The organism is Bacillus hominis (genome assembly GCF_018332515.1).
In the GTDB taxonomy this organism is placed as follows: Bacteria; Bacillota; Bacilli; order Bacillales; family Bacillaceae_G; genus Bacillus_A; species Bacillus_A hominis.
In genome coordinates this window covers 1-57,671 of record NZ_BOQD01000007.1, presented here as the reverse complement: position 1 = coordinate 57,671, position 57,671 = coordinate 1, and the positions used below count along the sequence as shown (strand labels likewise).

56 protein-coding genes and 1 other annotated feature (1 of these 57 running past the window's edge) are annotated in these 57,671 nt (G+C 37.1%); of the genes, 6 read left to right on the top strand and 50 right to left on the bottom strand.

The genetic code is table 11. The features are described from left to right. The 7 genes from fabG to KI356_RS01415 form a co-directional block, all read right to left on the bottom strand. A protein-coding gene (gene fabG, locus KI356_RS01445; protein ID WP_002121805.1) for a 3-oxoacyl-[acyl-carrier-protein] reductase crosses the window boundary here: on the bottom strand, nucleotides 1-176 show its 5' portion. Its footprint begins 565 nt before the window's first position; only the first 176 of its 741 coding nucleotides appear in the window; its start codon is at nucleotides 174-176; its stop codon lies beyond the left edge, outside the window. After that, complete coding sequence (gene fabD / locus KI356_RS01440; protein ID WP_212934624.1) at nucleotides 176-1,120, bottom strand: ACP S-malonyltransferase; 945 nt, start codon at nucleotides 1,118-1,120, stop codon at nucleotides 176-178. Before fabD ends, fabG begins: the two co-directional genes overlap by 1 nt. Before the next feature lie 14 nt (nucleotides 1,121-1,134). After that, nucleotides 1,135-2,127 carry a phosphate acyltransferase PlsX gene (gene plsX, locus KI356_RS01435; RefSeq protein WP_002121808.1) on the bottom strand — a complete coding sequence of 331 codons (993 nt, stop codon included), beginning with the start codon at nucleotides 2,125-2,127 and terminating at the stop codon, nucleotides 1,135-1,137. Continuing rightward, nucleotides 2,124-2,717, bottom strand: a complete 594-nt coding sequence (gene fapR, locus KI356_RS01430) for a transcription factor FapR (RefSeq protein WP_002121809.1) — start codon at nucleotides 2,715-2,717, stop codon at nucleotides 2,124-2,126. Before fapR ends, plsX begins: the two co-directional genes overlap by 4 nt. Nucleotides 2,718-2,806: 89 nt before the next feature. Next, the gene (gene recG / locus KI356_RS01425; RefSeq protein WP_002121811.1) at nucleotides 2,807-4,855 is read right to left on the bottom strand and encodes an ATP-dependent DNA helicase RecG; all 2,049 of its coding nucleotides are present in this window, start codon (nucleotides 4,853-4,855) and stop codon (nucleotides 2,807-2,809) included. Nucleotides 4,856-5,259: 404 nt separating this feature from the next. Next, nucleotides 5,260-6,936: a DAK2 domain-containing protein gene (locus tag KI356_RS01420; protein ID WP_128281186.1), complete on the bottom strand. Its 1,677-nt coding sequence runs from the start codon at nucleotides 6,934-6,936 to the stop codon at nucleotides 5,260-5,262. Between the two features lie 22 nt (nucleotides 6,937-6,958). Beyond that, entirely contained in the window at nucleotides 6,959-7,321 is a 363-nt protein-coding gene (locus KI356_RS01415; protein WP_000021109.1) for an Asp23/Gls24 family envelope stress response protein, read from the bottom strand. Between the two features lie 378 nt (nucleotides 7,322-7,699). Here KI356_RS01415 and rpmB point away from each other — a divergent pair, with 378 nt between their 5' ends. Further along, entirely contained in the window at nucleotides 7,700-7,888 is a 189-nt protein-coding gene (rpmB, locus tag KI356_RS01410) for a 50S ribosomal protein L28 (RefSeq protein ID WP_000124776.1), read from the top strand. A gap of 73 nt (nucleotides 7,889-7,961) precedes the next feature. On the opposite strand, the gene spoVM is transcribed toward rpmB, so the two are convergent. The 17 genes from spoVM to KI356_RS01325 all read right to left on the bottom strand — a co-directional run bounded on the left by spoVM (nucleotide 7,962) and on the right by KI356_RS01325 (nucleotide 25,981). Continuing rightward, a complete protein-coding gene (spoVM, locus tag KI356_RS01405) occupies nucleotides 7,962-8,042 on the bottom strand; it encodes a stage V sporulation protein SpoVM (protein WP_001213599.1) in 81 nt (26 codons plus the stop codon). A gap of 66 nt (nucleotides 8,043-8,108) precedes the next feature. Beyond that, the gene (locus tag KI356_RS01400) at nucleotides 8,109-8,789 is read right to left on the bottom strand and encodes a thiamine diphosphokinase (protein WP_128281185.1); all 681 of its coding nucleotides are present in this window, start codon (nucleotides 8,787-8,789) and stop codon (nucleotides 8,109-8,111) included. Nucleotides 8,790-8,889: 100 nt separating this feature from the next. After that, nucleotides 8,890-9,534 carry a ribulose-phosphate 3-epimerase gene (gene rpe, locus KI356_RS01395; protein WP_002014505.1) on the bottom strand — a complete coding sequence of 215 codons (645 nt, stop codon included), beginning with the start codon at nucleotides 9,532-9,534 and terminating at the stop codon, nucleotides 8,890-8,892. Nucleotides 9,535-9,536: 2 nt separating this feature from the next. Continuing rightward, nucleotides 9,537-10,418 carry a ribosome small subunit-dependent GTPase A gene (rsgA, locus tag KI356_RS01390; RefSeq protein ID WP_002121819.1) on the bottom strand — a complete coding sequence of 294 codons (882 nt, stop codon included), beginning with the start codon at nucleotides 10,416-10,418 and terminating at the stop codon, nucleotides 9,537-9,539. 270 nt (nucleotides 10,419-10,688) lie between these two features. Continuing rightward, complete coding sequence (gene pknB / locus KI356_RS01385; RefSeq protein WP_128281184.1) at nucleotides 10,689-12,662, bottom strand: Stk1 family PASTA domain-containing Ser/Thr kinase; 1,974 nt, start codon at nucleotides 12,660-12,662, stop codon at nucleotides 10,689-10,691. An 8-nt stretch (nucleotides 12,663-12,670) separates the two neighbouring features. Next, entirely contained in the window at nucleotides 12,671-13,423 is a 753-nt protein-coding gene (locus KI356_RS01380) for a Stp1/IreP family PP2C-type Ser/Thr phosphatase (RefSeq protein WP_002121821.1), read from the bottom strand. A 4-nt stretch (nucleotides 13,424-13,427) separates the two neighbouring features. Beyond that, nucleotides 13,428-14,516, bottom strand: a complete 1,089-nt coding sequence (rlmN, locus tag KI356_RS01375; protein ID WP_212934623.1) for a dual-specificity RNA methyltransferase RlmN — start codon at nucleotides 14,514-14,516, stop codon at nucleotides 13,428-13,430. Between the two features lie 4 nt (nucleotides 14,517-14,520). After that, nucleotides 14,521-15,855: a 16S rRNA (cytosine(967)-C(5))-methyltransferase RsmB gene (gene rsmB, locus KI356_RS01370; protein ID WP_128281183.1), complete on the bottom strand. Its 1,335-nt coding sequence runs from the start codon at nucleotides 15,853-15,855 to the stop codon at nucleotides 14,521-14,523. After that, nucleotides 15,852-16,796: a methionyl-tRNA formyltransferase gene (gene fmt, locus KI356_RS01365; RefSeq protein WP_002121827.1), complete on the bottom strand. Its 945-nt coding sequence runs from the start codon at nucleotides 16,794-16,796 to the stop codon at nucleotides 15,852-15,854. The genes rsmB and fmt overlap by 4 nt, the downstream gene beginning before the upstream one ends. 22 nt (nucleotides 16,797-16,818) lie before the next feature. Further along, nucleotides 16,819-17,289, bottom strand: a complete 471-nt coding sequence (gene def / locus KI356_RS01360) for a peptide deformylase (RefSeq protein WP_002014496.1) — start codon at nucleotides 17,287-17,289, stop codon at nucleotides 16,819-16,821. An 11-nt stretch (nucleotides 17,290-17,300) separates the two neighbouring features. Further along, nucleotides 17,301-19,706 (bottom strand): primosomal protein N', encoded by a 2,406-nt coding sequence (priA, locus tag KI356_RS01355; protein ID WP_212934622.1) that lies wholly within the window; start codon nucleotides 19,704-19,706, stop codon nucleotides 17,301-17,303. Next, the gene (coaBC, locus tag KI356_RS01350; RefSeq protein WP_212934621.1) at nucleotides 19,703-20,908 is read right to left on the bottom strand and encodes a bifunctional phosphopantothenoylcysteine decarboxylase/phosphopantothenate--cysteine ligase CoaBC; all 1,206 of its coding nucleotides are present in this window, start codon (nucleotides 20,906-20,908) and stop codon (nucleotides 19,703-19,705) included. The genes priA and coaBC overlap by 4 nt, the downstream gene beginning before the upstream one ends. A 197-nt stretch (nucleotides 20,909-21,105) precedes the next feature. Then, nucleotides 21,106-21,318 carry a DNA-directed RNA polymerase subunit omega gene (gene rpoZ / locus KI356_RS01345; RefSeq protein WP_002121832.1) on the bottom strand — a complete coding sequence of 71 codons (213 nt, stop codon included), beginning with the start codon at nucleotides 21,316-21,318 and terminating at the stop codon, nucleotides 21,106-21,108. Nucleotides 21,319-21,320: 2 nt separating this feature from the next. Next, nucleotides 21,321-21,938 (bottom strand): guanylate kinase, encoded by a 618-nt coding sequence (gene gmk, locus KI356_RS01340; RefSeq protein WP_002121833.1) that lies wholly within the window; start codon nucleotides 21,936-21,938, stop codon nucleotides 21,321-21,323. 13 nt (nucleotides 21,939-21,951) lie between these two features. Beyond that, nucleotides 21,952-22,215, bottom strand: a complete 264-nt coding sequence (gene remA, locus KI356_RS01335; RefSeq protein WP_001251456.1) for an extracellular matrix/biofilm regulator RemA — start codon at nucleotides 22,213-22,215, stop codon at nucleotides 21,952-21,954. Between the two features lie 67 nt (nucleotides 22,216-22,282). Next, a complete protein-coding gene (locus KI356_RS01330) occupies nucleotides 22,283-23,158 on the bottom strand; it encodes a YicC/YloC family endoribonuclease (protein ID WP_002121834.1) in 876 nt (291 codons plus the stop codon). Nucleotides 23,159-23,257: 99 nt separating this feature from the next. Beyond that, on the bottom strand, nucleotides 23,258-25,981 hold the full coding sequence (locus tag KI356_RS01325) for a calcium-translocating P-type ATPase, SERCA-type (protein ID WP_128281180.1): 2,724 nt from the start codon (nucleotides 25,979-25,981) through the stop codon (nucleotides 23,258-23,260). A gap of 105 nt (nucleotides 25,982-26,086) precedes the next feature. Between KI356_RS01325 and KI356_RS01320 the strand changes: the two genes are divergently transcribed. Then, nucleotides 26,087-27,796, top strand: a complete 1,710-nt coding sequence (locus KI356_RS01320) for an Rqc2 family fibronectin-binding protein (protein WP_212934620.1) — start codon at nucleotides 26,087-26,089, stop codon at nucleotides 27,794-27,796. A gap of 52 nt (nucleotides 27,797-27,848) precedes the next feature. Here KI356_RS01320 and KI356_RS01315 read toward each other — a convergent pair whose 3' ends face one another. Beyond that, nucleotides 27,849-29,033 (bottom strand): lysozyme inhibitor LprI family protein, encoded by a 1,185-nt coding sequence (locus KI356_RS01315; protein ID WP_212934619.1) that lies wholly within the window; start codon nucleotides 29,031-29,033, stop codon nucleotides 27,849-27,851. Nucleotides 29,034-29,493: 460 nt separating this feature from the next. On the opposite strand from KI356_RS01315, the gene KI356_RS01310 reads away from it, so the two are divergent. Together KI356_RS01310 and KI356_RS01305 are read left to right on the top strand one after the other, a co-directional pair. Next, entirely contained in the window at nucleotides 29,494-30,564 is a 1,071-nt protein-coding gene (locus tag KI356_RS01310; RefSeq protein WP_128281177.1) for a M24 family metallopeptidase, read from the top strand. Between the two features lie 83 nt (nucleotides 30,565-30,647). Next, nucleotides 30,648-31,172: a DinB family protein gene (locus tag KI356_RS01305; protein ID WP_128281176.1), complete on the top strand. Its 525-nt coding sequence runs from the start codon at nucleotides 30,648-30,650 to the stop codon at nucleotides 31,170-31,172. A gap of 32 nt (nucleotides 31,173-31,204) precedes the next feature. Here the strand turns inward: KI356_RS01305 and KI356_RS01300 are convergent, their stop codons facing one another. Further along, nucleotides 31,205-31,573 carry a YoqO family protein gene (locus tag KI356_RS01300; RefSeq protein WP_128281175.1) on the bottom strand — a complete coding sequence of 123 codons (369 nt, stop codon included), beginning with the start codon at nucleotides 31,571-31,573 and terminating at the stop codon, nucleotides 31,205-31,207. A gap of 181 nt (nucleotides 31,574-31,754) precedes the next feature. On the opposite strand from KI356_RS01300, the gene KI356_RS01295 reads away from it, so the two are divergent. Then, nucleotides 31,755-33,140, top strand: a complete 1,386-nt coding sequence (locus KI356_RS01295; protein ID WP_212934618.1) for a hypothetical protein — start codon at nucleotides 31,755-31,757, stop codon at nucleotides 33,138-33,140. Nucleotides 33,141-33,306: 166 nt separating this feature from the next. Beyond that, nucleotides 33,307-33,561 carry a YbeF family protein gene (locus KI356_RS01290; RefSeq protein WP_212934617.1) on the top strand — a complete coding sequence of 85 codons (255 nt, stop codon included), beginning with the start codon at nucleotides 33,307-33,309 and terminating at the stop codon, nucleotides 33,559-33,561. Nucleotides 33,562-33,629: 68 nt separating this feature from the next. On the opposite strand, the gene pyrE is transcribed toward KI356_RS01290, so the two are convergent. The 24 genes from pyrE to spoIIGA all read right to left on the bottom strand — a co-directional run bounded on the left by pyrE (nucleotide 33,630) and on the right by spoIIGA (nucleotide 57,483). Next, nucleotides 33,630-34,262 (bottom strand): orotate phosphoribosyltransferase, encoded by a 633-nt coding sequence (pyrE, locus tag KI356_RS01285; RefSeq protein WP_000711455.1) that lies wholly within the window; start codon nucleotides 34,260-34,262, stop codon nucleotides 33,630-33,632. After that, nucleotides 34,259-34,975: an orotidine-5'-phosphate decarboxylase gene (gene pyrF / locus KI356_RS01280; RefSeq protein ID WP_000083510.1), complete on the bottom strand. Its 717-nt coding sequence runs from the start codon at nucleotides 34,973-34,975 to the stop codon at nucleotides 34,259-34,261. Before pyrF ends, pyrE begins: the two co-directional genes overlap by 4 nt. A 2-nt stretch (nucleotides 34,976-34,977) precedes the next feature. Further along, the gene (gene pyrD, locus KI356_RS01275) at nucleotides 34,978-35,889 is read right to left on the bottom strand and encodes a dihydroorotate oxidase B catalytic subunit (protein WP_002121858.1); all 912 of its coding nucleotides are present in this window, start codon (nucleotides 35,887-35,889) and stop codon (nucleotides 34,978-34,980) included. After that, nucleotides 35,886-36,665: a dihydroorotate oxidase B electron transfer subunit gene (gene pyrK / locus KI356_RS01270; RefSeq protein ID WP_000983359.1), complete on the bottom strand. Its 780-nt coding sequence runs from the start codon at nucleotides 36,663-36,665 to the stop codon at nucleotides 35,886-35,888. The genes pyrD and pyrK overlap by 4 nt, the downstream gene beginning before the upstream one ends. Further along, nucleotides 36,662-39,880 (bottom strand): carbamoyl-phosphate synthase large subunit, encoded by a 3,219-nt coding sequence (carB, locus tag KI356_RS01265; protein ID WP_128281172.1) that lies wholly within the window; start codon nucleotides 39,878-39,880, stop codon nucleotides 36,662-36,664. Before carB ends, pyrK begins: the two co-directional genes overlap by 4 nt. Then, entirely contained in the window at nucleotides 39,865-40,962 is a 1,098-nt protein-coding gene (locus KI356_RS01260; protein WP_128281171.1) for a carbamoyl phosphate synthase small subunit, read from the bottom strand. The genes carB and KI356_RS01260 overlap by 16 nt, the downstream gene beginning before the upstream one ends. Further along, entirely contained in the window at nucleotides 40,959-42,245 is a 1,287-nt protein-coding gene (gene pyrC / locus KI356_RS01255) for a dihydroorotase (protein ID WP_128281170.1), read from the bottom strand. The genes KI356_RS01260 and pyrC overlap by 4 nt, the downstream gene beginning before the upstream one ends. Continuing rightward, nucleotides 42,229-43,143 carry an aspartate carbamoyltransferase gene (pyrB, locus tag KI356_RS01250; protein ID WP_002121866.1) on the bottom strand — a complete coding sequence of 305 codons (915 nt, stop codon included), beginning with the start codon at nucleotides 43,141-43,143 and terminating at the stop codon, nucleotides 42,229-42,231. The genes pyrC and pyrB overlap by 17 nt, the downstream gene beginning before the upstream one ends. Before the next feature lie 148 nt (nucleotides 43,144-43,291). After that, on the bottom strand, nucleotides 43,292-44,584 hold the full coding sequence (gene uraA / locus KI356_RS01245) for a uracil permease (RefSeq protein WP_002121868.1): 1,293 nt from the start codon (nucleotides 44,582-44,584) through the stop codon (nucleotides 43,292-43,294). 146 nt (nucleotides 44,585-44,730) lie between these two features. After that, nucleotides 44,731-45,273 (bottom strand): bifunctional pyrimidine operon transcriptional regulator/uracil phosphoribosyltransferase, encoded by a 543-nt coding sequence (gene pyrR, locus KI356_RS01240; RefSeq protein WP_001156489.1) that lies wholly within the window; start codon nucleotides 45,271-45,273, stop codon nucleotides 44,731-44,733. Between the two features lie 203 nt (nucleotides 45,274-45,476). Then, entirely contained in the window at nucleotides 45,477-46,385 is a 909-nt protein-coding gene (locus KI356_RS01235; protein ID WP_212934616.1) for an RluA family pseudouridine synthase, read from the bottom strand. A gap of 4 nt (nucleotides 46,386-46,389) precedes the next feature. Next, entirely contained in the window at nucleotides 46,390-46,848 is a 459-nt protein-coding gene (lspA, locus tag KI356_RS01230) for a lipoprotein signal peptidase LspA (protein ID WP_002111421.1), read from the bottom strand. Between the two features lie 124 nt (nucleotides 46,849-46,972). Continuing rightward, nucleotides 46,973-47,302 (bottom strand): TraR/DksA C4-type zinc finger protein, encoded by a 330-nt coding sequence (locus tag KI356_RS01225; protein ID WP_002014715.1) that lies wholly within the window; start codon nucleotides 47,300-47,302, stop codon nucleotides 46,973-46,975. Between the two features lie 156 nt (nucleotides 47,303-47,458). Further along, nucleotides 47,459-50,224: an isoleucine--tRNA ligase gene (gene ileS2 / locus KI356_RS01220; protein WP_128281168.1), complete on the bottom strand. Its 2,766-nt coding sequence runs from the start codon at nucleotides 50,222-50,224 to the stop codon at nucleotides 47,459-47,461. A 72-nt stretch (nucleotides 50,225-50,296) separates the two neighbouring features. Then, nucleotides 50,297-50,521 (bottom strand) — a binding site (T-box leader). 51 nt (nucleotides 50,522-50,572) lie between these two features. Beyond that, complete coding sequence (gene divIVA / locus KI356_RS01215) at nucleotides 50,573-51,079, bottom strand: septum site-determining protein DivIVA (RefSeq protein WP_001131609.1); 507 nt, start codon at nucleotides 51,077-51,079, stop codon at nucleotides 50,573-50,575. An 89-nt stretch (nucleotides 51,080-51,168) separates the two neighbouring features. Then, nucleotides 51,169-51,936 (bottom strand): YlmH family RNA-binding protein, encoded by a 768-nt coding sequence (locus KI356_RS01210; protein ID WP_128281167.1) that lies wholly within the window; start codon nucleotides 51,934-51,936, stop codon nucleotides 51,169-51,171. A 15-nt stretch (nucleotides 51,937-51,951) separates the two neighbouring features. Next, nucleotides 51,952-52,215, bottom strand: a complete 264-nt coding sequence (locus KI356_RS01205) for a YggT family protein (protein ID WP_002121879.1) — start codon at nucleotides 52,213-52,215, stop codon at nucleotides 51,952-51,954. Between the two features lie 6 nt (nucleotides 52,216-52,221). Next, on the bottom strand, nucleotides 52,222-52,692 hold the full coding sequence (locus tag KI356_RS01200) for a cell division protein SepF (RefSeq protein ID WP_002014721.1): 471 nt from the start codon (nucleotides 52,690-52,692) through the stop codon (nucleotides 52,222-52,224). A 19-nt stretch (nucleotides 52,693-52,711) separates the two neighbouring features. Then, entirely contained in the window at nucleotides 52,712-53,386 is a 675-nt protein-coding gene (locus KI356_RS01195) for a YggS family pyridoxal phosphate-dependent enzyme (protein ID WP_002121881.1), read from the bottom strand. 5 nt (nucleotides 53,387-53,391) lie between these two features. Next, nucleotides 53,392-54,201 (bottom strand): peptidoglycan editing factor PgeF, encoded by an 810-nt coding sequence (gene pgeF, locus KI356_RS01190; RefSeq protein WP_128281166.1) that lies wholly within the window; start codon nucleotides 54,199-54,201, stop codon nucleotides 53,392-53,394. A 116-nt stretch (nucleotides 54,202-54,317) separates the two neighbouring features. Next, nucleotides 54,318-54,596: a YlmC/YmxH family sporulation protein gene (locus KI356_RS01185; protein ID WP_033711972.1), complete on the bottom strand. Its 279-nt coding sequence runs from the start codon at nucleotides 54,594-54,596 to the stop codon at nucleotides 54,318-54,320. 293 nt (nucleotides 54,597-54,889) lie between these two features. Continuing rightward, the gene (sigG, locus tag KI356_RS01180; RefSeq protein WP_000197755.1) at nucleotides 54,890-55,669 is read right to left on the bottom strand and encodes an RNA polymerase sporulation sigma factor SigG; all 780 of its coding nucleotides are present in this window, start codon (nucleotides 55,667-55,669) and stop codon (nucleotides 54,890-54,892) included. A 157-nt stretch (nucleotides 55,670-55,826) separates the two neighbouring features. Then, a complete protein-coding gene (gene sigE / locus KI356_RS01175; protein WP_002121888.1) occupies nucleotides 55,827-56,546 on the bottom strand; it encodes an RNA polymerase sporulation sigma factor SigE in 720 nt (239 codons plus the stop codon). A gap of 19 nt (nucleotides 56,547-56,565) precedes the next feature. Continuing rightward, nucleotides 56,566-57,483: a sigma-E processing peptidase SpoIIGA gene (spoIIGA, locus tag KI356_RS01170; protein ID WP_128281165.1), complete on the bottom strand. Its 918-nt coding sequence runs from the start codon at nucleotides 57,481-57,483 to the stop codon at nucleotides 56,566-56,568. Between the last annotated feature and the right edge of the window lie 188 nt (nucleotides 57,484-57,671).

Below are 57,671 nucleotides of genomic sequence, written 5' to 3'. Positions count from 1 at the left end.
ACCGCAATTGCATCCGAACCTAATTTCTTTATTTCATCAACTACTTCATTCGCTTTTTGCTCATTACCCGCAAAATTCACTACAATATTTGCCCCTTGCTTCGCTAAATCAATTGCAATCGCACGACCAATCCCACGTGAAGCACCGGTTACTAATGCTACTTTCCCTTTTAACATCAGCTTTCTCCTCTCAAATTTGAAATGGTATCTTTTAATGTCTCTTCATCATATATCGCATATGCTTTCACTGAAGAATCAATCGACTTCATAAGACCAGCAAGTACTTTTCCAGGTCCGATTTCAATAAATGTATCTACCCCTTGTTTCACCATATGCTCAATAGATGGGTACCATAATACAGGCGAATAGAGTTGTTCAATTAGCTTTTCTTGAATATCTGTACCACGTGTAATAACGTCTGCCGTAACATTTGCAATAACAGGAATATTCGTGTCTTGAATCGTAATTTCATTTAAAACACTTTGGAATTTCTCAGCAGCTGGTTTCATAAGAGAGGAATGAAATGGTCCACTTACTTTAAGCGGAATTGCTCTTTTAGCACCGTTTTCTTTCGCTCTTTGAGAAGCAAGTTCTACTCCTTGATTTGTTCCAGAAATCACAATTTGCTTCGTACTATTCATATTAGCAATTTGTACCGCATACCCTTCACTTGTTACTTCTTCTGTAACTCGTTTCAGCATATCTGGATCAGCACCTAAAATAGCTGCCATAGCCCCTTCCCCGCCTGGAACGGCTTCTTCCATATATTCCCCGCGTTTCCTTACAGCATATACAGCGTCTTCGAAAGTTAATGCACCCGCCGCTACAAGAGCGCTATATTCACCTAAACTATGTCCTGCTACAAAATCAGGTGTAATATCGTACTCTTTCAAAGCTGTCAAAATTGCATAACTCGTCGTTAATAATGCCGGCTGCGCATTTGTCGTTAATGTAAGCTTTTCCTGCGGCCCTTCAAAAATCACTTCTGAAAGTGAATCGTGTAACACCTCATCCGCTTTCGCAAACACTTTCGCAACCTCTTTATTATTCTCCGCTAACTGTCTACCCATTCCAACTGCCTGTGAACCTTGGCCCGGAAAAAGAAATGCTATTTTTCCCATTTCAAATCCTCCTCTTATTGAAGCGGCTCCTTCTCCATTACACTTGAAATTGTAGGAATTACTTCTTTCGCTACCATTTCTCTCGTTTGACGAATCGCACTAAATATCGATTGGTCATTAGAAGAACCGTGAGCCTTAATGACAGGAGCTTTCAATCCAAACAACGCTGCTCCCCCATACTCCGAATAATCCATTTTATCTTTTAATACCATAAGTTTTGGTTTTAATACCGCTGCCGCTAATTTACTCGTAAACGAACTCATTAGTTGCTCTTTCAACATAGAGAATAACGCAAGTGCTGTTCCTTCTAATGATTTCAGTGCTACGTTCCCTGTAAAACCATCACATACAACAACGTCTGCTACACCTTGCAATAAGTCTCTTGATTCAACGTTTCCAACAAAATTAATTGGCGCATCTTTAAGCATTGCAAAGACCTGTTTTGAAAGCTCGTTTCCTTTACCATCCTCTGTCCCAACGTTTAAAAGTCCAACGCGAGGATTTTTAATTCCCCTTACCTTTTCTGCGTAAACAGAGCCCATTACTGCATATTGGTATAAGTGAATTGGTTTTGCATCAACGTTTGCTCCAACATCTAACATAACAAAACCTTCTCCATCAACAGTTGGCATTGTAGGTGATAATGCTGGTCGTTCAATTCCTTCCATACGACCGACAACAAATAATCCGGCCGCCATTAAAGCTCCTGTACTACCTGCTGATATACAAGCATCTGCTACACCATCTTTTACTTGCTGTGCTGCAAGTACCATTGAAGCCTGTTTTTTTCGACGAACCGCTCTTACTGGCTCATCTGTTGATTCGATTTTTTCGTCTGTATGAAGAATAGTAATCCGCTCTTCACTCGTTAAGTATTGGCGAATGTCCTCTTCTTTCCCTACTAACGTAATATGTAAATCTGAATATTCCTTAATAGCTTTCATTGCACCTAATACGACAGCCTTTGGAGCATGATCGCCACCCATTGCATCTATTGCGATTTTCATAACTTGTTACCTTCCTCACTATAATTACTAGATCGATACATTTCAAAAGTGCCTGTGAAAACAAGTTCTTCTCCAACAAAACTTCGCACTTTGACAACCGTCCGTCCTTTATCATTCTCTACATCTTCAACGCGCGCTTTTGCAACAACACGTTCTCCTAATTTTACAGGACGAATATATCGAATGGTAGACTTTGCAGTTAAAGCTAATTCTTCATCAATAACCGCAACAGCTAGTGAGTTTGCTTGTGCAAACAAATGATGCCCACGGGCAATTTGATTTCTTTTAAATACATGCTCTACCTTTACTTCAAAAATAGAAATCGCATGTCTATCTAATTCTATATCGATAATTTCTCCGACAACCTCTTCTAACGGTAAAGATTTCACATCTTCTTCATGTTGTTTTGTAGCCACATGCTTAATTCGTTCTCTTAATTCAGGAATAGATAATTCCATACGATCAAGACGAACAGTTTGTATGCTCACTTGAAATTTTTCCGCTAAATCTTCATCCGTTATAAAAGGATTCGTTTCTATTGTTTGTTGTAATAATTCTTGTCTTTCTTTTTTACTTCTTCTTTTTTTCATACCGCACCATCCGTTTTTTATGACTAGGTACTAACAGTAGTATATAATCATTAAAAGTAGAATGCAACAAAAATTTTTGTTGACTCCCTTTAATCAAGCTTCTCTCCCTGGAACACACCTGTTCCATCAAGATACGTACGCAAGGCAGCATACTGATCGTTGTGCCAAAACGCTTCTGAATCTACTAGTATCGCCGCATCTTGTCTTGCTGTTTCTAACGCTCGATAATCATGTACCATATCAGCAACCTTAAATTCTGGTAAACCACTTTGCTTACTTCCAAAGAAATCCCCAGGACCTCGTAACTCTAAATCTTTTTCTGACAATACAAATCCATCATTTGTTTCAGTCATAATACGCATTCTTTCTTTTCCCGTTTCTGATTTCGGGTCCGCAATTAATAAACAATATGATTGTTCACTACCACGCCCAACACGCCCCCTCAGCTGATGGAGCTGGGATAAACCGAAACGTTCCGCGTCATAAATAACCATAACAGTCGCATTTGGTACATTCACACCTACCTCAACAACTGTTGTCGACACAAGAATTTGCACTTTATTTTCACTAAACTGTCCCATTATCTCTTCTTTTTCTTGAGATGATAGTCTCCCATGCATTAATCCAACTTGGCATTTCCCTTGATAATGATGAGTCAGCATACTATGTAAGTCGATAGCATTTTGTACATCAAGCTTCTCAGACTCTTCGATAAGAGGGCAAATAACATATGCCTGTCTTCCTTTTTTTATCTCTTTCTCCACAAATCCGAGAACACGATCTAACATATCATGTTTTGCCCAATACGTTTCGATTACCTTTCTACCAGCTGGCATTTCGTCGATAATAGAAACGTCCATCTCTCCAAATGCAGTGATAGCTAACGTACGCGGGATTGGGGTTGCCGTCATAAACAACACATCTGGACTTTCACCTTTCTCACGTAAAACCCGGCGCTGCGCCACACCAAATCGATGCTGTTCATCGGTAATAACTAGACCTAACCTATGAAATATAACTTCATCTTGAATTAAAGCATGCGTCCCAACAAGGATGTCTACTTCTCCTTGTTCTAATCTCGACAAAATTTCTCGACGTCTCGCACCTTTAACAGAACTTGTTAGCAATTCAACCTTCATACCGAAATGTGAAAACGTCTCCGCCAGCGACTGATAATGTTGTTCGGCTAAAATTTCTGTAGGAACCATCAAAGCACCTTGATAATGAGCCAATTTCGCCGCATAAAGTGCAATCGCAGCAACAACCGTTTTCCCAGAACCTACATCTCCTTGCAATAATCGATTCATGCGATAAGGAGACGTCATATCTTTCATTATTTCATCTACAACCCGGCGTTGTGCGCCAGTTAACGGAAACGGAAGTGCATCAGTAAACTCTTGCAATTCTACTAATGAAATTTCTTTTTTCGTCCCTTTTGAGTTTTCCCTCTCCATTTTCCGTAATGTTTGCATTTTCAACTGAAACAAGAAAAACTCCTCATATACAAAACGGCGACGCGCTTGCTTTAAGTCTTCCTGTCCCACTGGAAAATGTAACCCTCTGAGTGCTTCATATCTTGATAATAATTTATATCTACTTAACAAACCATCTGGTAACACTTCGACTATAGAATCTCCATACTCCTTAAATGCTTGTGCAATAAAACGGCGCATCTGTTTTACTGTCAGTTTTCCTTTCACTGAATACACAGGTTCTACTTCTTGTTGTCGTACAACCGGTCCAAAATTCAGTTCTGATACAGCAATTGTTTGGCGATGCTGATCCCATTTACCAGTAATCGTTACCGTTTCATCTAAATTTAACTTTTGTTTATAGTATGGTCTATTAAAACATACAGCTGTAATTAAATAACGACCGACGAGAACACGAACCGTAAGACGTGACTTCTTCTTCCCATAATATTGCAGTAAAGGAGCACTATGAACTTTCCCCTCAACCGTTACACGCTCGTCATGCTTTACTTCAGCAAGATCTTTCATCGCATAGTCTTCATAGCGGTACGGAAAATGTTCTAATAGATGAGAAACTGTATAAATTCCCATCTCGTGTAACAACTCAGATGTTTCTCCTCCGATTCCCTTTACATCCGTAACAGGAACTTGTACAACTTCATTCAAAATTCTCACGCTCCGTCACATTATTTTCTTTGATTCATTCTATTGATTATCCATTAACATCATTGACATCTGTAATCGCTCTCTTTCACCTTATATATTCTATCATAGGCATTCTAAGAGAAACTACTCTAATCCCTCTATATAAAGCGAAACTATAATCAGTGGGGGTTTTGTTCATCATTCACTGATTATTAGCCTTCACCAATCGGGCGTTTACGGGCAGTTAATGCGGGATAAAACAAAGTTGTACAATACGTAGAAAAGAGCCTCACTATTAGCAGCAAGGCTCTTTTCTATCATCAATATGCTAGCCTTTTGAATAAAAACTAGTAATAAACTTCATATCACTACTTCTTATCCATTAGCAAGTAAGTAACCCATTTATTTTCAAACCGAATTTTTTCTTATTCTACAGAGAAAATGAAAGAATATACCGGTTGGTTTCCAGCATGTACTTCTACTTCTGCATCTTCAAAATTCTCTTCTACAAATTCAACTAACTCAGCTACTTCTTCGTCAGTCGCATCTTCACCTTGTAGAATCGTTACGATTTCAGAATCTTCATCAATAAGCGCTTCTAGTAATTGCTTCGCAGCTCCTACTTTTTCAGCATTTGTTGATACGATTTTTCCATCTGCAATACACATGAAATCATCTTTTTGAATTGCTACACCATCAATTTCCGTATCACGTACAGCATACGTAATTTGACCAGTTTTCACATGAGATAAAGCTTCTTTCATGTTTTCTTCATTCTCTTCTAACGTTCCAACTGGATTAAATGCTAACATTGCAGCCATACCTTGAGGAACTGTTTTTGAACGAACTACAATCACTTCTTGTTCTACAACTGACGCTGCTTGTTCTGCTGCCATCACGATATTCCCGTTGTTCGGTAAAATAATGATTTTTTCAGCATTCGCTTCTTCAATCGCCTTTACAATATCCTCCGTACTTGGATTCATTGTTTGGCCACCCTCGATAACTTTCGTCGCGCCAATGCTCTCAAATAAAGTTTTAATACCAGATCCCATAGCTACAGTTACGATACCGTACGGTTGTTTCTCTTTAGACTGACTAGTTGGCTCAGGCATCATAGTAGGCTCATCTAATAAAGCAGTATGCTGTTCACGCATATTCTCTACTTTAATCTTGATTAAACTACCGTAACGCTGTCCATAGTTCATAGGATCTCCAGGATGTTCCGCGTGAATATGAACCTTTACAACCTCATCATCCGATACAACAAGTAGCGAATCTCCGTACACACTAATATCTTCACGGAATTTTTGTTCAGAGAAATTATGTTCCTTCATTTTTTCAGGCTCTAATTTCACCATGAATTCCGTACAATATCCATACTTAATATCTTCTGTACTCAATTGGCTTTGTACACTACGGTGATGTTCTGCGCGTACCATGTCATTCATAGATGGTTGGGCAGGCACATTAGAAGAAATCTTTTCTCCTTTTAAGTCAGCTAAAAATCCTTCATATACAACAACAAGACCTTTACCACCGCTATCTACAACGCCAACTTGTTTTAATACAGGTAATAAATCTGGCGTACGATTTAACGATGCGTTTGCTTCTTTTACAACGTCTTCCATAAACAAAACAAAGTCGCGCTGTTTTTTCGCAACTGTCACTGCATATTTACCCGTTTCTCTTGCAACCGTTAAAATCGTTCCTTCAATTGGTTTCATAACCGCTTTGTAAGCTGCCTCTACTCCAGCTTCTAAAGCTGCCGCAAAATCAACTGTCGTTAATTCTTCTTTTTGTTCAATGGATTTAGAGAAACCACGGAATAACTGAGATAAAATAACCCCAGAGTTACCACGAGCTCCCATTAATAATCCTTTGGCTAAACTTACGCCGACTTTACCAGCATGCTGTGAAGGATTTGCTTTCACTTCACGTGCGCCTGAAGTCATTGATAAGTTCATGTTTGTACCGGTATCGCCATCTGGAACTGGAAATACGTTTAATGCATCAACAAGCTGAACATTATTTGTTAAATTATTGGCTCCTTGCATGATCATTTGTGATAAACGTTTTCCATCAATTTTTTGAATTGACACAGATTTTCCTCCTTAATGCACATTACAAGTTTATTACTTTAACTCCTTGTACGTAGATGTTTACAGAATCTACTGCTAGTCCTACAGTTTGATCTAATGTATATTTCACTTTAGTCTGCACGTTATGTGCTACTTCTGAAATTTTCGTACCATAGCTCACAATAATATACATATCAATATGTACTTCATCTTCATCTTTACGAACAATAACGCCTCTAGTGAAGTTTTCTTTTCGTAAAATGTCTGTTAATCCATCTTTTAACTGATTTTTTGATGCCATACCTACGATACCGTAGCAATCTACTGCGGCACCTCCAGCAATTGTTGCAATTACATCTGTACTAATATCAATTTGACCGTACTTCGTTTTAATTTCAATTGACATCTCGTTTCCCCCTTCATAAATGGTGAAAGTGAGCTAGACTACTTTAGTTACTATCATATAATCTTTTTAAAGAAAATTCCATCGTTCTTTCTTTTTCACTCTCATATTTTATGTTTTTAATTACACTTTTTTATGATGAGCAAAATAGTCCATTGTTATTATACAACATGTACCACTATAGTATGTCAAGCAATTTTTCTTGATTTCACCTTTTCTTCATTGACATATAGTGTCAAGTATTTTTTCTTGATTTCTTTTTCCTACGGTGTTGCATTCTCTTTTTAGTTGTGTTAAATTATAGTAGTGTTTTTAGCATCGCATAAAAGACTAACATTGAAAAATTACGTATGTTACGGTAGTTAAGGGAGGGAAATATAAATGGCTCGTGTTTGTGCTATCACTGGAAGAAAAGCTCGTTCTGGTAACTCTCGTTCTCACGCAATGAACGCTACAAAACGTAAATGGGGCGCTAACCTTCAAAAAGTTCGCGTACGCATCGACGGAAAAGTTCAACGTGTTTACGTTTCTGCTAGAGCATTAAAATCTGGCAAAATCGAACGTGTTTAATAATAAAAAAAAGAGCCGCTAGGCTCTTTTTTTATTATACCAATGGAAAAAGCACCGGTAATAGGTGCTTTTTTTAGTCTTTTTTGAAGGTATTTAACATCGCACGAACAATTCCACCAAGAAATTTAGGTAACTTAATTGTATAAAATCTCATGGTTTCCCTCCTAATCCCCATTACTCCACTTGTTCACTATATGATGCAAGGAGCAAAATTGTTTCTTCAATCAGTGCTTCTTATCATCATTAATATGCCAGAGGTAAATGAAAAAGTACCTTTTTCCTCAATGAGTTCATTACTAATACAAAGTGTCGATCCCCACTCTATTGTTTTATTAGTAAGAGGGTACTTAAAGCCTTGAAGTGTAATGCCTTCTACCCTTTCAGTAACTGGTACAAATGATACATACGGAAAATGTTCATTTCCTTCAATTATATATGCACCTATCTTTTTCACCATTATCTCATTTTTATTATCCACAATACACATTTCTATCTGTGCTTCTAATCCCTTTAAAAGCATCTGTATATTCGCTAAACCGTGATCAAGCCTTCCACCAGTAGCACCAAAAATACGAATTAATTTTGGTTTCTGTTCTAAAGCCCAGCTAATTGCAATTTCTAAATCTGTTTGATCTTTTTCTCGCGGGACAATATGTAATTCATTTGTCTGCTGTCTCATCCATGCTAATTCATCATCAGTAACTGAATCATAATCCCCAAACGCAGCAGCCGGAGTGATTCCTCTTTTTAACAAATGGTACACTCCTCTATCAACTGCCGCCCACACTACTTCTTCATTTTCATATCGAGAAAAATCTGCACAGTATTCTGCAGGGCCTCCCGCTAAAATATGAATAATCATTTTTCCTTCCCCTTCTATTGTAAAAAGGCAATCTGCCATTCGGTAGATTGCCTCTCTCCTTATTTGCCACTCTAACATGTATAAATAGTGAAATCTTAATAAACTAGAGACTTCACTAGGATAAAGGTTCGTTCATTCTTTATCCACGAATTACACGAATTGCTTCACCGCGGTCTTTTTGATTGTATACTGCTGATCCAGCTACAAGAACATTCGCTCCTGCTTCAATACAAAGTCTTGCCGTTTCAGCGTTGACACCACCATCAACTTCAATTTCCACTTCTAGATTTCGCTCTTTAACCATTTCTGCAACTTGTTTGATTTTCGGTAATACAGAATGAATAAACTTCTGTCCACCAAATCCAGGATTTACTGTCATAAGTAATACCATATCTATATCTTCTAATACATGCTCAATCGTTGAAACTGGAGTATGTGGATTTAATACAACTCCCGCTTTAATGTCATGAGATTTAATTAACTGAATTGTACGATGTAAATGTGGACAAGCTTCTACATGGACAGTAATAATATCAGCTCCCGCTTTTGCGAAAGTTGGGATATAGTTATCAGGATTTTCAATCATTAAATGTACATCTAACGGTAATGATGTAATCGGACGGATTGCTTCTACAATTAATGGTCCAATCGTAATATTTGGTACGAAATGTCCATCCATTACATCGACGTGAATGTAGTCAGCTCCGCCTTTTTCTACATCTTTAATCTCTTCCCCTAATCTTGAAAAATCTGCTGATAAAATCGATGGTGCAATTTTAATCATGACTAATACCTCGGCTTTCTCTCTCTAATTTCTTCTACGAATTGTTTGTAATTCTTATAACGATATTCGGTAATCTTCCCTTCTTCAACCGCAGCTTTCACTGCACATTTCGGTTCAACAAGGTGTGTACACCCTCTAAATTTACAGTATTGGCTCGCTTCTTTCAACTCTGGAAAACAATATGTAAGGTCTTCTACCTCTATATCTATGAAATCAAGCGAACTAAAACCAGGTGTATCCGCAACAAGTCCGCTTCCAACTGTAATTAATTCCACGTGTCTTGTCGTATGCTTTCCACGCCCTAAATGTGAAGAAATATCATTAGTTTTCAACTCTAAATCTGGGCGTAATACGTTTAGCATGGAAGATTTCCCAACACCAGATTGGCCTGCAACGACGGAAATACAACCTTCTAAGAATGGTTTCAGAATATCAATACTTTCCGATGTATTTATAGAAGTAAACAACACATCATAACCCATTTCACGATAATCATTTGCATAAGATTCAACAGTTTCTCTCATTTTTTCATCTACTAAATCCATCTTACTAATACAAATAATCGGTTTAATGTTATGATATTCAATCAATACTAAAAATCGATCTAACAGTCCTGGATTAAAATCTGGTTCTACTGCAGAGAAAACAAGAATAGCTTGATCAACATTAGCAATAGGAGGTCTAACAAGTTCATTTTTTCGATCAAATACTTCTAACACATAACCTTCACTCGGATTATCTGCTTGAAAAACAACTTGGTCTCCTACAAGTGGCGTAATTTTATTCTTTCTAAATACACCACGCCCGCGACATTGTGTAATCCCTTCCTCATTCTGTACATAATAAAACCCACTTAGAGCTTTTACAATTTTTCCTTCTGGCATATAATTCTCCTTTATTTTGTATAAAATGAAACTGCAATTAAATATGAATAGACTAGAGTTCTTTAAGCAATTATTTCAAAACCCACCAAATATATACCCAGGTTCATATATTTAATCTACCATCAAATTTGAAATATTATTTACAACAGTATCACTTTTACAGCTTTTTGAATCATATATTTTTGCCTGTTATACAGTCCACGATGTAGACAGCATAACAGGCAAGAGTAATAAAATCCATCTTCTATATAAGGACGATGGATTTTACTATTATTGAGCTGGATATGGTACTTCCTTGTCGATAATCGTTACTCCATCTCGGACAATTTTATAGTGTCCCTTTGCACCTTCTTGAATTACAAATTCTAAAGAAATAATCGCTGACTCAGTAATTGTTCTCGTTTCAACTGGTTTATCCATTTTTTGCTGCATATCTTCTTTATAAATTTCTATTGTTTGGGGCTTTTTCTCACCTGTTGCAGAAGCTTCATATGGGATAGAAATGTTATCCACTTTTACCGTTTTCGTCACTTTAGGCTTCGGACCATCGGAGATAACAACCGATACTTTATCTCCTTCTTTCAAAGGCGTCCCAGGCTTTGGTAACTGTGAAATAACAAGGCCTTTATCAATCGTATCTGAATACTCTCTTTTTATATCAGAAACAAGCTTTCTTTCATTTAAATAACCTTTTACACTATTTTCAGTCCATCCTGAAAAATCACCTGGTCTTATTTGATAAGGTCCTTTACTTACCCAAATTTTCAGTTCTTGTTCCGCCTCTATAACCATTTGATCAGGCGTTGGTATTTGCTCTACAATTTCACCTTTCGGCTTATCATTTTCAATATAATTTATTGTAACTTGTTTATATTTTTCTTCTAACTCAGCTCTTATACTCTCGAAATCTTTTCCTGTCAAATCACGCATCTTACTTTTCTTTTTCCCACCTGATTGATAGATAGTAATTTTAGAGTTTTCTTTCACTACTCTTCCTGCTATAGGATCTGTTTTTATCACTTTTCCGGCTTCAACATCATCTGTATATACAAGATTAGGTTCAGTAACTTCAAACCCTTTTTCAACTAATGTATTTACAGCTGTCGTATATTTCATTCCAGCCACATCAGGAACCTTCACATCTTTCGGAATAAAGAAGCCTGGAATAACAGTAAGTGCTAAGGTTATCCCTATCGCTAAAAGTAAAAATGTTGTAATTAAAACTTTCAGCCATTTATTACTTCGTTTTTTCTTCTTACCTGATTCGGTTTCTTCTTTTCTTACTTGTTCATCTACTTTACTTCCTTTTAATACAATCGTTTCATCACTTACATTTTGAAATAGTTGTTCTTGTTGAATAATTGGAATCGCTTTCGTCGCTTCCATATCTTCTGGTATGTAAAATGGTTGCTCATTTATTCGTTCTGGGTATAGTGCTGTTTCAATATCTCGTTTCATCGCGTTTGCAGATTGATATCGATGAAACGGATCTTTCGCAGTTGCCTTTAATATAATATTTTCAACACTTTGTGGAATATTTTCATTCCATCTTTTTGGAGATGGCATTTCATTTTGTAAATGTTTTAACGCAATTGCAACAGCAGATTCACCAGAGAACGGTTGTCTTCCTGTTAACAATTCAAACATAACAATCCCAAGTGAATAAATATCTGATTGTTTATTCGCTATACCGCCGCGCGCTTGTTCTGGTGATAAATAATGCACCGAACCGAGCACCGAATTTGTATGTGTAATCGTTGCTGCACTTGTAGCTGTCGCAATTCCAAAGTCTGTTACTTTGACTACTCCGTCATCTCGAATCAAAATATTGTGCGGTTTAATATCGCGATGCACAATCTCAAAATGATGGGCGTGTGCCATGGCGGACGTTAACTGCTCCATTATATCAAGAGCTTCTCCTATCGGTAACATCCCTCGATCAATTACGTATTGCTTCAATGTTCGCCCAGGTACATATTCCATTACAAGATAATATATACCATCCTCTTCCCCAACATCATACATATTCACAATATTTGGATGCGACAACGTTGTAACAGATTGCGCTTCTCGATGGAAACGTTTAATAAACTCTTCATTATTTGAATAGTCGAGTCTTAATATTTTTACCGCTACATCTCGACCGAGTATATCATCATGAGCTAAATATACATTGGCCATTCCTCCACCGCCAATCATTTTCAGCAGCTTATAACGGTCATTTAAGCGTTTTCCAATCAGCACGTTGCACTTCACCTACTTTCGTTTGTCGAATCCGCATAATCAATAATAACGAGGGTGATATTATCTTCTCCACCACGATCATTTGCTAATTGAATGAGATGCTCTCCCTTCACCTCGAGCTGTTCATTCAATTGTAAAATTTGTTGCATATCAGCCATAGGGACTTTGTTAGACAATCCATCAGAGCAAAGAAGCAATTGATCGTCTTCTTCGAGCACCAATGTTTTAACATCTAGTCCGACTTTTTCTTCTGTTCCTAACGCTCTTAACAGAACATTCTTTTTCGGGTGATATTCTGCATCTTCTTTTGAAATTTCACCGTGCCTAACAAGTTCATTTACAAGTGAGTGATCTTCCGTTACAAGCGATATTTCTCCCTCTGATACCATATAACAACGACTATCTCCTATATGACCTATTGTTACAAAACTAGGTGTACAAATCGCTACGATAACCGTTGTTCCCATGCCATTACATTCTACATGCTGCTTAGAGTAAGCATATATGCGCTCATTAATAATTCCAACGTTAGTATGTAACCACTTTTCTACCTTTTTAGGCTCATTCATATTATGCGTTTGCTTCCAATAATCATGGAATAATTGAATAGCCATCGAGCTAGCTACATCGCCAGCTCGATGACCTCCCATTCCATCTGCTACTACCGCTAAAATATTTCCATCTAAATTGTGAAAAACTCCTGCACTATCTTCATTATGTTGACGAACTTTCCCTTTATCCGATAGAAACACGGCTTTCATCTCGTCACCTCGTCTCTTCTTTGCGCTCCTTTGCACGCAACTGACCGCAGGCTGCATCAATATCATGACCTTGTTCACGGCGAATTGTTACATTCACTCCACGATCTTTTAGCGTCTTTTCAAATAAGAAAATTTGCTCTCGTGGCGTACGTACATAATCACGTTCTGGCACGTAGTTTACCGGAATTAAGTTCACATGACATTTTACACCTTTTAAGAGCGCAGCAAGTTCTTCAGCGTGCTCAACTTGGTCATTTTCTCCTCCAAATAAGCCATATTCAAATGTAATACGACGCCCTGTTCTATTTACATAGTATTTAACAGCTTCCATTAAATCAGGTAGCTTATAAGCACGGTTAATCGGCATTAATTTTGAACGTAACTCTGTATTTGCAGCATGCAATGAAATCGCAAAATTGATTTGCATATCTTCTTCAGCGAACTTATAAATTTTTGGAACAATTCCGCTTGTTGAAACTGTCATATGTCTCGCACCAATATGAAGTCCTTTTTCATGGTTAGTGATGCGTAAAAATCCCATTAAATTATCGTAGTTATCAAATGGTTCTCCAATTCCCATAACAACAAGAGAACTTACACGTTCGGCTGTTTCATCAAGCGCGCGTTGCACTTCTACTACTTGTGCTACAATTTCTCCAGCCTCTAAGTTTCGTTTTAGCCCACCAAGTGTAGATGCACAGAACGTACAACCAATGCGGCAACCCACCTGTGTTGTTACACAAATAGAATTTCCATATTCATGTCGCATTAACACTGTTTCAATAGAATAACCATCATATAATTGGAATAAGAATTTAATTGTTCCATCAGAAGATGTTTGTTTTACCAATGTATTTAAAGTAGTAATATCAAAGGAATTCGACAATTTATCGCGTAATCCTTTAGAAAGGTTCGACATATCCTCATAATTTTTTACACGTTTTTTATATAGCCAATCAAAAATTTGTCCTGCACGGAATTTAGGTTCTTCTTGTTCCTTTAACCAATCTTGCATTTCATGAAGTTGTAAAGAGTAAATTGATGGTTTCTTTGTCTCTAGGTTTTTCTTTTGTTTTTTTACAGTCGTTTCCATGATGCTACACCTTCTTTCTTAAACAAGCAATATAAAAGCCATCTGTTGCAAAATAATGCGGTAAAATTCGTACTTGACCTTCATCAATATACGGATTTAACTTTTCTGGCATGCGATCTTTTATCGTAGTATCCCATTCAAATTCAGGATGCTCTTGTAAAAATTGCTTTATTACTTGTTCATTTTCTATTTTTTCAATTGTGCACGTACTGTAAACAAGACGACCGCCTCGTTTTAACAATGGTGCTATTTTTTCTAGTATCGCAAGTTGAATCGTTGATAACCTTTCACTATCGCCCTTATCTTTACCTAACTTAATATCAGGTTTACGTCTAATAACACCAAATCCAGAACATGGTGCATCTACTAATATTTTGTCAAAAGATTCATTTGCAAAATGCTCTTGAACTTTTCTAGCATCTAAAGCCATCGTTTCTACATTCTCTAAACCGAGTCTCTTCGCCTGTTGTTCAATTAAACGTACTTTATGTGCGTGTAAATCAAGCGACATTACCTTACCAGTTCCGTCCAAACGCTCTGCAATATGAGTTGTTTTTCCACCAGGAGCAGCACAACTATCTAGAACTGCATCTCCTTTATTCGGTTCTAAAGCACGTGCTACAAGCATTGAGCTTTCATCTTGAATAGAAAGGAAACCGTTTTTGAACGCTTCTGTATGTGCTACATTTCCTCTTTCAATTTGAATTGCATCCTCTGACAATTCGCCACGTTTTGCTTCTATACCCTCATCAGCTAATAACGCAACCGCTTCTTCCACCGTTACTTTATCAACATTTACGCGTGCTGTTGGTACAGGTGGCAACATATTTACTTCACACATTTTCTCTGCTGTCTCTAAACCATATTCAGATGCCCATTCTTGTACAAGCCACATTGGATGACTCGTTGCAATTGCAAGACGTTCTACTGGATCCTTAATTTCATCTAAAGAAGGTATACCTTCTCTCTGAATCGAACGTAATACACCGTTCACCATGCCTGAAATCCCTTTATGCCCGCGACGCTTTGCAATCTCAACCGCTTCATGAATAGCCGCTCTTTCTGGCACTCGGTCTAAATAGATCATTTGATATAAAGATAGGCGAAGCAATACTCTTACCCACGCCTCAACCTTTTTTCTTAAAAAAGGTTGTAAATAATAATCTAATGTGTCACGACGTTGAATCGTTCCATACACAATTTCAGTTAATAAACCTATATCTTTTCTATCGATTGTACTTTTTTCAATCAGGTTATTTAAAAGTAAGTTGCTATATGCACCACTTTTTTCTACTTGAATTAAGCCATCCAGAGCTAACTCACGAACATTTTGTCTCATGCATTTTCTCCTAACTTCGTACCAATTTCAGGTTTTGTTCCACGTAAAAATTGTGAACAACTCATACGCTTTTTACCAGACGGTTGCAATTCAGTGATTTTAACACCTGTCTCATTCCCTGTTGCAACAACAAATCCATCTTCTTCAAGAGCTACTATTGTACCTGGTTCAGCTTTCTCTGTAATAGAGACCTTCTCTCCCCACCATACTTTAATAACTTGTCCTGCCAAAGTCGTATAAGCAACTGGCCATGGATTCAATCCGCGAATGTGATTGTATACTTCTTCACCTGTTTTTGTCCAATCAATTATCTCTTGCTCACGTTTAATATTATATGCAAACGTCACTTCAGCTTCACTTTGTTTAATTGGTTCTAGTTTACCCTGAATTAGTAAAGGAACCGTTTTAGATAAAAGGTGTGCTCCCGCTTCGCTTAACTTATCAAATAATGAACCTGTTGTTTCACGCTCTTCGATTTCTACTTCTACTTGCGTTAATATATCGCCAGCATCTAATTTTTCTACCATATACATAATTGTAATACCTGTTTTCTCTTTACCTTCCATGATCGCATAATGGATTGGTGCACCACCGCGAAGTTCTGGAAGTAATGACGCGTGGACATTAATACATCTATACTTTGGCGCTTCTAAAATTTCATTCGGTACGATTTGTCCAAATGCCGCTGTTACAATTAAGTCTGGCTCTAGTGCTAATACTTTTTCATATTCGTCTTTTTCACGAATTTTTAACGGCTGTAATACTGGAATACCATGTTTCTCCGCTTCTACTTTAACAGGAGTAGGTGTTAAAACCTTTTTTCTACCAACTGGACGATCAGGTTGCGTTACAACACCAACTACGTCATATCCGTCCTCGATAAGACGACGAAGCACCGGCACAGAAAAGTCCGGTGTCCCCATAAATACTACTTTCATCATTCAAAAACCGCTCCTTTTAAACCTATTCTAATTCGCCTGCTTCATAATATCTTTTCACTTTAGATGTAAATAAAACACCGTGTAAATGATCGATTTCATGCTGAATTGCACGCGCTAAGAAGTCATCCGCTTCTAATAAAAATATTTTACCGCGACGATTTTGCGCACGTACTTTAATGTAATCTGCACGCTCCACTTCACCATAAAGTCCCGGAAAGCTTAAGCAGCCTTCGGGACCTACTTGTTCACCGCGTTTTTCTAAAATAACAGGATTAATTAATTCAATTTTACCCGTATCATCACCGATATCAACAACAGCAACTTGTAAGCTTACACCTACTTGTGGCGCAGCTAGACCAACGCCGTCTGCAATTAACATTGTTTCATGCATATCTTTTAACAATTTCACTAACTTTTTATCAAAGTTAATTACTCTTTCGCATGGTGTTTCTAACACTTCATTTGGATGCTTTACAATTTCTAAAACTGCCATATTTCCCTCCGCTACATTAACATTGTTGGATTAAAATCAATTGAGATTTGTAGCTCTTTTTGCATTTCTGCTTGATAATGTTCATTTACCATTTTGAGCACGTTCTTTAAGTTTGGTTCCCGTTTGTATTTTATCATGCATTGGTAACGATATCTATCTTTTATCCTTGGAATTGCTGAAGCAACCGGCCCTAACACCATTGTTTGCCTTGAACAATGCGTTCGTAAATGACCGACAATTTTTTCCGTCACTTGGACTGCCTTTAATAATTCCGGATGAGATACAGTTACAAGTACAACGTAGTAATATGGCGGATATTGTCTCATTCGCCTCATTTGCATTTCTTGCTCATAAAATACATCATATTGTTGATTCTTTGCTAATTCTACACTGTAATGTTCCGGCGTATACGTTTGAATTACAACTTCCCCTGGCAATTCATGTCTTCCTGCACGTCCACTCACTTGTGTCAATAGCTGATATGTCTTTTCACTCGCTCGAAAATCAGGTAAGTGGAGCATCGTATCCGCCGTTAAAACACCAACAAGTGTCACCTTCGGAAAATCAAGCCCTTTTGCAATCATTTGTGTTCCAAGTAATATATCTGCTTTCTCTTCACCAAACGCCTTTAATAATTTTTCATGCATTCCTTTACGGCTTGTTGTATCCACGTCCATTCGAATGACCCGCGCTTGTGGAAATAGTTTTGTGATTTCTTCTTCAACCTTTTGCGTCCCTGTACCAAAGAAACGAATATACGTACTATTACAAGCAGGACACTCCGTTGGCATATTTTCCTCATGACTACAATAATGACATTTTAAACGATGGTTCATTTTGTGATATGTCAACGAAATATCACAATGCGGACATTGTACGACATACCCACAATCACGACACATCACAAATGTAGAATGACCTCTTCTATTTAAAAAGAGAACCATTTGTTCTTTCTTTTCTAATCGATCTGCTATTTTTTCATGCAGTTCCTTTGAAAACATTGAACGATTTCCATCACGAAGCTCTTCCCGCATATCAACAATTTCTACAGTCGGCAAAGCTTGTTTGTTCATACGTTTTTCCATTGTAAGCAACCCATAGACACCTTTTTTCGCTCTAGCAAACGATTCAAGTGTCGGCGTTGCACTTCCGAGAACGATTGGACACTTATGGTATTGTCCTCTCCACACTGCTACATCTCTCGCATGATACTTCGGGTTATCTTCTTGCTTATAACTCGATTCATGTTCCTCATCAATAATAATGATTCCTAAATTTTCAAAGGGAGCAAAAACAGCTGAACGCGCACCAACTACCACTTTCACTTCTTTTCTTAAAATTTTGCGCCATTCATCATACTTTTCTCCAACAGAAAGCGCACTATGAAGAACTGCAACTTGCGAACCGAACCTGCCTTTAAAGCGATCTACCATCTGAGGTGTTAGCGCAATTTCAGGAACAAGCACAATTGCTTCTTTTCCTTTCTCGAGCACCGCTGCTATAGATTGTAAATACACTTCTGTCTTACCACTTCCGGTAACACCATATAGTAAAAATGGATTGTAAGTTTCATTTGTAATTGATGACAAAATCGGTGTAATTACTTGTTTTTGTTCCTCAGTAAGTGGAAATGGTTTCGTTTGTTCAAAATCATCATCGTCATACGGATTTCGGTATACTTCCACATACTTTTCTGAGATTAATCCCTTTTTAGCAAGTGCTTTTATTGGGGCATCTGTAATTTGTAACTCTTCTGTTATCACTTTCAACGGTACACTTTTGTAATTCTCCACAAAATAATAGAGCACATCTTGTTGTTTTTTACTTTTCAGTTCAAATGCCGCTAATTCCAATTTATCTTCTGGCAACTCTGGTTGAACAACTCTTTGCTTCTTCTTCTGCACTTTATCTTTCACTTGATAAACTAGTTCCACCGTGCCGTTTTTAATCTCTTGTTGAATCATGCTGTATAAATGTGGTTGCGCCTCGATAACTTCCCAATCGATTGCTTCCTTATCCTGAAATAAATACAGTATTTCAGGTGCTACTTCTTCTTTTTTACGCAGTTGTAGACGCTTTTTATACGTTGCTTTTATCGCCGTTGGAAGCATTACTTGAAAAGCTGAAATCATATAACATAATGTTTCACTTGTAAGCCAATACCCTAGCTTTAATAATTCTTCATTTAATACCGGCGTCACATCTAATATTTCATGGATTGTCTTTAATTTCTTACTCTCTACGTCAACCGAATCTTTGATTCCAATAATAAAACCTTGCAATTTCCTTGGACCAAATGGAACTACTACACGCATTCCCGTCTGGATAATATCTTCCCATTTTTTAGGAATAATATAATCAAACGGACGATCTGTCTGACGTGCAGGTACATCAACAATTACACTTGCAAACTTCATACACGATCATCTTCTAACATCATTTCAATTTGCTTTAATATTTCACGAGCAACTTCTTTCTTCGTTAAAAGTGGCAGCTCAATAATTTCTCCATCTTTTCTATACATTGTCACAATATTTGTATCTGTACCAAACCCAGCTCCTTGAGCTTTCACGTCATTCGCAACAATCATATTTGCATTTTTCTCACGTAATTTTCTCATTGCGTATTCCTCTATGTTTGTCGTTTCAGCTGCAAAACCGATAAGTAGCTGTCGGTCCTTCTTCTCACCTAACGTTTTTAAAATATCCACTGTTCTTTCTAATTCAATTACAGCATCGCCATTTTTCTTTTTCATTTTATTATCATGAACATATTTCGGACGGTAATCTGCAACGGCTGCTGTTTTGATGACAACATCCACATTCTGATAATGTTGAAAGACTGCCTCTAACATATCTTGTGCAGATTCTACTTGTATTGTTGTTACATGTAATGGTGATTCTAATGCTGTCGGTCCTGACACAAGTATGACATCAGCACCTAAGCCTGCTGCAACTTCTGCGATTGCATATCCCATCTTTCCAGAAGAAAAATTCGTCATAAAACGAACCGGATCAATCTTTTCACGTGTCGGTCCGGCTGTTATTAATATTCGCTTTCCTTGCAATGGTTTTTGTTCTGAGAAAGCCTCTTCTAATCGTCCAATAATCGCTTCAGGTTCTTCCAATCTTCCTTTTGCTACATAACCACATGCTAAAAAACCTTCCCCAGGCTCAATAAATGTATATCCTAATGCTTTTAACGTCATCATGTTTTTTTGAACAATTTTATTTTCATACATATGGACATTCATAGCCGGTGCAATCCACACTGGAGCTGTAGTAGCTAACAAAGTAGTTGTAATCATATCATCAGCAATACCGCCAGCTAACTTTCCAATGCAATTAGCTGTAGCCGGTGCAACAAGTACAACATCTGCCCAATCCGCTAAATCAATATGAGCGATAACAGCCGAGTCTCTCTCATCAAACGTATCCGTATATACATCATGGCGAGAAAGTGCTTGAAATGTAAGAGGCGTAACAAACTTCATTGCCGACTCACTCATCATTACTTTTACAAGAGCGCCCGCTTGTGTCAATTTACTTGTTAACGCAGCCGCTTTAAAAACTGCAATGCCTCCTGTTACACATAGAAGTATCTTTTTCCCTTTTAGCATATGACTCGTCCTCTTTCTTTTTCAAACTTATTCTACTGAAATAGAATTTTCAGCTCGTCAGTACCAGTATTTCGTTCCGTCTTTTTCGATTCCTTTTCATCCCTATCATAAAAAAATAACAACCTACTTGTAAATAGGTTGTTACCGTTACATAGAAAATTATAAAGTCTATGTTTTAATTTGTCGAAAAGAATGTATTAATCAATTATTTTGTCATCACATGGTACATATTTTAATACTTCTGCATCGATTTCTTCTAGTGATTTACCTACACATTTATAAGAAACAGGCTTTTCAATAACACAATTGTCAGCAATTTGCATTTCACGTGCACGCTTTGCAGCTACTGTTACAAGTGTATATTTAGAATCGATTTTTGTTAATAATGAGTCAATTGATGGATTTAACATAATTATAGACCCTCCGTCATTTCTTTATAGTATTTTGCCACTCTTTCGCGGCGGCAATGTTCACCAACCACAATTGCTTTAATTCGGTCGCAAGCTAATTCAACTTGATCGTTTTCTACTACATAGTCGTAAGCGTCCATCATTTCGATTTCTTCTTTCGCTACAGTTAAACGATTTTCAATAACTTCTTCAGTTTCTGTACCACGACCGACAATTCGGTTCTTTAGTTCAGATAAACTTGGAGGTGCTAAGAAAATAAATACCCCTTCTGGGAAAGCTTTCTTAACTTGAATTGCTCCTTGCACTTCAATTTCTAAGAATACATCTTTTCCTTCTTGTAATGTTTTTTCAACATAATCAATAGGTGTTCCGTAATAATTACCAACGAACTCAGCCCATTCAAGTAATTTTTCATTACGAATCATTTCCTCAAATTCTTCTCTCTCTTTAAAGAAATAATCCACACCATCTACTTCACCTTCACGTGGTTTACGTGTCGTTACTGAAATAGAGTACTGAAAACGTGTATCCTCATGGCTAAACAGCTCTTTTCGAACCGTTCCTTTCCCGACCCCAGAAGGTCCTGAAAGAACGATGAGCAATCCTCTTCTACTTCTCATAAATATGTAAAACCTACCCTTCCTCACTTAAATCTTCTTTATTATTCAAACGATGTGCAATCGTCTCTGGTTGAATTGGACTTAACACTACATGCCCATCATCCATAACAATAACCGCCCTTGTTTTTCTCCCATACGTAGCATCAAGCAAAGCATTATGTTCACGCGCTTCCTGTACTGTTCGTTTAATAGGAGCTGACTCCGGACTTACAATAGCAATAATTCGATGAGCAGATACAATATTTCCGTATCCAATATTTAAAAACCGCATGGCCATAGTTTGCGCCTCCTAGTAAGTCTATCCGATTTCTCCACCACGTATAACTTTATATATTTTTTGAAAGCTACTCAATATTTTGTACTTGTTCACGAATTTTTTCAAGGTTATTTTTCATTTCTACGACATATTTTGAAATTGTTAAGTCATTTGCCTTAGAACCTATCGTATTAACTTCCCTATGCATCTCTTGCACGATGAAGTCCATTTTCCTTCCAACAGGTTCTGTAATTTGCAGTGCTTCACGAAATTGATCTACATGACTTTGTAATCGAACTAATTCTTCGTGAATATCTGAACGCTCTGCAAACATTGCTATTTCTGTCAACAATCGTTGTTCATCTAAATCTTGGTTATGTAATTCTTTTAAGCGATTTTCTAATCGTTCACGATATTTTCGTGTGACAATTGGTGCATATGGAATAATTGCATTTACACCATTATGAATCTCTTGCAAACGATATGCTATATCTTTATGTAATCGTTCTCCTTCGCCATCTCTCATCGTTTTCAACATATGAGCAGCTTGGCGAACAGCCTCATATAAACTGGTTTCAAATTGTTCATTTACATTTTCTATTTCTTCAATTGCCGTTACTTCTGGCATTCTCATTAGTTGCTCGAGTGTAATAGAATCTTGTAATTGAAATTTCCCTTTTATATCTTCCATAATGGATTGGTACTGCTTGAGAAGTTCCCAATTCACAGTTAATTTTCTTTCAACAAGCCCTTTACCTGTTATACTAATAGACACTTCAATACGTCCACGGCGAACTTGTTTTGCAATTATTTTACGAATCTTGTCTTCAAACACCATCATTTGCTTCGGAAGCCGAATACTCATTTCTAAAAAGCGATGGTTCACCGACTTCATTTCTACTGTTATTTGAAAAGTATCGTTTTCTACTTTCGACCTTCCAAATCCTGTCATACTACAAATCATCTTTATCACATCCAAGCCATGAAATAACTCAATGAAAAAGGTAATAGAGACAAGGCTCTACTACCTTCTGTAAATTATATCACATTTTCATAACATTGACTATTTCAAGTTTAACCCTTTCTTATATAATATAGGCTTTTCCTTTTTCCCTTTTTTCCCTGTTAATAAAGAACCTACTAGTAAGAAAGTCGGAATTGATGACAAACCTCCAATTAACAACCAATCTCTTGCTTGTATTGGCATTGTGCTAAAAATCGGTTGTAGCGGTGGATAATATATAACCACTAGCATTAACAGTAAAGAAATAATAACCGCTCCCACTAAATACACGTTCCCAAATGGATTGCGGTGGAAGACAGAATGTTCACTACGACAATCAAATACATGAATAAGCTGTGCAAGTACCAACGTCGCAAATGCCACGGTTTGTGCATATTTTAATTCATTTGGATGTTGATTATACGCAATAATAAACGCTACTAATGTCACTGCTCCTATTAGAAAACCACGACTTATAATTTTCCACGCAAGCCCTCTAGCGAACACCCCTTCTTTCGGATGGCGTGGTGTTCTCTTCATCACATCTCCTTCAGCCTTATCCAAACCTAATGCCATCGCTGGTAAACCGTCAGTAACTAAGTTCACCCATAAAATTTGAATTGGAACCATCGGCAATGGCAGTGCAAGTAACATCGCAAATAACATAACTAAAATTTCACCAACGTTAGATGCTAACAAATACCGAATGAACTTCCGAATATTTTCATATATGTTTCTACCTTCTTTAATCGCCGATTTAATCGTAGCAAAGTTATCATCTAACAACACAAGTGAAGAAGCTTCTTTTGCAACATCTGTCCCTGTAATTCCCATCGCAATCCCTATATCAGCTGTTTTTATGGCCGGAGCATCGTTCACTCCATCACCTGTCATAGCTACTATATGCCCCTTATTTTGCAGCGCCTTAACGATTTTCAATTTATGCTCAGGAGACACACGAGCGAATACATATGTATCTTCTACAATATCTTCTAATGCCTCTACATCCATATTCGCAAGTTCTACACCTTCAACAACGCGTCCACCTGCTGGTAAAACCCCTAACTGTTCCGCAATTGCCATTGCTGTCACTTTATGATCTCCCGTAATCATTACCGTTCTAATACCAGCTTCCTTACACTCTTTCACCGCTTGCGCCACTTCTGGTCTTGGCGGATCTATCATTCCTTGTATTCCAACAAGCATAAAATCCTGCTCGACTTCTCTTTCATGTTCAATTGAATCTGTAGCTTTTAACGGTTTAAATGCCACCGCAATCGTTCGTAAAGCTTGACTTCCTAAACTATTAATCGCTGCCTGCACTTCTTTTCGATACATTTCACTTAAAGGCTGCTGCTTATTTCCCCACAAAATTGTTTGACTCATTTGCAAAAGAACATCTGGTGCTCCTTTTGTAATAACAAATTTTTTCCCTTCACGATCACGAACGATAACGCTCATCATTTTTCTAGTTGAATCAAAAGGAAATTCACGAATGACTTCAAACTTTCCTTTAAGAGCTTCACGTGATATTCCCGCCTTCATTGCAGCAGCAACGAGAGCTCCCTCTGTTGGATCTCCATCTAACACATACGTCTTTTTCTTTTGAATAACATTCGCATTATTACATAAACAGCCAAATGTAAGTAGCTGATACAGTGATTTCGTCTTAGTAGGGTCAATTACTTCTTCACCTTTCATAAACGAACCCGTTGGCTCATAGCCTTGACCTGTTACTTTCCACAATTCTCCGCCTGACCACATATGCGTTACCATCATTTTATTTTGTGTCATTGTTCCTGTTTTATCTGAGCAAATAACAGAAGCACAGCCTAACGTTTCTACAGCTGGTAACTTTCGCACAATTGCCCTCTTTTTAATCATACGCTGTACGCCAAGTGATAGCGCAACCGTAACGATAGCTGGTAATCCTTCTGGAATAGCTGCAACAGCAAGCGAAACCCCAGCCAAAAACATGTGATACACTTCATTCCCTTGATACACACCAGCTAATACAACAAGAGCCGTCAAAATAAGAGCAACAATAATTAAAATTTTTCCAAGCTGTTCTAATCTTCTTTGTAATGGTGTTTCCATTTGCTCAGCATTTTGCAACATATTTGCAATTTGCCCCATAGCTGTATTCATTCCAGTTGCTACGACTACCCCCGTTCCAGCACCTCTCGTTATCATCGTCCCCATAAATGCCATGTTTTTTTGATCACCAATTGAAACATCTTGCCCTTGTAACGCCTCTACCTTCTTTTGTACAGGCAATGACTCTCCTGTAAGAGCCGATTCTTCAATATATAAACTTGAAGATTCTACAAGGCGAACATCCGCGCCAATACGGTCACCACTAGAAAACTTAATAATATCACCTAGTACAAGCGCTTTTGACGGCGCTTTTATCCACTTCCCATTTCTTAGTACAGTAACTTGAGGGGCTGCCAATTCTTTTAAAGCTTCCAACGATTTTTCAGCTTTCCTTTCTTGAAAGAAACCGAGGACACCGTTGATAATAACAATTGCAACAATTGCAATCGAATCAATATACTCTCCTAAAAAAGCTGAAATAATTGTAGCACCAAATAAAACAAGTACCATAAAGTCTTTAAATTGCGCTAAAAACACCATAAGCGCAGAAGGACGCTTTGCTTCTTGCAATTCATTTGTACCAAATTTCTTTAATCGACCCTCTGCTTCTTGTTCTGTAAGACCTACCTCCACATTCGTATTCGTTCTTTCCTCCACTTCATGTGCTCGCATTTCATACCAATTCATCCTGCCATCGACCTCCTGATTCCAGACATACTCTAATGAAAGCTTATTCAGCCTCGTCCAAAAAAATGCTATAATTAACTTTTAGTTAGAAAGGAGTGTTCATTCATGGCATTCGATGGATTATTTACAAGAGCAATTACACATGAAATTGCAAATTCTCTTCAAACAGGAAGAATTTCAAAAATATATCAACCCTCAAAATATGAAGTTTTATTACATATTCGAGCAAACGGAAAAAACCAAAAGCTGATTCTTTCATCTCACCCTACATATGCGCGTATGCACTTAACAAATCAAAACTACGATTCACCAGCGCTACCGCCGATGTTTTGTATGCTTCTTCGCAAACATTTAGAAGGTGGATTTATTGAGAAAATCGAACAAATTGACTTAGAACGTATTATTCAAATTACAGTCCGCAGTCGTAATGAAATCGGTGACGAATCAGTAAAAACATTAGTAATCGAAATAATGGGACGACACAGTAATATTATCTTAGTAGATACGAAAACAAATGTTATTTTAGATAGCTTAAAACACGTTTCTTTAGCGGTAAACCGACATCGTACTGTATATGCGGGAGCTGAATATATTGCCCCACCAGCACAACATAAGGTTAATCCGCTTCTTATCGAAACAGAAGATGATTTTATTAGACCGCTAGACTTTTTATCTGGCAACATGGACAAACAACTTGTCGGAGCATTCATGGGAATTTCCCCATTATTTGCAAAAGAAGTTGTAAAAAAAGCAGGTATGGCAAATGAAAAAGCATTATCTGAAGCTTTCTTCAGCTTGCAAAAACCTTTGCTAACACATCAGTACGTGCCAGCAATGATAACAGCAAATGGAAAAGAGTTCTTTTACCTATTCCCTCTTTCTCACTTACAAGGAAATGAAAAAACATTTTCATCTGTCAGTGAATTATTAGATCGTTTCTTCTTTGGTAAAGCAGAGCGTGATCGTGTAAAACAACAAGCTCACGATTTAGAACGCTTTATGCAAAATGAAAAAACAAAAAATGAAAAGAAGCTAATTAAATTAGAAAAAACATTACAAGATGCCGGAAAAGCAGATAAATATCAACTATTTGGAGAGCTACTTACAGCCAATATGTACGCTTTGAAAAAAGGCGATAAAGATATTGAAGTCGTTAACTATTACGACGAAAATGGTGGGACTGTAAAAATCACATTAAATCCTTTAAAAACACCATCTGAAAATGCACAACGCTATTTCCAAAAGTACCAAAAAGCGAAAAATTCAGTCGCTATTGTAGAAGAACAAATCGTAAAAACAAATGAAGAAATTCTTTATTTTGATAGCTTACTTCAACAAATGGAGGCTGCTTCTTCAAAAGATATTGAAGAAATTCGTGAAGAATTAGCCGAAGAAGGTTATGTACGTAGTCGCAAAACAAAGAACGCGAAGAAAAAACCAACTAAACCAGTATTGGATAAATATTTATCAAGTGATGGTACAGAAATTTTCGTCGGTAAAAACAATAAGCAAAATGATTATTTAACAACGAAATTCTCCCGTCGTGATGAAATTTGGTTACATACGAAAGACATACCTGGTTCCCACGTTGTCATTCGTTCTCTTGAACCTACGGAAGAGACTTTACACGAGGCCGCTAAAATCGCCGCTTATTACAGTAAAGCAAAAGATTCTAGCTCTGTTCCTGTAGATTTCACAAAGATACGCCATGTCAAAAAACCGAGTGGTGCAAAACTTGGATTTGTTACATATGACAATCAACAAACACTATATGTAACACCAGATGCTGATACAGTAATGAAATTAAAAGCGTAAATATAAAAAAATGCGTTGCTTGCAAGCGACGCATTTTTTAAATGTTTTCAATTTAGTTCATATATCCATTCACTAATTCATAACATCTTTCTTTTGTCATCTTATATTTTTCATCTGCAGCTTCGATATATCTCATCGTTCCATTATTTTCATCTGCAGCAATTGCTTTAACTTTACTTTCCTTTTCTTTAACCCATGCAACTTGTTTCGTTTTCAACGACTGAAACGCGTCAGCTGACATAGTACTCTTTAACGTACTATAAATTTCATTTAGTTTATTATCCCAAAGTTGATAATTTCCTTCTATTTCATTTACTATGTCATTTGTTGACATAACGTTTGTATGTTTTTCTTCGTTTTCTAGAGCAGCTAACTCATTTAGAACCTTAGTTTTACCTAACACTGAAGAAGATTCTTTTTTAGGCTGCTTCTCTTCTTTTGAACTAGTATACGTACTGGAATCATTTCCCTTAACTGTTTCTTGCTCTTGAATAAAATCTTGTTTCGTTACCTTTTCTCGTTCTTTATCATCTACATTGTGAGTAATAACAGATGTTTGGGCGTCCACAGCAACTACTCCGTTATTTTCTTTAAAAATATATTTCTTATTTCCACTATTCTCTTCTCTAACAAAAGAAACATTCTTAAAACCTTGAACTCTAAGAAGTTCGTTAGCTTCTTCTTTAGTTAACTTTAAATCTGCTGGCGTATTTGATGACCATCCATCCATTAACCATTTTCCATCTGTATAAACTAAAATAAATTCCCACGTCTCCGCATCATTCCCCATATCATTTGCAAGGGTAAGCGTCTCAATCTTTAAAACATCATTTTTCTGCGAATAAGTTATCCGCACGTCTGGTTCAATATGAATTGGGAATGGCAACATATCCGTTTCCCTTGACCTATTAAATGTATCAAGCAATCCTGGAAGCTGTTTCTCCACAAACTTATCTGAAACTAATCCCTTAACTCCTTTTTTAGCTGTACCCAAATCTCCAGGGTTATTTCGACTCCATCCATTCTCTTTTTCCATTTCACTAAAAGAGTTTGCAATTTCATCTACACTCTTTCTTACAATTTTTTCTGCTTCCTTCTCTGTCACTTCTGGTGCTTCATCCAGTTGCTCAATTTTTTCACTTAGTTGTTGAGCATTGCTATTACTTTTTTCACAGCCTGTTACAACGAACATACTAGCTACCAAACAAAATGACATCACTTTATTTAATTTTTTCATGTACTCACAATCCTTATCCCGTTCATATTCGTTACATATCCCTATCTTCGAGAGAAATCCAACAATTACCTATTATATCAATAATCATCATTTCTTTATACATTAAATTTTATATTCAAATAAAGCAAATAATATACTTTTCAAATATTTAATCTAAAAGTCGCTTATATTTTCCTTTCCTAACTTCAATATTATCAAAAAATTTGACAGTTCTATTTCGTATTTGTATAAATTTTTTTACAGTGTGTAAAGAAATTGAGTCTTGAGTTGATGTTTTTTTCATTCTCCCACTGCTAATTGAAGGAATCTGTATTTCACGAGCAGCCCACCGCCCACAAATAATGGGCTAAACTTCTTATTTTCTCTAAAACATATGTAATTCCCACTATCTTTTCTCTAAAGATATTTTTTGGCATGCTATTTGCTTTATTCAATACTGTGAATAGGGGGAGGAATTAACATGACTTTACAAATTAATAAAATCCAAAAACAACTACAAAACTATGGGATTGACGGGTTACTTATTACAAAAAAAGAAAATCGCCAATATGCAACAGGATTTACAGGTAGTGCTGGCGTCGTCTTAATCTCTGCGGATACAGCTGTTTTTATAACCGATTTTCGCTATGTAGATCAAGCAAAATCACAAATAAAAAAAGCTGAAATCATTATGCATAATGGGAATTTAGAAAAGGAAGTTGCAAATCAAGTATCAAAATTAAATATCCAAAAACTTGGAATTGAAGAAAATAATATAACTCTGCAACAATTTAAGAAACTACAAAAATATATACATACGGAAATGGTTCCAGTTTGCGAAATCATTGAAAATATTCGCCTTATTAAAGACACACCTGAAATAGAAACAATGAAAATTGCAGCTAATATCGCTGACGAAGCATTTCACCACATCATTACGTTTCTAAAGCCGGGAATAAGTGAAAATGATGTACGAGATGAGTTAGAATTTTTCATGCGAAAAAAAGGGGCTACATCCTCATCATTTCAAATTATTGTAGCTTCTGGCGTTCGCTCTTCACTTCCTCATGGAGTTGCATCAAATAAAATAATCGAACGCGGCGACGTCGTTACATTAGATTTCGGTGCACTTTACGACGGATATTGTTCCGATATAACACGTACTGTAGCAATCGGCGAGCCATCAGAAGAATTCAAAAAAATATATAATGTTGTGTTAGAAGCATTAAAGCGTGGAACTGAAGCAATTAAGCCTGGAGAAACTGCGAAAAGTATCGATGATGTAACGAGAAATTACATTACAGAACATGGATATGGTCAATATTTTGGTCACTCTACAGGGCACGGTCTTGGCTTAGAAATACATGAACCTCTTCGCCTATCCCAAGAAAGTAAAGCTACTTTAGAAGAAGGTATGGTTGTTACAGTTGAACCAGGTATTTACATACCAAACTGGGGCGGTTGTAGAATTGAAGACGATATCGTAATTACAAAAGAAGGATATGAAGTTATTACAAAATCAAATAGAGAGCTAATTGTTATTCCTTGTTAATATTATAAAATTTTTAACAGGACTTTTTCCCTGCACATAGAATTCTTTCTCTGGAGTATTCGTTTAAAGAGGGGGAGTTTTAATTGAATTTTGTAATTGATAAAATAGATGGTTTACAAGTTGAATTTTCAAAACTTGTTTCCATGATGAATTACGCTCGTTACACAACGATGCAAGCAGTGGAAGACTTAACAGTTGAAGAACTGGATTATTTATATGATGAGGAAGCAAATTCGATTGGTATGTTATTGTACCATATGGCCGCTGTTGAATTTTACTACCAGATTCATACTTTTGAAGACCGTGAGCCAACAGAGGCTGAATTAGAACGTTGGTTACCTGGTATTGAGTTAGGTGATCTTGGACGTGAGAAAATAAAAGGAAACGCTATAGAATTTTACATAAATACATTACAAGAAGTACGTTCCAAAACAATCGAGACTTTTCAATCATTACCTGAGGAATGGTTATTTAAAACGACAGACTTTTGGCATGACAAACCAGCAAATAACTACTTTAAATGGTTCCACGTATTTGAAGATGAAATTAACCATCGTGGACAAATTCGTTTAATAAAAAAGATGCAAAAAGCTCATTCAGTAAAATAAGAAAGTGCCACCTTATCCGGTGGCACTTTCTTTTATTCATTAACGAATAGCTTTTCGTTTACTGTTTTAGTGACTACCACTACCAACATTAAAATGCATATTAAATATAACAACTTCGCAATAAACAACCACCCTTGAAACATTACAATTCCATCTATTATCTCATTTCCTCTCAATAACAAAAACGGTATCGTGCTAATTATAATAACAAACTCGATGCTGAAAACAATTTTCTTTTTTCGGCTATGTGCTTTCCATTCATCCCAGCGATACATGGGAGCAAAAATCAATACTCCTATACATAATATAACTGGTACCCATTCACTTTTAAGAAATGGCCCTGAAATAACTGATAATAGTAAACAAACGAGCACACCATAATACCCTATTTTCTCTCTCATTCGTACTCCCCCATTCTACTTCTCTTTAAATTCCATTTTTAGGATTAATTGTATTGTAACATCCATTTTCCATTCTCACCATTACAGTACATGAAATTTCATTTTTCCTTTTTCCTATACTCACATACTTTCACTGCTTTCATACAATGAACTACACGAATGCCTAAAGGATGTGAATGTTATGGGAGTTGAATTAACGCTTTTACATGCTCTCTATATTCTTTGTTTACTAACTATCATTACCTTTTTTATTCTTCGAAAAGATACGACGATCATTTGTATTGTTTTTATCTTTTTGTTAGCACTAACCGCAACAAGTTCTATCCCTCTTGCCATTAGCGGTATTTTTCAAAGTTTCATTTACGCCATTACTGAACTATTACCAACTATATTAATCATTTCCATTATCGTATCGATGAGCAATCTACTCGTTCATACCGGCATAAATGATACGATGATTTCACCATTTACAAAGATGATTCGTACTCCTACACATGCCTACTGGATTATCGGTCTTTTAATGATGACAATTTCCTTTTTCTTCTGGCCCTCTCCGGCTGTCGCTTTAATGGGAGCTATTTTATTACCTGTCGCTGTACGCGTCGGTCTTCCGCCAATTGGAGTCGCAATTGCTATGAACTTATTCGGACACGGCATCGCCTTATCTGGTGACTTCGTTATTCAAGGTGCACCAAAATTAACCGCAGACGCCGCTGGGCTTCCTGTTTCTAGCGTCGTATCTGCAAGTATTCCCCTCGTTATAGTCATGGGCGTTGTTACAACTTCTGTCGCTTTTTTCTTCTTACGAAAAGAATTTCATACAGGATTATCGTCGCAAGACTCTTCTTCATCAACTGAACCATCTAAAACTACTATTTTATTATCTCCTCGCATAAAAAAATGGCTTGCCATATGTATCCCTATCATATATGCCATCGATATCCTCTGCATGATTCAGTTTAAACTACAAGGAAGCGATGCGACTGCACTTATCGGCGGAACGACAGTTATTATGATTATCATCATTTCTCTCATCGCCTACAAAGAAAATGGCCTAAATAAAACGACCGATTATTTTATAGAAGGGCTCCAATTTGGGTTTAAAATTTTTGGTCCAGTTATTCCGATTGCTGCACTTTTTTATTTAGGGGATAGTGGATTTGTAAAAATTATTGGAGACTATTTACCGAAAGGTTCACACGGAATCATTAATGACTTAGGAATCGCCTTATCTCAAACTGTTCCTTTAAATCAATATGTATCAGCAGGAACTTTAACTATCGTTGGTGTCATTACCGGTTTAGATGGATCCGGTTTTTCGGGTATTTCGCTTGCGGGTTCGATTGCAAACCTTTTCGGAACAGCACTTGGGCATGGAACAGCTACATTAACAGCACTCGGGCAAATCGCTGCCATATGGACCGGGGGCGGAACGTTAATTCCTTGGGCCCTTATTCCTGCCGCTGCTATTTGTAAAGTAGATCCATTTGAACTTGCACGCCGCAATTTTTTACCAGTTATCATCGGCTTAATCGTCACCACGATCGTTGCGATGTTTATCCTATAACGTAAGCAAATATTCTCTTGCTTACGTTTTTTATTGTAAGATTCATCATAATGTACTGACTTTCAAAAGGGATTCGTTATTACTTAGCGAAATTATATTAGGAGAGTAATTCTTTTAAAACGTTTACGAGAAACAGATTACTTCAATTAGAAAAGGGGACATAACTATGAATGAATTGATTTTCTTCTTATTTCTTTGTCCATTACTTATCTTTATCGTTTCTGTTATTGGAACACGTAGAACAAAAACGTATTACGTAATGCCGATTGTAACGTTTGCTAGTTTTTTAATAATAGGTGTTATCGCCTTTACTCCAAAATTTTTCTTTTGGGTCGGTATGTACAGCATCTTCTCATTTATCGTTTCTTATATGACTCTATTGTTTGTAAGAGGGTATGAATATTATCAAAGTAGTAACTAATGATGACCATTACTATTTTTTATAAAAAAAGACGACTGCGTTTCCCCACGCAGTCGTCTTTTTTCGTGTTACGCTGTAACCCAAGCTTCGTCAGCTGGATTTTTACGCCACTCTTGTAATTTTTTCGTTTCAGCTTGTCCGATCATACCTTTTTCTGCTGCAACTTCAGTTAATGCACTGTAATCACTTAAAGAATATGATGCTACGTTTGCTGCTTCTAGTTTCTCTTTTCCTGACTCAAGCTCGTATGTGAAGATTGATACGATTCCTAATACTTCACAACCAGCTTCGCGAAGTGCCTCTACACATGTAATTGCACTACCGCCAGTTGAAATTAAATCTTCTACTACTACTACTTTTTGACCTTTTTCAGCTTTTCCTTCGATTTGATTCCCTTTACCGTGACCTTTTGCTTTACTACGTACGTAGCACATTGGTAAATCCATACGATCACTTACCCATGCAGCGTGCGCAATACCAGCAGTTGCAGTTCCTGCAATAACTTCTACAGTTGGGAAGTGCTCTTTAATTAACTCTTCTAATCCAGCTGCAATCGCTTGACGTACTTTTGGATAAGATAAAGTTAAACGGTTATCACAATAAATTGGTGATTTCATACCAGAAGACCATGTGAATGGATCATTCGGTTGTAAAAATACTGCTCCAATTTCTAATAAATGCGATGCGATTTCTTTTTTCATACTGTTACACCTTCCCACTGTTGTTTTACTGTTTTATACGCTTCAAGCGGATTTTCTGCTTTTGTAATACTACGTCCTACTACGATGTAGCTTGAACCAAGTTCCCTCGCACGTTTCGGTGTTGCAACGCGCACTTGGTCATTCACATCATCGCTTGCAAGACGAATCCCCGGTGTTACTGTTACAAATTCATTTCCGCATACTTCACGTAATTTCGGAACTTCAAGTGTTGAACAAACAACTCCATCAAGTCCACTTTCTTTCGTTAATTTTGCATAATGAGCAACCGCTTCTTCTAACGTTTTCTCGATGCCGATCTCTTTTTTCATCATAGCTTCCGAAGTGCTTGTTAGTTGTGTAACTGCAATACAAATCGGTCTCTCTTTTCCTTCTTGCTTACCTTCCTCTAATCCCTCAATCGCAGCTTTCATCATACTACTTCCCCCAGCAGCATGAACATTTACCATATCTACATCTAGACTAGCTAGGCTACGCATAGCGCTTTTTACTGTATTCGGAATATCATGAAGTTTTAAATCTAGAAAAATCTTATGTCCTTTTTCTTTTAAGTACGTAATAATTGCAGGACCCTCTTTGTAAAATAACTCCATACCAACTTTGACAAATAACTCTTCCCCTTCAAAGTGATGTAAGAATTGTTCTACCTCTTGTTTCCCTGGAAAATCTAGTGCAACAATTAGCGACTGTGACATACTTACTTCCAGCTCCTTCCTTGACATTCCGAAATGTGATCAAATCCTAATTCATCTAGTAATGCTGGTAATTCTTCAATAATTGTCGGACATACGAACGGATCGATAAAGTTCGCTGTACCTACTGCAACCGCGCTTGCACCAGCATAGAAGAATTCAATTACATCTTCCGCTGTTTCAATACCACCCATTCCGATAATCGGAATGTTAACCGCTTGACTTACTTCATGTACCATACGAATTGCTACTGGCTTAATCGCAGGACCTGATAATCCACCTGTACGGTTTGCTAAAATTGGTTTAGCTGTTTTTAAATCTAGACGCATACCAAGCAATGTATTAATCATCGTTAAACCGTCTGCACCTGCATTTTCAATCGCTTTTGCAATCTCCACAATGTTTGCCACGTTCGGTGACAACTTCACGTATACAGGTACTTCAGAAACCTCTTTTACTCGCTTCGTTAAATCAGCAGCAATTTCAGGATTTGTACCAAAGGCGATACCACCTGTTTTGACGTTTGGACAAGAAATATTTAATTCTAGTGCATGAACATTAGGTGCTTTTGAAATTTCCTTCGCAACCGCTACGTAATCTTCAGCTTGTGAACCAGCGACGTTTGCAATAATCGGAAGATCAAATTGTTCGAGAAAAGGTAATTCAGAATTCATTACCTTTTCTAATCCAGGATTTTGAAGCCCTATTGCATTTAGCATTCCACCTGGTGTTTCAGCAACACGAGGCGTTGGATTTCCATAACGAGGTTGTTCTGTCGTCGCTTTAATCATAATTGATCCAAGTACACTTAAATCATAAAACTGTGCATACTCACGACCAAATCCGAAGCAACCAGATGCTGGGATGATTGGATTTTTTAATGATAACCCTGGTAATTCAACTTGCAATCTGTTCATAATACAACCTCCCCGATTGGAAATACTGGTCCGTCGCTACACACCTTCTTGTAAGAATGTCCACTTGGATCTTCTTGTAAGTGGCATACACATGCGAAACAAGCTCCAATACCACAACCCATGCGTTCTTCTAATGAAATATAGGCTTTTTTCTCTTTATAACGTCCTTCTAATGCACGAAGCATCGCTAACGGACCACATGAATAAAGAATGTCAAAGTCAATTCCGTAATTATCAATTACATCTGTGACAAACCCTTTTGTACCGTGTGTACCGTCTACTGTCGCAACGTACGTATCACCAAGTTCTGCGAATTTTTCTTCATAGAAAACAACATCTTTCGTTTGAAAACCTAAGATGTGAATAACACGTACACCTTTTGCAACGAGGCGCTGTGATAATTCATAAAGTGGTGGTACCCCAATTCCCCCGCCTACTAGCAAAGCTGTTTGTCCAGCTTCCGCTTCTTCTACAGGAAAACCGTGTCCTAGTGGTCCTAGAACGTCTACCATTTCACCTTGTTTTCTAGTTGCTAATGTTTTTGTCCCTTGTCCTTCCGCACGATATAGCATTGTAAATTCGTTCTTCTCTTGATCGACATTACAAATACTAATTGGGCGGCGCAGAAGGGGCGCAATGCCCTCTGCTACCTTAATGTGTACAAACTGCCCTGGTTCGTTCATTTGCTGTACTAGAGTTCCTTGAAGCACTAATTCGTAAATGTTTTTTGCGATTTCTTTTTGATTAACGACGATCATATTTTGCTTTTGCATCATGCATGTACCACCTCGTGACGCTTTGTTTGCGTAATTTCTTTCATTGAATGAGCTGAGAATGTCATAGATTCTAATACTCGTAAGATTGCTCTCGTTGTATCAAGTGATGTTAAGCAAGCTACACCATTTTCTACTGATTCACGGCGAATGCGGAAACCATCACGCGCTGGTTGTTTGCCTTTTGTTAATGTATTGATTACAAACTGTGCTTTTCCTTGACGGATAATATCTAGTAAGTTATAGTCTTCAGAATCAATTTTGTTTACAACTTGTACTGGGATATTTTGCTCTGCTAACGATTGTGCTGTTCCAGCTGTTGCTAATAAGTTATAGCCGATTTCGTGGAAACGTTTTGCAATTTCCATCGCCTCTTCTTTATCTTTATCCGCTACAGTGATGATTACTGATCCGTGCGTTGGAATGTTAATTCCAGAAGCAACAAGTCCTTTATATAATGCTTTTTCAAGCGTCAAGTCTTTACCCATTACTTCCCCTGTTGACTTCATTTCAGGTCCTAATGTTGTATCAACTGAGCGTAATTTCGCAAATGAGAATACTGGTGCTTTTACATACACTTCTTTCTCTTCTGGGTGATAGCCAGTTCCATATCCTTGTTCTACAAGATTTTGGCCTAAAATTACTTTCGTCGCGACATTCGCCATCGGTACGCCTGTAATTTTACTTAAGAATGGTACTGTACGGCTCGCACGTGGGTTTACTTCAATTACGTACACTTCATCTTTGAATACTACAAACTGGATATTTAGTAATCCAATGATGTTTAAACCTTTTCCAAGTGCAATTGTATGTTCAATAATTTGTTCTTTCAGTTTTGCAGATAAGCTCTGTGGTGGATATACTCCAATTGAATCACCAGAGTGAACTCCAGCGCGTTCAATATGTTCCATAATACCTGGAATGAATACATTTTCACCGTCTGAAATTGCGTCTACTTCAATTTCTTTACCAACCATGTAACGGTCGATTAATACAGGATGCTCTGCGTGAACTTTAACTGCGTTTTTCATGTAGTGCAGTAATTCTTCTTGACGATATACGATTTCCATCGCACGTCCACCTAGTACGTAAGATGGTCTTACTAATACTGGGTAACCAATTTTGTCAGCGATTGCTACCGCTTGTTCTACAGTTGTTGCTGTTTTACCAACTGGTTGCGGGATACCTAATTGTGTTAATGCAGCTTCGAATTTATCACGATCTTCTGCACGGTCTAAATCTTCAAGTGATGTTCCTAAAATTTTCACACCGTGTTCTTCTAATTTCGCCGCTAAGTTAATTGCCGTTTGTCCACCGAACTGAACGATAACACCTTCTGGCTTTTCTAAATCAATGATGTGCATTACATCTTCTATTGTTAGTGGTTCAAAGTATAATTTGTCAGAAATACTGAAGTCTGTTGAAACTGTTTCTGGGTTGTTATTAACAATGATTGCCTCATATCCAGCTTCTTTAATTGCCCATACAGAGTGAACTGTTGCGTAGTCAAACTCAACACCTTGACCGATACGGATTGGACCAGACCCTAGTACAACCACACTCTTACGATCTGTTATAACCGATTCATTCTCGTCACCATATGTGCTGTAGTAGTAAGGTGTTGCAGATTCAAACTCCGCCGCACAAGTATCTACCATTTTATACACAGGAGTCATATTGCTTTCTTTACGTATATCGTAAATTTCGCGCTCTGTTTTGTTCCAAGCATTGGCAATGTAATGGTCACTGAAGCCCATTTCTTTCGCAGATTGTAACACTTCCATATTTCCTACATTCGCTTTTACTTCGCGTTCCATGTTTACGATGTTTTCAACTTTTTGTAAGAAGAAGAAGTCCATTTCACACCATTCGTTGATTTCTTCTTTCGTTACACCTTGACGGATCGCTTCTGCTACAACGAACAGACGCTCATCATCAGCTTTTATAATACGTTTTTTCATTGTCTCTTTATCAAGCTCTTTTAAATGCTCTAACTCTAGGTGATACACGCCAAGCTCTAAAGAACGAATCGCTTTTAGTAATGATTGTTCTAAGTTACGTCCGATTGACATAACTTCACCAGTTGCCTTCATTTGTGTACCAAGTGTTCTGTTTGCTGATTCAAACTTATCAAATGGCCAGCGTGGAATTTTTGAAACAACATAGTCTAATGCTGGCTCGAAGCAAGCGTATGTTTTTTGTGTTACTGGGTTTACAATTTCATCTAATGTTAAACCGACTGCAATTTTCGCCGCTAGCTTCGCAATTGGATATCCAGTTGCTTTAGATGCTAGTGCAGACGAACGACTCACACGTGGGTTTACTTCGATTACATAGTATTGGAAGCTATGTGGATCAAGTGCAAGCTGAACGTTACATCCACCTTCAATTCCTAATGCACGAATAATTCTTAATGAAGTGTTTCGTAACATTTGATATTCACGGTCACTTAATGTTTGGCTCGGTGCTACAACGATAGAATCACCTGTGTGAACCCCAACTGGATCGATATTTTCCATGTTACATACTACAATTGCGTTATCATTCGAATCACGCATTACTTCATATTCGATTTCCTTACAACCAGCAATACTCTTTTCTAATAGACATTGCGTTACTGGACTATGTTTTAATCCACCTGATACGATTTCAATTAGTTCTTCTTCATTACTACAGATTCCGCCACCTGTTCCCCCCATTGTAAATGCTGGGCGAACAATAACTGGATAACCAATTTCTTTTACAAATTCATGTGCTTCTTCTAGCGTATGAATAATCGTACTAGATGGAATTGGTTCATTTAATTCCTGCATTAATGTACGGAATAAATCACGATCCTCCGCTTGCTCGATTGCTGATAATTTTGTTCCTAAAATTTCAACTCCGCACTCTTCAAGTATGCCTGATTTCGCAAGTTCAACTGCCATATTCAGGCCTGTTTGACCACCTAATGTTGGTAGGATTGCATCTGGGCGTTCTTTACGAATAATACGGCTTACGAATTCTAGTGTTAATGGTTCTATATATACTTTATCTGCTGTTGCAGTATCTGTCATAATTGTTGCTGGGTTAGAGTTAACAAGGATTACTTTGTAACCTTCTTCTCTAAGAGATTGACAAGCTTGTGTACCAGAGTAATCAAACTCTGCTGCTTGCCCAATTACAATTGGTCCTGATCCGATTACTAAAATTGTGTTAATGTCTAGGCGTTTTGGCATAACTCTTCCCCTTCTTTCTTGAAGTTTTCAATCATTGCTAAGAAATCTTCGAATAAATCATTTGCATCTTCTGGTCCTGCAGAAGCTTCTGGATGGTATTGCACTGTAAATGCTGGGAACTTCGTATGACGAAGACCTTCTACTGTTCCGTCATTTAAAGCAACATGTGTAATTTCAAGTTCTGTATTTCCAACTGATTCTTCTTCAACTGCGTAACCATGGTTTTGAGATGTAATTGCTACTTTTCCAGTTGCAAGATTTTTTACTGGATGATTTAAACCACGGTGACCGAATTTTAACTTACTTGTATTTGCACCAGATGCTAGAGCAAACAATTGATGTCCTAAGCAAATTCCGAATAAAGGAACTTTACCGATAATATCTTGTAACATTTCAATTGCTTCTGGTACATCTTTTGGATCTCCAGGTCCATTACTTAACATAATTCCATCTGGGCTAAGGCGTAAAATCTCTTCTGCTGATGTATTGTAAGGTACTACAATTACATCACAGTCACGCTTATTTAATTCTCGTAAAATACCATGTTTCATTCCGAAGTCTACAAGTACAACACGATGACCACGGCCTGGGCTTGGATATGGATCTTTTGTTGATACGCGTTTCACGTGATCTGTAAAGACAGTTGCTTTCAATTGGCTAACGATGTCCTCTACATCCACATCCATATTGCAAAGACGTCCGCGTAAAGTTCCATATTGACGAATTTTTCTTGTTAATTTTCTCGTATCAATTCCTGCTAATCCTGGGATATTTCTTTCTTTCAAGTAATCATTTAACGAAATTTCATTACGAAAGTTTGATGGATGATCACAAATTTCGTTTACGATTAAACCATTTACAGATGGGTGAATTGATTCAAAATCATCACGGTTAATGCCGTAGTTTCCGATTAATGGATACGTAAATGTTACGATTTGACCGCAGTATGATGGATCAGATAAAGTTTCTTGATATCCAGTCATCCCAGTTGTAAATACAACCTCACCTGACTTTTCGATTTCTCCTCCGAAACCTTTTCCAATTAATACTGTTCCATCTTCTAAGATAAGTTGTCTTTTCATACTAATGCACTCTCCTTTTGCCATGCGATCTTACCACCAACGATTGTCATAACCGGCCAACCTTGGCATTTCCAACCTGCGAATGGTGTATTTTTCCCTTTTGATAAGAATGTTGTTGGATCAATTTCTTCTTCTTGTTCTAAATCAATAATTGTAATATCAGCTGTTCTACCTTCTGTTAGGCGCCCTGCTTCTAAACCGAATGTGTCAGCTGGTTTTTCTGTTAAGAATTGAATTAGTTGCTCTAATGTAATGATTCCTTTTTTCACAAGGTTCGTATATAAAAGCGGGAATGCTGTTTCAAAACCAGTAATTCCAAACGGTGCTCTTTCAATCCCTTGCGCTTTCTCTTCCGCTGTATGCGGTGCATGATCAGTTGCGATCATATCGATTGTTCCATCTAATAGTCCTTCAATTAACGCTGCGTGATCTTCTTTTCCACGAAGCGGTGGGTTCATTTTAAAGTTTGGATCAGCTGATGGGATATCATCTTCACATAATACTAAGTGATGCGGTGTTACTTCTGCTGTCACTTTAATTCCAGCTCGTTTTGCATCACGGATTACACGTACAGATCCTTTCGTACTTACGTGACATACGTGATAGTGACAATTTGCCGCTTCAGCAAGCAAGATATCCCTTGCAATATGTACAGATTCACATACTGATGGGATACCGTTTAATCCGTGTTTCTCAGAAAACTTCCCTTCATGTACACAACCTTTATTAATAAGTGTATTTTCTTCACAGTGTGCAACTACTGCCATATTCAGTTTCGCTGCACGCTTCATAGCAGCTAACATCATACTTGCATCTTGTACGCCTACACCGTCATCAGTGAAAGCAAATGCTCCAAGTTCTTTTAACGTTTCGAAATCTGTCATTTCAGAACCTGCTTGGCGTACTGTAATTGCTCCGTATGGTAGTACGTTGACATGTGCTTTTTCTTGAATACGTTTTTGCAGGTCTTCCATATGTTCTCTGCAATCTGGTACTGGGCGGGTATTTGGCATTGCGCAAATTGTAGTGAATCCGCCTTTTGCCGCTGCTAGTGTACCTGTTTCAATTGTTTCTTTATGTTCACCACCTGGTTCACGAAGATGAACGTGTACATCTACTAATCCAGGTGCGATTAACTTTCCATTTACATCGATTACTTCAGCATTATCTGCCGTAATATTTTCTGCTACTTTCGCAATTTTACCGTCTTGTACGAGAAGATCTGTTGCTACAATTTTTCCTTCTTCATTCATATAACGACCGTTTTTAAACAAATAATTCATGTTTCATTCCTCCTAATACATTTGGTAATGCGCGTTTTAGTACAGCCATTCTTACGTAGACCCCGTTTTCCATTTGCTTAAATATGCGTGAGCGTTCACACTCTACAAGTTCACTCGCAATTTCAACATCACGGTTTACAGGGGCTGGATGCATAATAATGCTTCCTTCTTTCATACGTTTTTCTCTTTCAACTGTTAACCCATGTTGCTCGTGATACTCTTTCATAATGTCTGTTTCATAATGGTCATGACGCTCATGTTGTACACGAAGTAACATCATCACATCCACTTCTGGAACAAGTTCATCTAAACTCTTGTACGTTCCAAATGTGTTCTCTTCATCTTTCCAATCTTCTGGGCTTGCAAAGTAAATTGTCGCGCCCAGTTTCGTTAATGCTTCTGCATTAGAACGTGCTACTCGGCTATGACGAACATCCCCAACTATTGCAATCTTCAAACCTTCAAATCTTCCAAACTCTTGTTTAATTGTTAGAAGATCGAGTAGACATTGCGTTGGATGATTTCCACATCCATCTCCAGCGTTCAAGATTGGGATATTCACCTGATCTTTTAATTCATCGAAGTAACGATCTTGCTCATGGCGGATGACTACCGCTTTTGTTCCGATTGATTCCAGTGTTCTTATCGTATCGTATAAAGTTTCTCCTTTTTGTACGCTAGATGAATCTGCTGAAAAGTCTAATACTTCAAGTCCTAATCTCTTCTCAGCAACTTCGAAGCTAAATCTCGTCCTCGTACTATTCTCAAAGAACAAGTTCGCAACAAATGTTTGCTCTGTCGTTTTTCTCTCTTTTCCATTCGCAAAATCTTCTGCGTCTTTTAGGATTTCTGAAATTTCTTGTTCCGATAATTCACTCATCGTTAACAAATGGCTCATCGTCATCCCTCATCTTTCTGTTTTTTATGATAACACCATTGAATTTATATAACAATAACTGTATAAAAATACCCTAGCCTTTTGAGACTAGGGTGCGTTAAAGTAGCCACCCTTTTCTGTCTCACAGGACTGAATTAAAAGGTTATTTCTATGAAGCAATCTGCTTAGATTGTTTTGTATGTTTTACTTGTTTTGTTTCTGGTAGTAGTAGATTTAATAGTACACCTACAATTGCTGCTAGTGCCATTCCTTCTACTTGGAACGATTCACCTACGTGTAGTACCGCCCCGCCAATACCGATTACTAGTATAACTGATGCAATCATTAAGTTTCGTTTGTCGCCTAAGTCTGTTTTATCATCTACCATCATGCGTAAACCGCTTGATGCGATTACACCGAATAGTAAGATTGATACACCACCCATAACCGGTGTTGGGATCGAATGAATCAGTGCTGAAATCTTCCCGATAAATCCAAACATGATTGCGAACACTGCTGAACCGATGAATAAGTATACACTGTATGCTCTCGTAATTGCTAGCACACCGATGTTTTCACCGTACGTTGTATTCGGTGGTCCTCCTATTAGTGATGCAATCAATGTCGCTACCCCATCACCGAAGATTGAACGATGTAAACCTGGCTTTTCAATTAAATCTCTTTTAATAACATTTCCAAGTACAATTTGATGTCCGATATGTTCTGAAATTGTTACAAGTGCAACTGGTACCATTAAGAGTACAATTTTCCATGAAAACTCTGGAGTATATGTTACAAACGGTACTGTGAAGTCTGGTATGACAAACCATTTTGCCTCAGCTACTGGCTTCAAATCTACTAACCCTTGGAAGTAAGCGAATATATACCCGCCGATGATTCCAAGTAGAACTGGTATGATACTGAAAAACCCTCTCCCGAATATGGAGCAAATGATTGTAATTGCTAATGTTACTAATGCTACTGAAAAGTGTGTAATGCTATACTTACCATCCGCACCGTTCATCGCCATGTTCACTGCTGTATGTGCTAAAGCTAAACCGATTACCATTACGACTGGTCCGACTACGATTGGCGGAAGTAATCTCATAATCCACTCTGACCCAGATTTCTTAATTCCGAGTGAGATTAAGATGTACACAAGTCCCGCAAGCATTCCTCCAAGCATCGCTGCTCCAGGTCCACCTGCTGTTTTTGCTGTAATAATTGGTGCAATAAAGGCGAATGATGATCCTAAATATGCTGGTACTTGACCTTTCGTTATTAGAAGAAACGCTAGCGTTCCTAATCCACTTGATATTAAAGCTACTGATGGATTCAGTCCTGTTAAAAACGGAACAAGCACTGTTGATCCAAACATCGCGAACAAATGTTGTATACTTAATAATAACCATTTTCCCGGTTTCGGTACTTCATGAATGTCTAACACTGGCTTTTGCTCCATTGTTACATCCTCCTTCAGTTTTAATTTTTGCAATAAAAAAACTCTTTGTGCCTGTGCACAAAGAGTCCTACACTTTCGTATGCCAAATTTGACATATGAAAGCCAAGACCCTTTGGCAGCCTCACAGGACTACATTTAAAAGGGCTTTACTTATCGTATATGCTTACTCGATCTTGTTGATCTGTCTCTTGCAAATCAACTTCGATACGCTCTTCACTTGATGTTGGAATGTTCTTTCCTACATAATCAGCGCGAATTGGTAATTCACGATGACCTCTATCAACAAGAACAGCCAATTGGATTTGTGATGGTCTACCTAAATCCATAAGAGCATCCATTGCTGCTCGAACTGTTCTTCCTGTATATAACACATCATCCACAAGGATAACTTTTTTCTTCGTAATATCTACAGGAATATCAGAACCTTTTACAAGTGGTTCTTTATGTTTCGATTGTAGTGTTAAATCATCACGATATAACGTAATATCTAACTCTCCTACTTCCATCTCTTTTCCTTCAATTTGACCAATTCGTTCTGCCAAACGTTGTGCAATAAAAATTCCACGTGTTTTTATTCCGACAAGAACACAATTATCGACACCTTTATTTCGTTCCACGATTTCATGACTAATTCGTGTTAAAGCGCGGCGAATCATTTGGTCATCTAAAACGACAGCTTTCTCTTGCATGCTCTACACCTCCAAGCTTTTTTCTTGCGTGAGAGTAATGGTATAAAAAAAGTCCTCTCAGCGTGTGCGAGAGGACTTTTGAAAAAAGGGTACAACATACCCTAAGTATTTCAAACCGTTACCTTCTCAACCTCACGGGGCTGTGTTAAAGGATCATTATTTAACTGTTGTCAGTATCTCAGTTTTCTTATGATTTGTCAATACTATTTCCGTAAAATATTTAGCGCTTCTTCAAACACTTCTGGAATCGGTGCCTCAAACTCAATATATTCACCAGTACGAGGGTGATTGAAACCTAAAATCCCTGCATGAAGTGCTTGTCCATTCATATCTAATGTTTTCTTCGGACCATACTTTGGATCCCCCGCAAGTGGATAACCAATATATTTCATATGAACACGAATTTGGTGTGTACGTCCCGTTTCTAAGCGGCATTCTACAAGTGTGAAATTCTTAAATCGCTCTAACACTTGGAAATGTGTAACTGCATTCTTACCATTTTCATCAACAGTCATACTTTGACGTTCTTTTTTATCACGACCAATTGGAGCATCAATTGTTCCTTTATCGTGTGGAATTACACCATGTACAATCGCTTTATAGCGTCTTGTTACTGTTTTTGCTACAAGTTGATTGACAAGTGATTCGTGCGCCATATCATTTTTAGCAACCATTAATAATCCAGATGTATCCTTATCAATACGGTGTACTATACCAGGACGCATTACACCGTTAATACCTGATAGGTCTGTACAATGATGCATAAGTCCGTTTACAAGCGTACCCTTCGTATGCCCTGGTGCTGGATGTACTACCATGCCACGCGGCTTATTTACAACTAGTACATCGGCATCTTCATAATAAACTTCTAAATTCATATCTTCCGGTTGAATATCTAACTCTTCTGGCTCGGGAATTGTTACTGTAATTTCATCATTTTCTTTTACTTTGTAATTCACTTTAACCGATTTCCCATTTACTGTCACAACATCATCTTTAATCCATTGCTGCACTTGTGAACGTGACCATTCACTGTTTATTTCTGCAACGAATTTATCAATTCGCTCGCTTTTTTGTTCTTCTGCAACTGTTACTTGTACTACTTCACTCATTCAATTACTCCTTCGTTTTCTTTCCTTCTAATACTGTTTGAATAATAATTAATACAACTCCAATACATAATGCTGAGTCAGCTATATTGAATACTGGATAGTTGTACGAGAAAATATACACGTGAATGAAATCCACTACTTCTTGTCTAAATACACGATCAATAAAATTGCCAATTGCTCCGCCTAAAATTAGACCTAATGAAATACCTAGAAGCTTGTCCGTTTTCGCATATTTTTTCATATAAAATACGATAAATACTACGAAAATGACTGTAATAATGTAGAAAAACCACATTTTATTTTCTAAAATACCCCAGGCAGCTCCTCTATTTCGATGTGATGTTATGTATAATACATTATCGATAATCGGAATGCTCGTACCCAATTCCATGTTCTTTACAATTAGCCACTTCGATATTTGATCGATGGCAATGACAAATAACGCTATTACATAATATATCATTTTCATTTCCCCCACAAAGACAGTGTACCTCAAAATTTTAGCATAGCTGCTATCTTTTCACAATGAACCTTTACGGAAGAATAAAATAAATTAAAAAAAGGTAACATAATATCGTTGTGCGTATTCATACATTTACCTTTTCATAGAAAAATTCATGAATAGTACGAGCAGTCGGCATTGTTTTCATTTGTTTTGTAGAAATCGCTCTTCCAGTTTCTTCACAAATACCATACATATCTATTTCCATTTTAAACAATGCACGTTCTACATCTTTTAAATCCTCTTTTATATCATGTAATAGCAATTTTTTCTTTGTCTCTTCCTTTATTTCGTATCCAAGTTCTTGCCCAAATTCCATATAGTATGTGTGCATTACTTCTTTCGCCAGTCTATCTTGCAACTCTTTTCTCATCAATTGCAATTCTTCTTTTATTTCCATATAAATTTCATTCACGTGTACATTCCTCCCAGCTGCAATGTACAATTAGTGTGTCCGAAATTTCTACGCTTACCTCACACACATTTTTCCTTCATAGGAAAGAGAGCGAAAATTATTTCGATATACCATCAACAAAAAACTGACTGCTATTATGAGCAGTCAGTTTTTTCATTATTTTACATAGTTTTCTTTAACAACCGTTGCACAACGCTCACATAATGTTTCATGTTCCGCATCTTTACCAATTGTTTCTGAAACAACCCAACAACGTTCACATGTGTCACCCGTTGCCTGAGCTACAACAACCGCTGTATGCTCATACTTAGGCGCTTCTACTGGCGCTTCTTCTATCATACCACCAAGTTTATACTCAGAAACGATAAATAGTTGCTTTAAGTCTTCACTAATAGACTCTAACATAGCTTTCATTTCTGCAGTCGGATATAGTGTAATACTTGCATTTAATGACTTACCAATTACTTTTTCATTACGAGCGACTTCTAAAGCTTTTAATACATCATCACGTAACGTCATAAATGCATCCCATTTTGTTTTTAACGCTTCAGCACCATCTACTTCTACAACTTCTGGCATATTAGTTAACTGTACGCTTTCTTCTTCTGCACCAGGAATATAAGGCCATACTTCATCAGCCGTATGAGGTAAGATTGGTGTTACAAGTTTTGTTAATGCAACAAGAACATCATATAATACAGTTTGAATTGCACGACGATCTTCGTGGTTTGCACCTTCAATGTATAAAATGTCTTTTGCAAAGTCTAAGTAGAATGAACTTAAATCAATTGTACAGAAGTTATGGATTGCGTGATATACTGCCGCGAAGTCATATGTTTCATATGCTTCTTTTACTTTTGTAATTAAGTCATTTAATTTCACTAACATGTAACGATCTACTTCACGAAGTTCAGCAGTTGCCACAGTATTTTCACTTGGCTTAAAGTCGTCTAAGTTTCCTAATAAGAAACGGAATGTGTTACGGATTTTACGATACACTTCTGCTACTTGTTTTAAAATATCATCCGAAATACGTACGTCAGATTGATAGTCAACAGAAGATACCCATAAGCGTAAAATGTCTCCGCCTAATTGATCCATAATTTTCTTCGGTACGACGATGTTTCCAATCGACTTACTCATTTTACGTCCTTCACCATCTAATACGAAACCATGGCTTAGTACGCCTTTATATGGCGCTTTACCTGTTACAGCAACTGCTGTTGATAATGAAGAGTTAAACCAACCACGATATTGGTCAGATCCTTCTAAATATAAATCAGCTGGACGTTGTAAGTCATCGCGCTCTTCTAATACCGCTTGGTGAGAAGAACCTGAGTCGAACCATACATCCATGATGTCTGTTTCTTTACGGAATTCACCATTTGGGCTACCTGGATGTGTAAATCCTTCTGGTAATAGATCTTTCGCTTCACGCTCAAACCATACGTTAGAACCGTGTTCACGGAATAAATCTGCTACGTGGTTAATTGTTTCATCCGTAATAATTGGATCACCATTCTCAGCATAGAATACAGGAATTGGCACACCCCATGCACGCTGACGAGAAATACACCAGTCACCACGGTCACGAACCATGTTATGAAGACGAGTTTCGCCCCATGCTGGTACCCATTTTGTTTCCGCAACAGCTTCTAATAACTCTTTACGGAATGCTTCAATAGATGCAAACCACTGTGCTGTCGCACGGAAAATAATAGGTTTTTTCGTTCTCCAATCATGTGGATATGAATGCGTAATGAATGTTAGTTTCAGTAACGCGCCTACTTCTTCTAATTTTTCTGTAATTGGCTTGTTAGCTTTATCATAGAATAAGCCTTCAAATCCAGGTGCTTCCTCTGTTAATACACCTTTATCGTCAACTGGGCAAAGTACTTCTAAGCCATACTTTTTACCAACAATGAAGTCATCTTCCCCGTGTCCTGGTGCTGTATGAACACAACCTGTACCTGCATCTGTTGTTACGTGATCTCCTAGCATAACTAATGAATCACGATCGTAGAATGGATGTTTTGCAACTGTATACTCAAGCTCGCTACCTTTTACCGTTTTCACAACTTCAGCGTTTTCCCACTCTAACGTTTTTGCAACTGTCTCAAATAGTTCAGAAGCAATAATATATTTTTCATTATTTACTTTCACGATGCTGTATTCAAGTTCTGGGTGAACAGAAATACCTAAGTTCGCTGGTAATGTCCAAGGTGTTGTTGTCCAGATAATGAATTTCTCATCGCCTTCTAATACGTTCTTTCCGTCTTTTACAGGGAATGCTACGTAAATAGATGCTGATTTTTTATCTTGATATTCAATTTCAGCTTCTGCTAAAGCTGATTCACTCGTTGGAGACCAGTAAACTGGTTTTTGCCCTTTATAGATATAACCTTTTTTCGCCATATCACCAAACACTTTAATTTGTTGTGCTTCATAAGCTGGCTCTAAAGTAATATATGGATTATCCCAATCTGCACGTACACCTAGACGTTTAAATTGTTCACGTTGACGTTCTACTTGCTCATATGCATACTCTGCGCATAACTTACGGAACTCAGCAACTGTCATTTCTTTACGTTTTACACCTTTATTCGTTAAAGCTTGTTCAATCGGTAAACCGTGTGTATCCCAACCTGGTACATATGGTGCACTAAAACCAGTCATTGATTTATAGCGAACAATAAAGTCCTTTAATACTTTATTTAATGCATGTCCCATATGAATGTCACCATTCGCATATGGAGGTCCATCATGCAATACAAATAAAGGACGACCTTTCGTATGTTCTTGCACTTTTTCATAAATATTCATTTCAGCCCATTTTTCTTGCATTGCAGGCTCACGTTTCGGTAAATTCCCACGCATCGGGAATTCTGTTTTTGGCATTAGTAATGTATTTTTGTACTCCATGCTCAATTCCTCCTTAAATATATAAACGACAGACCTTAAAAAAGGGAATAAAAAAGAGACCTCTCATCCCCAAAAAGGGACGAGAAAGTCTCCCGCGGTACCACCCTAGTAGACCATATACAAATGCATAAGGTCCTCTTTATATTCTTAACGCGAATATACGCCTACGCTTACTAAATTTGTTCAGCGCGGAACTCCAGGGTGATATTCCCATTATCTCCTTATCCTGAGCTTACACTATCCTCAGTTCGCTATATAAGGTATGAAAAAGGTACTTATCCCTATCTTCGTTTTTCTTAATAAATATGTTGTTTAAAATTATATGTAATAATGAGAAAAACGTCAAGCTTACACTGTTTCTTCTTTTTTCAACAGCTCGTCCACTTCGTCTTCTAACTCAATTAGTTTATCCCAATCATCGTTGTTTAACATTTCAAGTTGTGTTTCTAATAACATACGGAAACGAGTTCGGAATACTTTCGCTTGTTTCTTCAACTCTTCAATATCAAAAGCAACTTTTCTTGATTTCACTAACGCTTCGTTAATGATACGATCTGCATTCTTTTCAGCTTCACGTACAATTAATTTCGCTTCTTTTTGTGCATTACGCTTCACTTCTTCAGCAGCTTCTTGTGCGACAATGATAGATTTGTTCAGCGTGTCTTCAATATTAGAAAAATGATCTAACTTTCCTTCTAATTGTGCAACCTTTTCTTCTAAAGCTTTTTTCTCACGAATGACTAATTCATAATCTTTGATGATTTGATCAAGAAATTCATTTACTTGATCTTCATCGTAGCCACGGAATCCGCGACCAAATTCTTTGTTATGAATGTCTAATGGTGTTAACGGCACAACGCCACCTCCAAATAGTTATCTAAATTTCCTCTTTCAATTATATCTTTTCTTCGACAAAATAGGAGGATTTCCTTCTAAAAAACCAATCATTTTAGTATACCATACAAAATTCTCCATTTGTCGCGTTTTGTTCTACCTTCTACAGAAAATAATTTACTTCGTCCATACCCTCTCACTGAATAAACATCTCCTGGATAACATTCATAAGAAGTTTGCTCTACTGTTTTCCAATTGACTTTTACTAGTCCATTTTTTATGAGAGGTTGTACTTTCTGCCTAGATATATGTAGCATTTCAGCTAATAAAACATCTAGCCGCAGTGACGAAACAGTCCCAGATTTTTCTCCCCATTTTTCACTTACCTGCAATATTTTCTCTACTTGTATAGGAGAGAGTGTAACTTTCATTTTCCCTATTGATTGTAAGTTCATTTCAATATAAGATACAACTTCTTTTGCAACTGCAATTTGGGCACGATCTTCTTGAAGCAAAATATCACCACATTTTTCCCTTGTTAAACCAAGCGACATGAATGCACCTAATATTTGCCTATGTTCTAGCGTGAAAAACTTGGAAGGATAGTCAATTTCTAATACTTCTACTTGAAATTCCTCTTCATTTAATTCTAGATAATCTGGATAAATTAGTGCTCTTTTTCGTTCGGATTCAGGCATCACACCATCAAAGCGTACAGCTACATCTCCTTGCCCTATTACCATAGAAACAATTTGTTGCTGTCTTGGATCAAGAAAATCTGTTAACTTGACTTGATGGTACTCAGCAGCCTGTTTCCACTCTAATACTTTATCCACAAAGACCTCTTCATCAGGTCTAAAATGCTCGTAGATGCTCATGTATTTAACCTCACACTATAAAAAATAGTTGAATAAACTCACTAAACCACCTCTAGCAAGTTTCAAGGCAATAATAGCAACAAGTGGAGAAATATCAATCATACCAAATGGTGGAATAAACCTCCTAAACGGCTCTAAATACGGTTCACAAATACGTGCAAGAAAATCTCCAAAAGCTGATTCCTTTGCTCCAGGAAACCATGATAGGAGAATGTAAATAATTAGTGCCCACGAGTAAATCTCGATAGCAGTAACTAACACTGTTAAAATTGTTGTCATGGCGTATTACCACCTCTTTATATTTGTCTCTTCTTCTTCACCGAATAACTCTGAAATCGCACCAACGATATCAACATTTTCAGGTGTACACATAAATGTTTTCGGGCCTATTTTTTGAATATCCCCGCCTATAGCGTATACAGTACCACTTAAAAAGTCAACGATACGTACAGCTTGATCTGTAGACATTCTTTGCAAATTAATTACAACAGCTCGTCTACCTTTTAAGTGATCCGAAATGCCTTGTGCTTCCGAATATGTGCGTGGTTCTAGTAAAACAACTTTTGAAGATTGCTTCGCTGTTTCAATACTCACTACATTTTGCTTCGGTTGCACTTTCGCAAACGGAACATCTTGTTGTTCTGGGGGATCTTGTTGCTTTTTCATGTCTGTTTGCTCCTTTTCATAACTATATTGAGCTGCTTCTTTTTCTTCCGGTGTGTCAAAAAAGAAGTATTTTACTTTTGACCAACTCATAATAACTTTCTCCTTCCTCTTACGCTTTTCCTACTAAAACCGTTCCCAAACGAATATATGTAGCGCCTTCCTCAATTGCAATCGTGTAATCATTTGACATTCCCATTGATAACTCTTTACATGGTGCATGTAATAATTCTAGCTCCTGCACCTCTGTTTGTAGCATTCGCAATTCCTTAAAGCAGCGACGGATTTCTTCCTCTTCTCCTGTAAACGGAGCCATTGTCATTAATCCTACCACTTCAATCTTATCCAATTCTTGTAAACTTTGAATAAAAGAAATTGTTTCTTCTATCGCCAATCCTTGCTTTGATTCTTCAGATGATGTTTTCACTTGAATAAAGCATTTAACTTTCTTATCAGCACGTTTTTGAATTTCTTTTGCAAGCGAGAGACGATCTAATGAATGTAAATAATCAATCTCATTAATGATTTCTTTTACTTTTCTCGTTTGCAATGAGCCAATAAAATGCCAATTCACTTTTGAACCGAAATGCTCGTATTTTTGTAAGAAACCTTCATTTCTATTTTCACCTAAATCAATAATTCCCGCTTCAATTACTTCGCTTGTTTTTTCAATTCCTACAGTTTTTGTAACTGCAACGAGCTTAATATCTTTCATCGAACGTCCAGCTCGTGCACAAGATTCTTTAATTGTTTCGTTTACAGCTGCTAAATTCCCTTGCACTGTCACTTGCTTCACTCCCCCTTAAAACCTATGAAACTCAACATTCTCCCCGTCTTACCTTGATCACGACGATGAGAGAAAAATAATTGTTCTTCACAGCTTGTACAAAGAGATGACATTACAATATGTTCTTCTTTTATGCCTGCTTGTACACATAATATACGATTAACTTCTTTTAAATTAATTGCATACTGACCATCAGAAATTACTTTATGAGGAACAGATCCGTTTACTACTTGCTGTGCTGCTGTTAATACACGATCATCAACAACATAACAACACGATCCGATTGCAGGACCAATTGCGACATGAATCTCATCACTTGAAACACCTTCTGCATTCCACTTTTGAATCATTTCTTTCGCAATCTCTGTTACAGTCCCTTTCCATCCAGCATGCGCAAGTCCTATCATACCATGTGATGGTGCATAAAAATAGAGTGGAACACAATCCGCGTAACAAGATGTTAAGAGTACATCTGTATTAGTTGTATAAATGCCATCCGTTTTTGGAATACCGTCTTCATATGAATAGACGCCTTTTCCTTTTTCTTGTTGCCCTACTTTTTCAACATGATGATCATGAACTTGTTCAGAACAAATCCATTTTTCTAATGGTTTTTGTAACTTATCCGCTAAAATGCGTCTGTTTTCATGAACATTCTCCACGTTATCATTCACATGTAATCCTAAATTCATCGCATGAAAGGAGCCTGTACTTACCCCACCATCTTTTGTCGTAAATCCAGCAGTAATGTTTCCAAGTTCTTTCCACGCTTGTATATACAGTATACCGTCCACATATTTAAATGGTTCTCTCATAAAGGGCTCCTTTTAATTAAAATAACAGAAAAAAGCATGGTACTTCCTGTCTATTTTACCATACTTTTATTTTTTCATAATGCCAACAGAAAAAAAAGAGGAATTTGTAATATTCTTTATGAAATTGTCGGTGTTTGTATTGATTCTGTTACAGAATTAACATGATCTACTTTTACAAGTATGACATCTTCTCCAATTTTCATAATTTGTTCCCATGGAATTACTAATTCTACTTCCTTCCCAAAGAGTCCAAGCATTCGTGCCTGCTTAGAAATAATAACCGCCCTAATCTTTCCTGTGTCTATATCAATATCAATATCTCCAATATTCCCAAGCCTCTTTCCATCTGAAACATTTACAACATCCTTCATTTGAAACTCCGAAATCCGTATCATATTCATCCTCTCCCTTATATCATGAATCGTAAGTACGCTCTCAAATAAAGTAAAACCTTAATCAGCGGGATTTCCCCCATCCCTACTGATTATTAACCCATGCTAATCGGACTTTTACGGGCAGTTCCCACTTCCATCTAACTTTTTACTTCAGCCTAATTTTGAAGCGGATAAACAGTATATAACCGCTACTAATAGAACATTCATTTTATTTTCATTATATGAACCTACCCACTCTACTATGAGCGCAAAATATTATATATAAAAAGGCCTCACCATAACTGGTGAGAGCCTTATCCTTGAATCGTCTTATTCATTTGCTTAATAGCAGACTTCTCCAAACGTGATACTTGCGCTTGAGAAATCCCAATTTCTTCGGCAACTTCCATCTGTGTCTTTCCTTGGAAGAAACGTTTTCGAATAATCATTTTTTCACGATCATTTAAACGCTTCATTCCTTCTTTCAACGCCAGTTCTTCAACCCACTGCTCGTCCTTTTGTTTTTCATCACTTAATTGATCCATAACAAAGATAGGATCTCCTCCATCGTTATAAATCGGTTCAAATAATGAAACCGGATCTTGAATCGCATCTAGTGCAAAAACAATCTCTTCATGTGTCACTTCAAGAACTTTCGCAATATCCATTGCTGTTGGTTCTTTTGAATTTTCAGCAATCAACTTTTCTCTTACTTGCAATGCTTTATACGCAATATCGCGTAATGAGCGAGATACGCGAATTGGATTGTTATCACGCAAATATCTGCGTATTTCCCCAATAATCATCGGCACAGCATACGTTGAAAATTTAACATTTTGGCCTAAATCAAAGTTATCAATGGATTTCATAAGTCCAATGCAGCCGACTTGAAATAAATCATCAACATATTCTCCTCTGTTATTAAATCTTTGGATGACGCTCAGTACAAGACGTAAGTTTCCATTCACTAATTTCTCTCTTGCGCTTATCTCTCCACTTTGCATTTCACGAAATAATTTACGCATCTCTTCATTTTTTAGTACTGGAAGTTTAGCTGTATCAACACCGCAAATTTCTACTTTGTTTCTCGTCAAAGTGTTCCCTCCTATCGGGAGTTGCTGTACAGTGTAAAGTATTTCCTTTGAAGGGGATTTTATGCATATGCTTTTCTCATCATTTTTCATAAACGTTACATTTCCTAATGCAACAAAAGAGAATAAGACCAGCCTGGATCCAGGCTGGTCTTATTCTTCACACCATTTTATTAAATTCTTTTCGCAATCTTTTTATAATTCTTTTTTCCAAACGAGAAATATAAGACTGTGAAATTCCAAGCATATCAGCCACGTCTTTTTGTGTCTTTTCTTCTTCACCAGCGAGCCCAAACCGTAGCTCCATAATTTGTTTTTCACGATCATTTAATTGATGCAATGCTTTCATTAAAAGATGACGATCTACAGTAGCTTCTAAATCTTTTGTAATAATGTCATCATCTGTACCTAAAACATCTGATAATAACAGTTCATTTCCATCCCAATCTATATTAAGCGGTTCATCAAAAGAAACTTCCGAACGGTTTTTATTATTTCGACGCAAATGCATTAAAATCTCATTTTCTATACAACGAGATGCATATGTTGCTAATTTTATTTTCTTTTCTGGATTAAATGTATTCACTGCCTTAATAAGACCAATTGTTCCTATACTAATCAAATCCTCAATATTGATCCCTGTATTTTCAAATTTTCTTGCTATATATACAACAAGCCGTAGGTTACGTTCAATAAGCATCGACCTTGCAGCTTGATCTCCATTTGGTAATTTATTCAAAAGAACTGCCTCTTCTTCTTTCGTTAACGGCGGTGGCAACGCTTCACTTCCGCCAATATAATAAATTTCATCGGTCTTAATTCCTAATTTCAGCAATACTTTATACCAAAGGTATACCAAATAAAATTTAAATTTCACCATATTATCCCGCCTCTCATAATTAAGCAATTACCATCTTTTGCGAAATCAACATTTTCGGATGTACAATGCATTGATACTCTCCATTGGTAGATAATTGTTGTGTATTTAATCCAATCAGTACTTTGTTTACAACAACCAAACTCCCTTCATGATAAACTTGCACACAATCTGGCTTAATTGCCCATAAAAATTGATTCTCTACTCCTACTGCTCGGAAAGGAATTAAACGCAGTTTCGTCGCCCATCCGAAATCATTTTCTGGTATTTGAGGAATTTCTATTTTGGAATAAATTTGTTCTGTTAACCAAGTTGGCAAACAATGTTCTAATGATGAAATATGCATAATCATAACGGGTGTTTTTGTTAACGGGTCATAAAGTTGGTTCCCACTATCAATTAGACCTGCTAGTTCTAGTTCCTCTCCAGCTAATTGAATTTTCACTTTCACGATTTGATCATAGTGTATCTTTGTGACCTCTACGCTTTCTATACGCTTTTTAGAAAAATAATAAATTACTGGAAAACCAAAAATAACAAACAACCAACTAATTGGATCACCGTAAGAAACTGATTTAGATTGAACTAACCCATTTACCATTTCGTTCGTTTGCAAAAAGTAATGCGTTCCAATTAATCCTCCACCAACCATAAAGGTTACAAAATAGAAAGTAAAAACAGTTTGTGTATAATTTCTAAATGTTGAAAACCCAAATGCTGTATACACAATAAGTAACGAGTACAATAGTTTCATAATTGGATGTGTCATCATAGAAGCAAAAGGCGTAAAGGCGAAAATAACAATAGTTGAACCTATAAATGCCCCTAACACAAGCCTCCATCTTTTGATTCTCTTTTTTAACACGGTGGCTGTTAATAAAAGTAAAAGAAAATCAATGCAGGCGTTTAACAACCAAACAATGTCGGCGTAAACAACCAAACAATTCACCTCTTTTTTTAAGTTGAGACTAGTATAATGCATATCCAATAGGAAAGTGTGTCAATTGGTGGAGGGGTTTTTTTGTTATTTTGTGATTTCTAGACATAATCTGTCGTTAAAAAATAAAAGTGTATTTTTCATAGAATAATATAAATTTCTTACTTATATACATAATAATTGAATTATAT

Excerpts from the sequence above, each read along its gene's own strand:
- fabD (WP_212934624.1), bottom strand. The coding sequence starts at position 1,120 with ATGGGAAAAATAGCATTTCTTTTTCCGGGCCAAGGTTCACAGGCAGTT.
- plsX (WP_002121808.1), bottom strand. The coding sequence starts at position 2,127 with ATGAAAATCGCAATAGATGCAATGGGTGGCGATCATGCTCCAAAGGCT.
- fapR (WP_002121809.1), bottom strand. The coding sequence starts at position 2,717 with ATGAAAAAAAGAAGAAGTAAAAAAGAAAGACAAGAATTATTACAACAA.
- KI356_RS01415 (WP_000021109.1), bottom strand. The coding sequence starts at position 7,321 with ATGTCAATTGAAATTAAAACGAAGTACGGTCAAATTGATATTAGTACA.
- rpmB (WP_000124776.1), top strand. The coding sequence starts at position 7,700 with ATGGCTCGTGTTTGTGCTATCACTGGAAGAAAAGCTCGTTCTGGTAAC.
- spoVM (WP_001213599.1), bottom strand. The coding sequence starts at position 8,042 with ATGAGATTTTATACAATTAAGTTACCTAAATTTCTTGGTGGAATTGTT.
- KI356_RS01400 (WP_128281185.1), bottom strand. The coding sequence starts at position 8,789 with ATGGCAGATTGCCTTTTTACAATAGAAGGGGAAGGAAAAATGATTATT.
- rpe (WP_002014505.1), bottom strand. The coding sequence starts at position 9,534 with ATGATTAAAATTGCACCATCGATTTTATCAGCAGATTTTTCAAGATTA.
- rsgA (WP_002121819.1), bottom strand. The coding sequence starts at position 10,418 with ATGCCAGAAGGAAAAATTGTAAAAGCTCTAAGTGGGTTTTATTATGTA.
- KI356_RS01380 (WP_002121821.1), bottom strand. The coding sequence starts at position 13,423 with ATGAAAGCCGTGTTTCTATCGGATAAAGGGAAAGTTCGTCAACATAAT.
- rlmN (WP_212934623.1), bottom strand. The coding sequence starts at position 14,516 with ATGGAAACGACTGTAAAAAAACAAAAGAAAAACCTAGAGACAAAGAAA.
- rsmB (WP_128281183.1), bottom strand. The coding sequence starts at position 15,855 with ATGAGACAAAATGTTCGTGAGTTAGCTCTGGATGGCTTAATTCAAGTA.
- fmt (WP_002121827.1), bottom strand. The coding sequence starts at position 16,796 with ATGATGAAAGTAGTATTTATGGGGACACCGGACTTTTCTGTGCCGGTG.
- def (WP_002014496.1), bottom strand. The coding sequence starts at position 17,289 with ATGGCAGTTTTAGAAATTGTAAAGCATCCAAATGAAGTGTTAGAAACA.
- priA (WP_212934622.1), bottom strand. The coding sequence starts at position 19,706 with ATGAAGTTTGCAAGTGTAATTGTTGATGTACCTGCACGTCAGACAGAT.
- coaBC (WP_212934621.1), bottom strand. The coding sequence starts at position 20,908 with ATGCTAAAAGGGAAAAAGATACTTCTATGTGTAACAGGAGGCATTGCA.
- rpoZ (WP_002121832.1), bottom strand. The coding sequence starts at position 21,318 with ATGTTAAATCCATCAATTGACTCATTATTAACAAAAATCGATTCTAAA.
- gmk (WP_002121833.1), bottom strand. The coding sequence starts at position 21,938 with ATGAGAAGTAGAAGAGGATTGCTCATCGTTCTTTCAGGACCTTCTGGG.
- remA (WP_001251456.1), bottom strand. The coding sequence starts at position 22,215 with ATGGCCATGCGGTTTTTAAATATTGGATACGGAAATATTGTATCTGCT.
- KI356_RS01330 (WP_002121834.1), bottom strand. The coding sequence starts at position 23,158 with ATGATTTGTAGTATGACAGGATTTGGAAGGTCGAAAGTAGAAAACGAT.
- KI356_RS01325 (WP_128281180.1), bottom strand. The coding sequence starts at position 25,981 with ATGAATTGGTATGAAATGCGAGCACATGAAGTGGAGGAAAGAACGAAT.
- KI356_RS01320 (WP_212934620.1), top strand. The coding sequence starts at position 26,087 with ATGGCATTCGATGGATTATTTACAAGAGCAATTACACATGAAATTGCA.
- KI356_RS01315 (WP_212934619.1), bottom strand. The coding sequence starts at position 29,033 with ATGAAAAAATTAAATAAAGTGATGTCATTTTGTTTGGTAGCTAGTATG.
- KI356_RS01310 (WP_128281177.1), top strand. The coding sequence starts at position 29,494 with ATGACTTTACAAATTAATAAAATCCAAAAACAACTACAAAACTATGGG.
- KI356_RS01300 (WP_128281175.1), bottom strand. The coding sequence starts at position 31,573 with ATGAGAGAGAAAATAGGGTATTATGGTGTGCTCGTTTGTTTACTATTA.
- KI356_RS01295 (WP_212934618.1), top strand. The coding sequence starts at position 31,755 with ATGGGAGTTGAATTAACGCTTTTACATGCTCTCTATATTCTTTGTTTA.
- KI356_RS01290 (WP_212934617.1), top strand. The coding sequence starts at position 33,307 with ATGAATGAATTGATTTTCTTCTTATTTCTTTGTCCATTACTTATCTTT.
- pyrE (WP_000711455.1), bottom strand. The coding sequence starts at position 34,262 with ATGAAAAAAGAAATCGCATCGCATTTATTAGAAATTGGAGCAGTATTT.
- pyrF (WP_000083510.1), bottom strand. The coding sequence starts at position 34,975 with ATGTCACAGTCGCTAATTGTTGCACTAGATTTTCCAGGGAAACAAGAG.
- pyrD (WP_002121858.1), bottom strand. The coding sequence starts at position 35,889 with ATGAACAGATTGCAAGTTGAATTACCAGGGTTATCATTAAAAAATCCA.
- pyrK (WP_000983359.1), bottom strand. The coding sequence starts at position 36,665 with ATGATGCAAAAGCAAAATATGATCGTCGTTAATCAAAAAGAAATCGCA.
- carB (WP_128281172.1), bottom strand. The coding sequence starts at position 39,880 with ATGCCAAAACGCCTAGACATTAACACAATTTTAGTAATCGGATCAGGA.
- KI356_RS01260 (WP_128281171.1), bottom strand. The coding sequence starts at position 40,962 with ATGAAAAGACAACTTATCTTAGAAGATGGAACAGTATTAATTGGAAAA.
- pyrC (WP_128281170.1), bottom strand. The coding sequence starts at position 42,245 with ATGAATTATTTGTTTAAAAACGGTCGTTATATGAATGAAGAAGGAAAA.
- pyrB (WP_002121866.1), bottom strand. The coding sequence starts at position 43,143 with ATGAGCCATTTGTTAACGATGAGTGAATTATCGGAACAAGAAATTTCA.
- uraA (WP_002121868.1), bottom strand. The coding sequence starts at position 44,584 with ATGGAGCAAAAGCCAGTGTTAGACATTCATGAAGTACCGAAACCGGGA.
- pyrR (WP_001156489.1), bottom strand. The coding sequence starts at position 45,273 with ATGCAAGAGAAAGCTGTCGTTTTAGATGACCAAATGATTCGCCGCGCT.
- KI356_RS01235 (WP_212934616.1), bottom strand. The coding sequence starts at position 46,385 with ATGAGTGAAGTAGTACAAGTAACAGTTGCAGAAGAACAAAAAAGCGAG.
- lspA (WP_002111421.1), bottom strand. The coding sequence starts at position 46,848 with ATGATATATTATGTAATAGCGTTATTTGTCATTGCCATCGATCAAATA.
- ileS2 (WP_128281168.1), bottom strand. The coding sequence starts at position 50,224 with ATGGAGTACAAAAATACATTACTAATGCCAAAAACAGAATTCCCGATG.
- KI356_RS01210 (WP_128281167.1), bottom strand. The coding sequence starts at position 51,936 with ATGAGCATCTACGAGCATTTTAGACCTGATGAAGAGGTCTTTGTGGAT.
- KI356_RS01205 (WP_002121879.1), bottom strand. The coding sequence starts at position 52,215 with ATGACAACAATTTTAACAGTGTTAGTTACTGCTATCGAGATTTACTCG.
- KI356_RS01200 (WP_002014721.1), bottom strand. The coding sequence starts at position 52,692 with ATGAGTTGGTCAAAAGTAAAATACTTCTTTTTTGACACACCGGAAGAA.
- pgeF (WP_128281166.1), bottom strand. The coding sequence starts at position 54,201 with ATGAGAGAACCATTTAAATATGTGGACGGTATACTGTATATACAAGCG.
- KI356_RS01185 (WP_033711972.1), bottom strand. The coding sequence starts at position 54,596 with ATGATACGGATTTCGGAGTTTCAAATGAAGGATGTTGTAAATGTTTCA.
- sigE (WP_002121888.1), bottom strand. The coding sequence starts at position 56,546 with ATGGTGAAATTTAAATTTTATTTGGTATACCTTTGGTATAAAGTATTG.